The sequence below is a fragment of the Frigidibacter sp. RF13 genome (assembly GCF_026626305.1).
GTDB lineage: Bacteria > Pseudomonadota > Alphaproteobacteria > Rhodobacterales > Rhodobacteraceae > TMP-24.
Map to the genome: position 1 here is coordinate 1 of NZ_JAPNUE010000016.1, position 54522 is coordinate 54522.

General features: G+C 65.1%; 63 protein-coding genes (1 of these 63 only partly in view). 33 read left to right on the forward strand and 30 right to left on the reverse strand.

The window, feature by feature from the left end; translation table 11 throughout:
• Positions 1 to 78 precede the first annotated feature (78 nt).
• Both clpB and OU426_RS17525 read right to left on the reverse strand, forming a co-directional pair.
• Positions 79 to 2694 (reverse strand): ATP-dependent chaperone ClpB, encoded by a 2616-nt coding sequence (clpB, locus tag OU426_RS17520; RefSeq protein WP_267635445.1) that lies wholly within the window; start codon positions 2692 to 2694, stop codon positions 79 to 81.
• A gap of 174 nt (positions 2695 to 2868) precedes the next feature.
• On the reverse strand, positions 2869 to 3642 hold the full coding sequence (locus tag OU426_RS17525) for a hypothetical protein (RefSeq protein WP_267635446.1): 774 nt from the start codon (positions 3640 to 3642) through the stop codon (positions 2869 to 2871).
• A gap of 119 nt (positions 3643 to 3761) precedes the next feature.
• Here OU426_RS17525 and OU426_RS17530 point away from each other — a divergent pair, with 119 nt between their 5' ends.
• Positions 3762 to 4016 carry a hypothetical protein gene (locus tag OU426_RS17530; RefSeq protein WP_267635447.1) on the forward strand — a complete coding sequence of 85 codons (255 nt, stop codon included), beginning with the start codon at positions 3762 to 3764 and terminating at the stop codon, positions 4014 to 4016.
• Positions 4017 to 4085: 69 nt separating this feature from the next.
• Here OU426_RS17530 and OU426_RS17535 read toward each other — a convergent pair whose 3' ends face one another.
• Both OU426_RS17535 and OU426_RS17540 read right to left on the reverse strand, forming a co-directional pair.
• Positions 4086 to 4808, reverse strand: a complete 723-nt coding sequence (locus OU426_RS17535) for a copper homeostasis protein CutC (RefSeq protein WP_267635449.1) — start codon at positions 4806 to 4808, stop codon at positions 4086 to 4088.
• Positions 4808 to 5680 (reverse strand): ROK family protein, encoded by an 873-nt coding sequence (locus tag OU426_RS17540; protein ID WP_267635450.1) that lies wholly within the window; start codon positions 5678 to 5680, stop codon positions 4808 to 4810. The genes OU426_RS17535 and OU426_RS17540 overlap by 1 nt, the downstream gene beginning before the upstream one ends.
• A gap of 104 nt (positions 5681 to 5784) precedes the next feature.
• On the opposite strand from OU426_RS17540, the gene pyrF reads away from it, so the two are divergent.
• A complete protein-coding gene (gene pyrF / locus OU426_RS17545; protein WP_267635451.1) occupies positions 5785 to 6510 on the forward strand; it encodes an orotidine-5'-phosphate decarboxylase in 726 nt (241 codons plus the stop codon).
• Positions 6511 to 6517: 7 nt separating this feature from the next.
• Here pyrF and OU426_RS17550 read toward each other — a convergent pair whose 3' ends face one another.
• Both OU426_RS17550 and OU426_RS17555 read right to left on the reverse strand, forming a co-directional pair.
• Positions 6518 to 6814, reverse strand: a complete 297-nt coding sequence (locus OU426_RS17550; RefSeq protein ID WP_267635452.1) for an Rdx family protein — start codon at positions 6812 to 6814, stop codon at positions 6518 to 6520.
• Between the two features lie 190 nt (positions 6815 to 7004).
• Entirely contained in the window at positions 7005 to 7127 is a 123-nt protein-coding gene (locus OU426_RS17555) for a hypothetical protein (protein WP_267635453.1), read from the reverse strand.
• 145 nt (positions 7128 to 7272) lie between these two features.
• Between OU426_RS17555 and OU426_RS17560 the strand changes: the two genes are divergently transcribed.
• The 11 genes from OU426_RS17560 to OU426_RS17610 all read left to right on the forward strand — a co-directional run bounded on the left by OU426_RS17560 (position 7273) and on the right by OU426_RS17610 (position 19607).
• The gene (locus OU426_RS17560) at positions 7273 to 7524 is read left to right on the forward strand and encodes a hypothetical protein (RefSeq protein WP_267635455.1); all 252 of its coding nucleotides are present in this window, start codon (positions 7273 to 7275) and stop codon (positions 7522 to 7524) included.
• Positions 7524 to 8936 (forward strand): sulfotransferase, encoded by a 1413-nt coding sequence (locus OU426_RS17565; protein WP_267635456.1) that lies wholly within the window; start codon positions 7524 to 7526, stop codon positions 8934 to 8936. The genes OU426_RS17560 and OU426_RS17565 overlap by 1 nt, the downstream gene beginning before the upstream one ends.
• Before the next feature lie 125 nt (positions 8937 to 9061).
• Positions 9062 to 10867: an adenine deaminase gene (locus OU426_RS17570; protein WP_267635457.1), complete on the forward strand. Its 1806-nt coding sequence runs from the start codon at positions 9062 to 9064 to the stop codon at positions 10865 to 10867.
• Positions 10864 to 12339, forward strand: a complete 1476-nt coding sequence (locus OU426_RS17575) for an AMP nucleosidase (protein WP_267635459.1) — start codon at positions 10864 to 10866, stop codon at positions 12337 to 12339. Before OU426_RS17570 ends, OU426_RS17575 begins: the two co-directional genes overlap by 4 nt.
• 129 nt (positions 12340 to 12468) lie before the next feature.
• A complete protein-coding gene (locus OU426_RS17580) occupies positions 12469 to 12756 on the forward strand; it encodes an HU family DNA-binding protein (RefSeq protein WP_267635460.1) in 288 nt (95 codons plus the stop codon).
• A 93-nt stretch (positions 12757 to 12849) separates the two neighbouring features.
• Complete coding sequence (locus OU426_RS17585; protein WP_267635461.1) at positions 12850 to 13746, forward strand: DMT family transporter; 897 nt, start codon at positions 12850 to 12852, stop codon at positions 13744 to 13746.
• Positions 13747 to 13834: 88 nt separating this feature from the next.
• Complete coding sequence (locus tag OU426_RS17590) at positions 13835 to 15085, forward strand: sarcosine oxidase subunit beta family protein (protein ID WP_267635462.1); 1251 nt, start codon at positions 13835 to 13837, stop codon at positions 15083 to 15085.
• A gap of 9 nt (positions 15086 to 15094) precedes the next feature.
• On the forward strand, positions 15095 to 15379 hold the full coding sequence (locus tag OU426_RS17595; protein ID WP_267635463.1) for a sarcosine oxidase subunit delta: 285 nt from the start codon (positions 15095 to 15097) through the stop codon (positions 15377 to 15379).
• The gene (locus tag OU426_RS17600; protein WP_267635464.1) at positions 15376 to 18324 is read left to right on the forward strand and encodes a sarcosine oxidase subunit alpha family protein; all 2949 of its coding nucleotides are present in this window, start codon (positions 15376 to 15378) and stop codon (positions 18322 to 18324) included. The genes OU426_RS17595 and OU426_RS17600 overlap by 4 nt, the downstream gene beginning before the upstream one ends.
• Positions 18317 to 18877: a sarcosine oxidase subunit gamma gene (locus OU426_RS17605; protein WP_267635466.1), complete on the forward strand. Its 561-nt coding sequence runs from the start codon at positions 18317 to 18319 to the stop codon at positions 18875 to 18877. Before OU426_RS17600 ends, OU426_RS17605 begins: the two co-directional genes overlap by 8 nt.
• Positions 18878 to 18947: 70 nt before the next feature.
• The gene (locus OU426_RS17610; RefSeq protein ID WP_267635467.1) at positions 18948 to 19607 is read left to right on the forward strand and encodes a helix-turn-helix domain-containing protein; all 660 of its coding nucleotides are present in this window, start codon (positions 18948 to 18950) and stop codon (positions 19605 to 19607) included.
• Between the two features lie 18 nt (positions 19608 to 19625).
• Here the strand turns inward: OU426_RS17610 and OU426_RS17615 are convergent, their stop codons facing one another.
• Positions 19626 to 20366 carry a zinc-ribbon domain-containing protein gene (locus OU426_RS17615; RefSeq protein WP_267635468.1) on the reverse strand — a complete coding sequence of 247 codons (741 nt, stop codon included), beginning with the start codon at positions 20364 to 20366 and terminating at the stop codon, positions 19626 to 19628.
• 166 nt (positions 20367 to 20532) lie between these two features.
• On the opposite strand from OU426_RS17615, the gene OU426_RS17620 reads away from it, so the two are divergent.
• From OU426_RS17620 to OU426_RS17635, 4 genes are read left to right on the forward strand one after another with little or no spacing between them, the layout of a single operon-like run.
• On the forward strand, positions 20533 to 21204 hold the full coding sequence (locus OU426_RS17620) for a cell division ATP-binding protein FtsE (RefSeq protein ID WP_267635469.1): 672 nt from the start codon (positions 20533 to 20535) through the stop codon (positions 21202 to 21204).
• The gene (locus OU426_RS17625; protein WP_267635470.1) at positions 21204 to 22106 is read left to right on the forward strand and encodes a cell division protein FtsX; all 903 of its coding nucleotides are present in this window, start codon (positions 21204 to 21206) and stop codon (positions 22104 to 22106) included. Before OU426_RS17620 ends, OU426_RS17625 begins: the two co-directional genes overlap by 1 nt.
• Positions 22103 to 22843, forward strand: coding sequence for a lysophospholipid acyltransferase family protein (locus OU426_RS17630; RefSeq protein WP_267635471.1), 741 nt, complete (start codon positions 22103 to 22105; stop codon positions 22841 to 22843). Before OU426_RS17625 ends, OU426_RS17630 begins: the two co-directional genes overlap by 4 nt.
• A complete protein-coding gene (locus OU426_RS17635; protein WP_267635472.1) occupies positions 22840 to 23445 on the forward strand; it encodes a pyridoxamine 5'-phosphate oxidase family protein in 606 nt (201 codons plus the stop codon). Before OU426_RS17630 ends, OU426_RS17635 begins: the two co-directional genes overlap by 4 nt.
• Positions 23446 to 23448: 3 nt before the next feature.
• Here OU426_RS17635 and OU426_RS17640 read toward each other — a convergent pair whose 3' ends face one another.
• The 3 genes from OU426_RS17640 to OU426_RS17650 form a co-directional block, all read right to left on the reverse strand.
• Positions 23449 to 24408, reverse strand: a complete 960-nt coding sequence (locus tag OU426_RS17640; protein WP_267635473.1) for an acetyl-CoA carboxylase carboxyltransferase subunit alpha — start codon at positions 24406 to 24408, stop codon at positions 23449 to 23451.
• Between the two features lie 95 nt (positions 24409 to 24503).
• Positions 24504 to 25343, reverse strand: a complete 840-nt coding sequence (locus tag OU426_RS17645) for a class I SAM-dependent methyltransferase (RefSeq protein WP_267635474.1) — start codon at positions 25341 to 25343, stop codon at positions 24504 to 24506.
• A gap of 193 nt (positions 25344 to 25536) precedes the next feature.
• A complete protein-coding gene (locus OU426_RS17650; protein ID WP_267635475.1) occupies positions 25537 to 26490 on the reverse strand; it encodes an L-malyl-CoA/beta-methylmalyl-CoA lyase in 954 nt (317 codons plus the stop codon).
• 190 nt (positions 26491 to 26680) lie between these two features.
• On the opposite strand from OU426_RS17650, the gene dgcA reads away from it, so the two are divergent.
• Positions 26681 to 27643 (forward strand): N-acetyl-D-Glu racemase DgcA, encoded by a 963-nt coding sequence (gene dgcA / locus OU426_RS17655; RefSeq protein WP_267635476.1) that lies wholly within the window; start codon positions 26681 to 26683, stop codon positions 27641 to 27643.
• Positions 27644 to 27647: 4 nt separating this feature from the next.
• Positions 27648 to 28508: a D-amino-acid transaminase gene (locus OU426_RS17660; RefSeq protein WP_267635477.1), complete on the forward strand. Its 861-nt coding sequence runs from the start codon at positions 27648 to 27650 to the stop codon at positions 28506 to 28508.
• A gap of 105 nt (positions 28509 to 28613) precedes the next feature.
• On the opposite strand, the gene trhA is transcribed toward OU426_RS17660, so the two are convergent.
• From trhA to OU426_RS17675, 3 genes are all read right to left on the reverse strand, one after another.
• Positions 28614 to 29267 (reverse strand): PAQR family membrane homeostasis protein TrhA, encoded by a 654-nt coding sequence (gene trhA, locus OU426_RS17665; protein WP_267635478.1) that lies wholly within the window; start codon positions 29265 to 29267, stop codon positions 28614 to 28616.
• Between the two features lie 178 nt (positions 29268 to 29445).
• Positions 29446 to 29766 (reverse strand): DUF1244 domain-containing protein, encoded by a 321-nt coding sequence (locus OU426_RS17670; RefSeq protein ID WP_420712617.1) that lies wholly within the window; start codon positions 29764 to 29766, stop codon positions 29446 to 29448.
• A 7-nt stretch (positions 29767 to 29773) separates the two neighbouring features.
• Positions 29774 to 30505: an N-formylglutamate amidohydrolase gene (locus tag OU426_RS17675; RefSeq protein WP_267635479.1), complete on the reverse strand. Its 732-nt coding sequence runs from the start codon at positions 30503 to 30505 to the stop codon at positions 29774 to 29776.
• Positions 30506 to 30661: 156 nt separating this feature from the next.
• Between OU426_RS17675 and pyk the strand changes: the two genes are divergently transcribed.
• Both pyk and OU426_RS17685 read left to right on the forward strand, forming a co-directional pair.
• Positions 30662 to 32107, forward strand: a complete 1446-nt coding sequence (gene pyk / locus OU426_RS17680; protein WP_267635480.1) for a pyruvate kinase — start codon at positions 30662 to 30664, stop codon at positions 32105 to 32107.
• Positions 32108 to 32194: 87 nt separating this feature from the next.
• Positions 32195 to 32419: a hypothetical protein gene (locus OU426_RS17685; protein WP_267635481.1), complete on the forward strand. Its 225-nt coding sequence runs from the start codon at positions 32195 to 32197 to the stop codon at positions 32417 to 32419.
• A gap of 107 nt (positions 32420 to 32526) precedes the next feature.
• Here the strand turns inward: OU426_RS17685 and OU426_RS17690 are convergent, their stop codons facing one another.
• From OU426_RS17690 to OU426_RS17730, 9 genes are read right to left on the reverse strand one after another with little or no spacing between them, the layout of a single operon-like run.
• Positions 32527 to 33045, reverse strand: a complete 519-nt coding sequence (locus OU426_RS17690; RefSeq protein WP_267635482.1) for a flagellar basal body-associated FliL family protein — start codon at positions 33043 to 33045, stop codon at positions 32527 to 32529.
• 8 nt (positions 33046 to 33053) lie between these two features.
• Positions 33054 to 33770, reverse strand: a complete 717-nt coding sequence (flgH, locus tag OU426_RS17695) for a flagellar basal body L-ring protein FlgH (RefSeq protein WP_267635483.1) — start codon at positions 33768 to 33770, stop codon at positions 33054 to 33056.
• A gap of 27 nt (positions 33771 to 33797) precedes the next feature.
• A complete protein-coding gene (gene flgA, locus OU426_RS17700) occupies positions 33798 to 34214 on the reverse strand; it encodes a flagellar basal body P-ring formation chaperone FlgA (protein WP_267635485.1) in 417 nt (138 codons plus the stop codon).
• On the reverse strand, positions 34214 to 34999 hold the full coding sequence (gene flgG / locus OU426_RS17705; protein ID WP_267635487.1) for a flagellar basal-body rod protein FlgG: 786 nt from the start codon (positions 34997 to 34999) through the stop codon (positions 34214 to 34216). The genes flgA and flgG overlap by 1 nt, the downstream gene beginning before the upstream one ends.
• Positions 35000 to 35007: 8 nt before the next feature.
• Positions 35008 to 35724 carry a flagellar hook-basal body complex protein gene (locus OU426_RS17710; RefSeq protein WP_267635488.1) on the reverse strand — a complete coding sequence of 239 codons (717 nt, stop codon included), beginning with the start codon at positions 35722 to 35724 and terminating at the stop codon, positions 35008 to 35010.
• A 3-nt stretch (positions 35725 to 35727) separates the two neighbouring features.
• On the reverse strand, positions 35728 to 35994 hold the full coding sequence (locus tag OU426_RS17715) for a flagellar biosynthetic protein FliQ (protein ID WP_267635489.1): 267 nt from the start codon (positions 35992 to 35994) through the stop codon (positions 35728 to 35730).
• Positions 35995 to 35998: 4 nt separating this feature from the next.
• Positions 35999 to 36292, reverse strand: coding sequence for a flagellar hook-basal body complex protein FliE (gene fliE, locus OU426_RS17720; RefSeq protein ID WP_267635491.1), 294 nt, complete (start codon positions 36290 to 36292; stop codon positions 35999 to 36001).
• Positions 36293 to 36306: 14 nt separating this feature from the next.
• Positions 36307 to 36699, reverse strand: coding sequence for a flagellar basal body rod protein FlgC (gene flgC / locus OU426_RS17725; RefSeq protein ID WP_267635492.1), 393 nt, complete (start codon positions 36697 to 36699; stop codon positions 36307 to 36309).
• 8 nt (positions 36700 to 36707) lie between these two features.
• On the reverse strand, positions 36708 to 37094 hold the full coding sequence (locus tag OU426_RS17730) for a FlgB family protein (protein ID WP_267635493.1): 387 nt from the start codon (positions 37092 to 37094) through the stop codon (positions 36708 to 36710).
• Between the two features lie 93 nt (positions 37095 to 37187).
• On the opposite strand from OU426_RS17730, the gene OU426_RS17735 reads away from it, so the two are divergent.
• The gene (locus OU426_RS17735; RefSeq protein ID WP_267635494.1) at positions 37188 to 38516 is read left to right on the forward strand and encodes a FliI/YscN family ATPase; all 1329 of its coding nucleotides are present in this window, start codon (positions 37188 to 37190) and stop codon (positions 38514 to 38516) included.
• Here the strand turns inward: OU426_RS17735 and OU426_RS17740 are convergent.
• The 6 genes from OU426_RS17740 to OU426_RS17765 all read right to left on the reverse strand — a co-directional run bounded on the left by OU426_RS17740 (position 38507) and on the right by OU426_RS17765 (position 42276).
• The gene (locus OU426_RS17740) at positions 38507 to 39334 is read right to left on the reverse strand and encodes a DUF1217 domain-containing protein (protein WP_267635495.1); all 828 of its coding nucleotides are present in this window, start codon (positions 39332 to 39334) and stop codon (positions 38507 to 38509) included. The genes OU426_RS17735 and OU426_RS17740 overlap by 10 nt on opposite strands.
• Complete coding sequence (flbT, locus tag OU426_RS17745) at positions 39331 to 39735, reverse strand: flagellar biosynthesis repressor FlbT (RefSeq protein WP_267635497.1); 405 nt, start codon at positions 39733 to 39735, stop codon at positions 39331 to 39333. Before flbT ends, OU426_RS17740 begins: the two co-directional genes overlap by 4 nt.
• The gene (gene flaF, locus OU426_RS17750) at positions 39732 to 40109 is read right to left on the reverse strand and encodes a flagellar biosynthesis regulator FlaF (protein ID WP_267635499.1); all 378 of its coding nucleotides are present in this window, start codon (positions 40107 to 40109) and stop codon (positions 39732 to 39734) included. The genes flbT and flaF overlap by 4 nt, the downstream gene beginning before the upstream one ends.
• Before the next feature lie 84 nt (positions 40110 to 40193).
• Positions 40194 to 41408, reverse strand: a complete 1215-nt coding sequence (locus tag OU426_RS17755; protein WP_267635501.1) for a flagellin N-terminal helical domain-containing protein — start codon at positions 41406 to 41408, stop codon at positions 40194 to 40196.
• A gap of 227 nt (positions 41409 to 41635) precedes the next feature.
• Positions 41636 to 41983: a hypothetical protein gene (locus tag OU426_RS17760; protein WP_267635502.1), complete on the reverse strand. Its 348-nt coding sequence runs from the start codon at positions 41981 to 41983 to the stop codon at positions 41636 to 41638.
• Positions 41980 to 42276, reverse strand: a complete 297-nt coding sequence (locus tag OU426_RS17765) for a rod-binding protein (protein ID WP_267635503.1) — start codon at positions 42274 to 42276, stop codon at positions 41980 to 41982. Before OU426_RS17765 ends, OU426_RS17760 begins: the two co-directional genes overlap by 4 nt.
• Positions 42277 to 43413: 1137 nt before the next feature.
• Here OU426_RS17765 and fliK point away from each other — a divergent pair.
• Both fliK and OU426_RS17775 read left to right on the forward strand, forming a co-directional pair.
• Positions 43414 to 43965, forward strand: a complete 552-nt coding sequence (gene fliK, locus OU426_RS17770; RefSeq protein WP_267635504.1) for a flagellar hook-length control protein FliK — start codon at positions 43414 to 43416, stop codon at positions 43963 to 43965.
• 10 nt (positions 43966 to 43975) lie between these two features.
• A complete protein-coding gene (locus OU426_RS17775) occupies positions 43976 to 44647 on the forward strand; it encodes a flagellar hook capping FlgD N-terminal domain-containing protein (RefSeq protein ID WP_267635505.1) in 672 nt (223 codons plus the stop codon).
• A 4-nt stretch (positions 44648 to 44651) separates the two neighbouring features.
• Here OU426_RS17775 and ubiB read toward each other — a convergent pair whose 3' ends face one another.
• Together ubiB and ubiE are read right to left on the reverse strand one after the other, a co-directional pair.
• A complete protein-coding gene (ubiB, locus tag OU426_RS17780) occupies positions 44652 to 46178 on the reverse strand; it encodes a 2-polyprenylphenol 6-hydroxylase (RefSeq protein WP_267635506.1) in 1527 nt (508 codons plus the stop codon).
• A 1-nt stretch (position 46179) separates the two neighbouring features.
• Positions 46180 to 46932, reverse strand: coding sequence for a bifunctional demethylmenaquinone methyltransferase/2-methoxy-6-polyprenyl-1,4-benzoquinol methylase UbiE (gene ubiE, locus OU426_RS17785; protein WP_267635507.1), 753 nt, complete (start codon positions 46930 to 46932; stop codon positions 46180 to 46182).
• Between the two features lie 82 nt (positions 46933 to 47014).
• On the opposite strand from ubiE, the gene OU426_RS17790 reads away from it, so the two are divergent.
• The 9 genes from OU426_RS17790 to OU426_RS17830 all read left to right on the forward strand — a co-directional run.
• A complete protein-coding gene (locus tag OU426_RS17790; protein WP_267635508.1) occupies positions 47015 to 47692 on the forward strand; it encodes a hypothetical protein in 678 nt (225 codons plus the stop codon).
• The gene (gene mutM, locus OU426_RS17795; RefSeq protein ID WP_267635509.1) at positions 47685 to 48536 is read left to right on the forward strand and encodes a bifunctional DNA-formamidopyrimidine glycosylase/DNA-(apurinic or apyrimidinic site) lyase; all 852 of its coding nucleotides are present in this window, start codon (positions 47685 to 47687) and stop codon (positions 48534 to 48536) included. The genes OU426_RS17790 and mutM overlap by 8 nt, the downstream gene beginning before the upstream one ends.
• 48 nt (positions 48537 to 48584) lie before the next feature.
• Entirely contained in the window at positions 48585 to 49361 is a 777-nt protein-coding gene (locus tag OU426_RS17800; protein ID WP_267635510.1) for an enoyl-CoA hydratase-related protein, read from the forward strand.
• A gap of 95 nt (positions 49362 to 49456) precedes the next feature.
• A complete protein-coding gene (gene rpsT, locus OU426_RS17805) occupies positions 49457 to 49726 on the forward strand; it encodes a 30S ribosomal protein S20 (protein WP_267635511.1) in 270 nt (89 codons plus the stop codon).
• Between the two features lie 523 nt (positions 49727 to 50249).
• Positions 50250 to 51620 (forward strand): chromosomal replication initiator protein DnaA, encoded by a 1371-nt coding sequence (dnaA, locus tag OU426_RS17810; protein ID WP_267635512.1) that lies wholly within the window; start codon positions 50250 to 50252, stop codon positions 51618 to 51620.
• 130 nt (positions 51621 to 51750) lie between these two features.
• The gene (dnaN, locus tag OU426_RS17815) at positions 51751 to 52869 is read left to right on the forward strand and encodes a DNA polymerase III subunit beta (protein WP_267635513.1); all 1119 of its coding nucleotides are present in this window, start codon (positions 51751 to 51753) and stop codon (positions 52867 to 52869) included.
• Between the two features lie 71 nt (positions 52870 to 52940).
• Positions 52941 to 54032 (forward strand): DNA replication/repair protein RecF, encoded by a 1092-nt coding sequence (gene recF / locus OU426_RS17820; RefSeq protein ID WP_267635514.1) that lies wholly within the window; start codon positions 52941 to 52943, stop codon positions 54030 to 54032.
• On the forward strand, positions 54029 to 54463 hold the full coding sequence (locus OU426_RS17825; RefSeq protein WP_267635515.1) for a VOC family protein: 435 nt from the start codon (positions 54029 to 54031) through the stop codon (positions 54461 to 54463). The genes recF and OU426_RS17825 overlap by 4 nt, the downstream gene beginning before the upstream one ends.
• Positions 54460 to 54522: the 5' portion of a LysE family translocator gene (locus OU426_RS17830; RefSeq protein WP_267635517.1), read on the forward strand. 558 nt of this gene lie beyond the right edge of the window; 63 of the gene's 621 nt are visible here — the first part of the coding sequence; the start codon lies at positions 54460 to 54462; the stop codon falls past the right edge of the window. Before OU426_RS17825 ends, OU426_RS17830 begins: the two co-directional genes overlap by 4 nt.

Sequence of the window (54522 nt, forward strand, 5' to 3'; positions counted from 1 at the left end):
CCCCCCCCCCCCCCCCCCCCCCCCCCCCCCCCCCCCCCCCCCCCCCGGGTCGGCCGGGCGAAGCCCGGACGAAATCCGTCAGTGCAGGACCGCGCCTTCGGGCTTCGGCCGGGTGGAGCGCTGCACGCGCTCCCCCACGATCAGCCCGTCGGCCCCGGCGCTGACATGCACCACCTCGCCGTCCTTCACATCGCCCGCCAGAAGCATCTCGGCCAGCGGGTCCTGCAGGCTGCGCTGGATCACCCGTTTCAGGGGGCGCGCGCCATAGACCGGGTCATAGCCTTCGTCGGCAAGCCACTGCATCGCCGCCTGATCGAGATCGAGCGCGATCTTGCGCTGCGCCAGCCGCTGTTCCAGCCTGCGAAGCTGAATCTTCACGATCCCGTCCATGTCGCCGCGCGTCAGCCGGTCGAAGATGATCGTCTCGTCGAGACGGTTCAGGAATTCGGGGCGGAAATGCGCCCGGACCGCTTCCATCACGTCGCGCCGCGCCGCCAAAGCATCCGACCCCTCAGGCAACTGGCTCAGCGCCTGCGACCCGAGGTTCGACGTCAGGATGATCAGCGTCTGCTTGAAGTCCACCCTGTGCCCCTGCCCGTCGGTCAGGACACCATCGTCCAGAACCTGCAACAGCACGTTGAAGACGTCGGGATGAGCCTTTTCCACCTCGTCGAACAGAACGACCTGATAGGGCCTGCGCCGCACCGCCTCGGTCAGCACGCCACCCTCGTCATAACCGACATAGCCGGGCGGCGCGCCGATCAGCCGGGCGACCGAATGTTTCTCCATGAACTCCGACATGTCGATGCGGACCATCGCATGTTCGTCGTCGAAGAGATATTCGGCGAGCGCCTTGGTCAGTTCGGTCTTGCCGACGCCGGTCGGGCCGAGGAAGAGGAACGAACCGAGCGGGCGGTTTTCGTCGTTCAGCCCCGCCCGCGCCCGCCGCACGGCGTTAGAGACCGCGACAACAGCCGTATGCTGGCCGATGACCCGCTGGCCAAGCTCTTCTTCCAGCTTCAGCAGCTTGTCACGCTCGCCTTCCAGCATCTTCGAGGTCGGAATGCCGGTCCAGCGCTCGACCACTTCCGCGATCTGCTCCGGCCGCACCGCCTCTTCCACCATCAGCCCGTCCTCGCGGCTTTCGGCCTCGCTCAGCTTCCGCTCGATTTCGGGGATGCGGCCGTACTGCAATTCACCGGCCTTCGCGAAATTCCCTTCGCGCTTGGCATGCTCCAGCTCATTGCGCGCCTGTTCCAGCTCGCCCTTCAGCGCCTGCGCCGCGTTCAGCTTGTCACGCTCCGCCTGCCACTTGGCCGTCATCTCGGCCGAGCGTTGCTGCAGGTCGGAAAGTTCCTTTTCCAGCTTTTCCAGCCGGTCCTTCGAGGCCGCGTCATCTTCCTTCTTCAGCGCCTCGGCCTCGATCTGCAATTGCAGGATCTGGCGGTCGAGCGCATCGAGTTCCTCGGGCTTGGAATCCACTTCCATCCTGAGACGGCTGGCCGCCTCGTCCATCAGGTCGATGGCCTTGTCGGGCAGGAACCGGTCGGTGATATAGCGGTGCGAGAGCGTCGCCGCCGCCACCAGCGCGGAATCTGATATGCGCACGCCGTGGTGCATCTCGTATTTTTCCTTGATGCCGCGCAGGATCGAGATCGTGTCCTCTACCGTCGGCTCCTCGACCATCACCGGCTGGAACCGGCGGGCCAGCGCCGCGTCCTTCTCTATATACTTGCGATACTCATCGAGCGTCGTGGCACCCACGCAATGCAGTTCGCCCCGCGCCAGCGACGGCTTGATCAGGTTCGCCGCATCCATCGCGCCATCGGTCTTGCCCGCACCTACCAAAGTGTGCAGTTCGTCGATGAAGAGGATGATCTCCCCCGCCGCCGCCTCGATCTCCTTCAGGATCGCCTTCAGCCGCTCCTCGAACTCGCCGCGATATTTCGATCCGGCGATCAAGGCCCCCATGTCGAGCGCCATCAGCTTCTTGTTCTTCAGGCTTTCCGGCACATCGCCGTTCACGATGCGGAGAGCGAGGCCTTCGGCGATCGCGGTCTTGCCGACGCCCGGCTCGCCGATCAGGACCGGGTTGTTCTTGGTCCGGCGCGACAGAACCTGCATGGCGCGGCGAATTTCCTCGTCGCGGCCGATGATCGGGTCGATCTTGCCGGCCGCCGCAGCCTCGGTCAGGTCGCGCGCATATTTCTTCAGCGCGTCATAGCCTTCCTCGGCGCTCGCCGTGTCGGCGGTGCGGCCCTTGCGGATATCGTTGATCGCGGCGTTCAGCGCCTGCGCCGTCACCGCGCCCTGATCCAACGCATCCTTGGCCTTGGTATTGACCATGGCAAGCGCCATCAGAATGCGTTCGACCGGCACGAACGAGTCGCCCGCCTTCTTCGCGATCTTCTCGGCCTCGTCCAGCACGCGGACAAGTGCCGTATCGACATAGACCTCGCCCGATCCGCCCGAGACCTTCGAAATCCGGCCAACAGCGAGGTTCACCGCCTCGGTCACGCGCTCAGGCGCACCGCCCGCACGACGGATGAGGTTGGCCGACAGGCCCTGCTCGTCATCCATCAAGGCTTTCAGAAGATGTTCGGGCACCACGCGCTGGTGGCCTTCGCGCATCGCGATCGTCTGGGCCGCCTGCAGGAACCCGCGCGACCTTTCCGTGAACTTTTCCATGTTCATCGGTTACTCCTTCTCTGAAGCACCCGCCTTGGAACGCCCGCCTCGCGGCACGCCCCCCGGGCCTTGGTCCTTAGTTGGGAATGCAATTTCCCGCCCGCAAGGGTTGGCAGAAAATCCTTTCCGCTTTCACAGTGGGCCAAATGTCGCGCTGAAATCTCGCGGCAGGCGCGCGCCCTAGGGTCGGCCCTTAGGCACGACCAGCCGTTCAGGTCTCAGCGCTTCGGCCGCCTTGAAAAGGCTGAAGGTCTGATTCACGTAGTTGACCGCGCCGCCGATCGCCTCGACATAGTTCTCCAATTCCGGCGTGCGCTCGACCTCGACCAGCTGCACCGGGCGGTCCGGGCCGTTGGCCTCGAACTGGCAGTAGAAAAGCGGCTCGCCGCGTTTGAGGATGATGTCGCGTTCCGGCTCGTGCCATTCGAAGGCCCACATCAGGGGCCGCGGCCAGAGGTTGATCGGAAAGCGCCCGCCGAAGATCGTGCCCGGCAGCGGCTCGCGCCGGTAATGCGCGAAGGCGCCGAGTTGCGTAACATAGACTGGCTCGTCGGCGATGAACGTATAGGGCAGCACGAGCTGGATCGTCGGCCGGTCGGGATAGCGCCATTCGGCCTCGTTCACCATCACCAGCACTTCATTCAGCTTCGCGGTGCGGATCGGGCTGGCGTTGCCCGCCCGGTTCACGAAGGCGGGCTTGCCATCCTTGGACCGGGCAAAGCCCAGATGCAGGTCGAACGGGCAGGGAAAAACGAAATAGCGGCTTTCCATATGGATGACCGCCGGGCAGCGCGAGGCGGATTTCGCGTGCGTCTTCGACATGTCGCGCGACTGAAGCCGCTGCGGCGGGTCATAAAGGACCGCGTTCTTGTCGCTCGACCGAAACCAGCCCACAGTGATCGGGCCGGAAGCCGGGCCAGTTTCGGGCCGCTCATATGAGATGTTGACCTGCATTCCGCTGCCCTTTCGCCTTCCGCGCGATGCTAGCCCGCTTAGGCCCCAAGTCAATCCGTCCACCCTTTCGTAACCTCGATGCGCTTCACTGGCGTGGCCCACCAGAAAGGACGAGTCCGATGCGCATTCTTTCCGCCCGCGCCACCGAAGTGGCCCATGACCGGGCCACACAGATGATCGCCGCCACCATCGTGATCCGGATCGAGGTTGGTGAGGCGGCAGCCGAACATCGGGTCCGGGTCGCAGCGCCGGTCATAGCGCAAGGGGGCGCTCCGCTTAAGGAAAGGCTGGTCGCTGTGGCGAAGCTTACCCTGGCAATGGACGGGCGGACGCCCCGGCCGCCGGAGGCAGAGCTGGTACGCCCGGCAGCGTGAGACTCGCCTTCGCACTGCGAGCGCGCCTCGCGGCCCCGACGGGAAACGAAGTGCCCGAGGAGGCGACCGTCAGCTCCGGTCAAGCGCCGCCCGAAGTGCGCGCACGGCCACCGGGTCGGTCATCCGCTGATTGGCGCTTGCAAAACCGAAGGCAAGTTCCGTCGCCGTGGCGGGCGCGGCACAACCGCAGGATGCATGCACCTCGCGAACCCCGGTCGCCTCCAGCAGGGCGCGGGCATTTTCAGCCCGGATACCGCCTGCCGCGAGAATGCCGGGGCTCCCCACCGCCTGCCGGACGAGCGCGGCGAGCGTCACAGAACCTCGTGCAGCGCTTGTTGCACCGCCCGAAGTGAGAATACGGGCAACGCCAACCGCCCGCGCCGTTTCCAGCGCGCGCGCCTTGTCTTCCACCAGATCAAAGACCCGGTGCAGCGTCACGGTCAGCCCTTCGGCAGCGCGCGTCAGTAGCTCCATCGCCGCGATATCAAGGCCCTCCGGCCCGCCCGCGCCGATCGTGACCCCCGCAAGGCCCGCATCGCGCGCCCGGGCGATGTCGTCGGCGATCAGCTGAAGTTCTGCCCTGTCATATCCGAACCCTCCCGCACGCGGCCGGATCAGCGCGGTCACCGGCACCCCCGCCCTTCCGGCAAAGGCCATCAACGAGGCAGAGGGTGTGAGCCCGCCAAGCGCTAGCGCCGCACACAGTTCGATCCGGTCCGCGCCGCCTTCGATCGCCGCTTCGATCCCGGCGGGGGTTTCGACACAGACCTCCAACACCACACGCGCCGCCATCAAATCCCCTCCGCCATATAGCTCGCGCCGATCAGACCGGGCTCCACCTGGTGCAAAGCGGGAACCAATAGCGCCACGTCGGGCGGGGCGAGCATCCGCGCCCGGACCGCGCGGTCGAGCGCTGCCACAAGGCGCACATCCCGCCCAAGGCCCCCGCCGACCGGCGCGACCGAGGGGCCGATCACATTCATCACCATCGCCAGCGGTCCGCTGACCATGTCGAGCCAGAGGTCGACCGTGCGTCCCGCCGCCACCTGTCCCTCGGCCCAGGCCGAAAGAATCGCCCGGCTGTCCCTACCGCCACCGGTAAGATGGGCGTCCAGCCGCTCCAGCCCGCGCGCGCCCGCGACCGTGTCTGCGCACCCGGACAGGCCGCAACCGCAGGGCCAGGCAGGCACATCCGTCCGCCCCATCACCGGCCCGTGACCCCATTCGCCCGCAACCCCGCGCGCGCCGCGATGCAATCGGCCGCCGATCACCAGTCCGCCGCCAGCCCCGGTACCGAGGATCACGCCGAAGACCACTTCATGTCCAATCCCTGCGCCGCTTCGTGCCTCTGCGAGCGTGAAGCAGTCGGCGTCGTTGGCGATCAGAACCCGACACCCTAACGCTCGTCCCAGATCACTCGCCAACAGGCGTCCATCCAGACAAGGGATATTGGCGATCCGCGCCTTGCCCGTCAGCGGGTCGACGATCCCGGCAATCGACAGATGAACCCGGTCCGCGCCCCTCGCCGCTTCCCGCAGGACCCCGGCGAAAACCTCAAAATCCGTCCCCGGCGTCGGCCAGAACCGCACCGGGCCAAGCGCGCCAGGCGCGCGCACCTCTGCCGCGCGGATCTGCGTACCGCCGATATCGAACGCGACGATCATCTCTGACCCTCCGCCCCCTGCTTAGCAAGGCCGAGCGCAGGCCTCCAGCCTTGACAGCTAACCGCACCCGGCCCATGAGGGCGCCGATAGGAGCGGAGGGTGAGATGACTGAAGCCGATAATCGCCTCATCGTGGCGCTTGATGTGCCGAACGCGCTGGCTGGTCTGCAACTGGCGCAAGAGATCGGCCCGGCTGTCAGCTTCTACAAGATCGGGCTCGGCATGCTGACCGGCGGCGGGCTGGCGCTTGCGAGCGAGCTGAAGACCGAGCACGGCAAGCGCATCTTCCTCGACATGAAGCTTTTCGACATCGGCGCCACGGTCGAGGCGGCAGTGCGCGGGCTCGCTCAATTCGATCTCGATTTCCTCACCGTCCATGGCGATCCCCATGTGGTCAGGGCGGCGAAGGAAGGCGCGGGCGGCAAGGATCTGAAAATCCTCGCCGTCACCATCCTCACCTCACTCGACCGCGCCGACCTTGATGCCTCGCTCATTGTGCCGGGCGCCGTGCCCGACATCGTCACCGACCGTGCCGCGCGCGCCCTCGCGGCCGGGGCCGACGGCGTGATCTGCAGCCCGCAGGAAGCAGCGCGCATCCGCGTCCTGCCGGAAGCGGCGGGCAGACTGATTGTCACGCCGGGCGTTCGGCCCGCAGGTGCGGCACTTGGCGATCAGAAGCGCGTCGCTACCCCGGCAGAGGCGATCGCAGACGGCGCCGATCACGTGGTGGTCGGCCGCCCGATCTGGGCCGCGTCCGACCCGCGCCGCGCGGCGCAGGCGATCCTGGCCGAACTTGCCTCGCCCCAGGCAAGGCGCCCCAACCGCCCGTAAGCGCCGCTTAACGGTCCAGATGACCGAGATCGCGGTCCGGCGCGATCCGATCGCGTACCCTCTGTTTCAGCACCTTCACGTCGGGAAAGCCGCCATCGCGCTTGCGCTCCCACAGAAGATCGCCGTTGAGCCAAATCTCGAAGATGCCGCCGGTGCCGGGGATCAGCGTCACGCCGCCCAGATCGGTGCCGAAGGTCGACAGAAGCTCCTGCGCCATCCAGCCAGACCTCAGAAGCCAGTTGCACTGGGTGCAATAGCGGATCTCCACCCTCGGCCGCGTTTCCGTACCTTCTGCTTCGCCCATCGCTTACCTCCCGGCCGGTTGGCCTGCCGTTGCCAGTCCAGCTGGCGCACGAAAACTGTTCACGCATTCCCACATAATCCCGTCGTTCCTGTGGGAATTCTGCAAAGAAATTGCCGCCAGTCGCGCGCCCATGCTAGGCGAGTCGCAGCAATAGGCGGGTGGAGTCTGTTCATGCAACGGCTAATGACGCTTAGATCGACTTCCTTGGCGTGGCCGCGAAGGTCGCAGGTCTGCGCACGCCCGCGCGCGCCACTACCCCGTTCCGGAACTCTTCGGCGGTCAGAAAGCTCAGGCCATGGAGATCGTCTGCCAAAGCCCGATCCGAACCTTAGGGTCGGCAAGCAGAGAAGTTCACCAATCGCGCCGGAAATGGTAGAGTTTGCCAGTTGAGTTGGAGTCGTTTCTTTCCCAGGCCGAGGGCGACAAGGCCCTTGCCGCAATTGAGGATGTTACCTGCAATGAATAGATCCCTGATGTCACTTGGCCTCGCTGCCGTCTTTCTGGCGCTGCAGCCGGGCATCGCGTTTGCCTATATCGGCCCCGGCGTCGGCGCGGGCGCCATCGGTGCGGTGATCGGCGTCATCGGCGCTATCTTCCTCGCGATCTTCGCCGTGCTCTGGTATCCGATCAAGCGGATGATGAAAGGCAAGAAGAAGCCGGGCGCCGCCAAGACCGCCGCACGTACCACCGACAGTTCCGCAGCCGAGTGATGCTTTTCTGGGGGCTCGTGACGATCGCGGCGATACTCGCCAGCGAGGCTTTCCTGCGTCTGCCGGTGCTCGGCCGGATCGCCGAGGTATCGGCGACGGCGCAGAAAGTCGGACGGGTGCTGAAATCCGGGCGCATTTCCGATCACTGGAAGGAACGGATCCTGCCCGCCTATGCGCTGCGCATCGGCGTCGGGTCGGTCAGCTTCTTTCTATTGCTCTGTCTTGCACTTCTGCCGGTTGCGCTCCTCGGGCTGCTCTATCCGCCCGGTCTTACCGCCTGGATGACGGCCCTGCTGGGACCTATGGCCATTCTCGTGTTGTGCGTCGTTTCGCTCGGCTATCTCTGGCTGAGGACGCGCGGCGCGTCGGCGCACAAGGCGGCGGGCAGCGCCTCGGACTATTCCGCGCTTGATCGCATGCTCCACCGGCTCGCGCTTGGCTCGCCGATGGTGGGCGAAATGGCGATGGATATCGAAAAGGGCCTCTTTCTGAAATCCGCGCCGGAGGACAACGGGCGCCACGTGTTCGTCACCGGCCTTGCCCGTGCGGGTACCACGATCCTGATGCGCGAGATCCATGCGACCGGCCAGTTCGGCTCGCTCACCTATGCCGACATGCCTTTCGTGCTGGCGCCGAACCTCTGGGCGAAACTCTCGTCGAAGGGCGCCAAGGCAGGCGCGCGGGCAGAGCGCGCCCATGGCGACGGGATCGAGGTGGATACCCAAAGCCCCGAGGCGCTTGACGAGGTCTATTGGAAGATGTCCGACGGCGGCGCCTATATCGGCGAAGACGGGCTGCGCCCGCATGCGCCCGACACGGATGTGGTCGCGGGCTATCGCGATCTGATCCGGCTGGTGCTGCGCAAGACCGGCAAGAGGCGCTATGTCTCGAAAAACAACAACAATATCCTGCGTATCGCGACTCTGGCCGAAGCGATGCCTGAGGCGCAGATCCTCGTGCCGCTGCGCGAGCCGCTGGCCCATGCCGCAAGCCTGCTGAACCAGCACGAACGCTTCACCGACAGAGATCCGTTCGTGCGCGACTACATGACCTGGCTCGGCCATCACGAGTTCGGCGCGACGCATAGGCCCTTCCTCTTTGACGGGCGCCCGTCGGGCGATCCGGCGACGCTCGACTACTGGCTGCGGGTCTGGGTCGCCGCCTATCGCGCACTCGATGCTGCCGAAGCGGCGCACGAGAATATCGCTTTCGTCCCGTATGAGGCACTGAGCGCAGATCCCGCCGTCTGGCAGGCCGTCGCCCGCCGGATCGGGCTGGAACCACGCCCGGCGGGCGAGCTGAAGGTGGTCCGTGACAAGGCGCCGGGGGCCCATGATGCCGCCCTCGCGGCTGAGGCGGCGGCGCTGCATGCACGGCTAAAGGCGCGGGGGCTTGCCAAGCTCGGGCTTTGAACGTCAGGCGGGCCTCAGCGAAGAGAGCACGCAGGGCTCGATGAGCGGCCATTTTCAGGAAATTCATGGAAAAGCTGCGGAGGGCCTCCTCTTGCAAGCCACCGGGCCTTCTGCCAAATTCTGGCATGAAAACGCAAAATCCCCCTATTCTCTCCTGGGCCGATGTGGCCCCCCGCCTGGTCGCGGTTGCGGCCGGCCGCGCCCCCGCCGATCTGGTGATCCGGAACGGTAGCTGGGTGAACGTCCACACCCGCGAGATCCTGCCCGGCCATGACGTGGCGATTGCCGAGGGCCGCTTCGCCGCCATCGCGCCCGATCTGTCCTATGCGATCGGCCCCGACACCGAGGTGATCGACGCCCAGGGCCGCTATATGGTTCCGGGCCTTCTGGACGGTCACATGCATGTGGAATCGGGTATGCTGACCCCCGCCGAATTCGCTGCCGCCGTCATCCCGCACGGCACGACGACCATGTTCGCCGATCCGCATGAGATCGCCAATGTACTGGGGATCGAGGGCGTCAGGATGATGCATGACGAGGCGCTTATGCAGCCTGTGAACATGTTCATGCAGATGCCATCCTGCGCGCCGTCTGCTCCGGGGCTGGAAACGACGCCCTACGAGATCGGGCCGGACGAGGTGACCGAGGCGATGGGCTGGCCCGGGATCATCGGCCTCGGCGAGATGATGAACTTCCCCGGCGTCAGCGCGGGTAGCCAGCAGATGCTGGCCGAGATTGCCGCGACCCAGCGGGCGGGCAAGACCGTGGGCGGGCATTATGCCAGCCCCGACCTGGGGCCGAATTTCCTTGCCTATGTCGCGGGCGGACCAGCTGACGACCATGAGGGAACGACCGAGATGGACCCGGTCGTGCGTGCCCGGCAGGGGATGCGGGCGATGATGCGGCATGGCTCGGCCTGGTTCGACGTCGACCGCCAGATCACGGCGGTGACGGAGAAGGGGCTGGACCCGCGGAACTTCATCCTGTGCACCGACGATTGCCATCCGGGCACGCTGGTCGAGGAAGGCCATATGGACCGCGCTTATCGCCGCGCGGTCGAGAAAGGTTGCGATCCGCTGATCGCGCTGCAGATGGCCACGATCAACACTGCGACGCATTTCGGGCTGGAACGCGAACTGGGGTCGATCACCCCGGGCCGCCGGGCGGATATGATCCTGACCTCCGACCTGAAGATGCTGCCCTGCGAGCTTGTCATCGCGCGCGGCCGAAAGGTGGCCGAGAATGGTCGCATGACCGTTACCTGCCCGCACTACGACTGGCCAGCGCATGCGAAGGACACGGTCAGGATGGGGCGCGAAAAGGTGGCGGACGATTTCGTGATCCCGGCGCCGAAGGGCGCGGCCGAGGTCAGCGCCCGGGTGATCGGTATTGTCGAGAACCAGGCGCCTACACGCGCGCTGACCCGGACGCTGGCCGTCAAGGACGGGATCGTCGAGCCGGACGAGCGTCAGGACGTGGCCCAGTGCGCGGTAATCGAGCGTCACCTCGGCTCGGGCCGGATGGTGAATGGGTTCGTGAACGGCTTCCGCTACAAGGGCCGGATGGCCATGGCCTCGACCGTTGCCCATGACGCGCATCAGATCATCGTCGTGGGCACCGACCGCGATATGATGGCGAAGGCTGCGAACAGTATCGCCAGGATGGGCGGAGGCTTCAGCCTGTGGAAAGACGGGAAGGAGATCGCCGACATTCCGTTGCCCGTTGCCGGGCTGATGTCGGACGCGCCGGCGGGCGAGATGGCCAAGAAAGCCTCGAATCTGGTCGCCCGCATGCGCGATTGCGGTTGCGATCTGAACAATGCCTCGATCCAGCATTCCTTCCTCGCCCTCGTCGTCATCCCAGAGCTTCGGATATCCGACCTTGGCCTTGTCGATGTGACCCGTTTCCAGTTCACGGAGCTTTTCGAATGACCCCGGCACCGTCGATCCTTCTGCCGAACATGCCGCCTGCCGAAAGCTTCACCGACGCCGAAGCCGCGGTGGCGCGGCTCGAGGCGCTTTACGCACAAGCCTCGCAGTTCCTCATGGAAAAGTTCAGGGCCACGCTTGAAGGTCATCGCCCGCCTGCCCGGGTCCGTGCCTTCTACCCGGAAGTGCGGATCACCACGACCAGCCATTCGCTGGGCGATGCGCGCATGGGGTTCGGTCATATCCCCGTGCCGGGGACCTATGTGGCAACCATCACGAGGCCTGACCTTTTCCGCCACTATCTGGTCCAGCAGCTGTCGCTTCTGATCCAGAACCATGGCGTGCCCGTCGTCGTTGGCCCGTCCTTCACGCCGATGCCGGTACATTTCGCCGTCACCGCCCAACCCGCACTGACCGTGCCGCAGGAAGGCGTGCTGGATTTCCCGCTGCGCGATGTCTTCGACGTGCCAGACCTTTCGACCACGAACGACGATATCGTGAACGGCACCGCGCGACCCAACCCCGACGGATCTGGACACCTCGCGCCCTTCACCGCGCAACGCATCGATTATTCGCTGGCGCGCCTGTCGCACTACACCGCGACTGACCCGGTGCATTTCCAGAACCATGTGCTTTTCACCAACTACCAGTTCTATGTCGATGAGTTCGAGGCCTTCGCCCGCCGCGCGCTGGGCGATCCGGCTTCCGGCTACACAAGCTTCGTCGCGCCCGGTAATGCCGAGATACGGGCGCCTGATGGCGTGATCCCCGATCTGCCGCGCCTGCCGCAGATGCCGACCTATCACCTGAAACGGCGTGGCGGTCAGGGGATCACGCTGGTGAATATCGGCATTGGCCCGTCGAACGCGAAAACCGCGACCGACCATATCGCGGTCCTCAGGCCGCATGCCTGGATGATGGTCGGCCATTGCGCGGGGCTGAGGAACAGCCAGTCGCTGGGCGATTTCGTCCTGGCGCACGCCTATCTGCGCGAGGATCATGTGCTGGACGCCGATCTGCCGGTCTGGGTGCCGATCCCGGCCTTGGCCGAGATCCAGATCGCATTGCAGGAAGCAGTGCAGGAAGTGACCGAGCTGGAAGGCTATGAGCTGAAGCGCATCATGCGCACCGGCACCGTGGCCACCATCGACAACCGCAACTGGGAACTGCGCGACAAGTCCGGTCCCGTTCAAAGGCTCAGCCAGTCCCGCGCCATCGCGCTTGACATGGAATCGGCCACGATCGCCGCGAACGGCTTCCGGTTCCGCGTGCCCTACGGCACGCTTCTCTGTGTCTCCGACAAGCCCTTGCACGGCGAGTTGAAGCTGCCCGGCATGGCAACCGAGTTCTACCGCACCCAGGTCAGCCGCCACCTTCTGATCGGCGTCAGGGCGATGGAAAGGCTGCGCGACATGCCCTTGGAGCGCATCCACAGCCGGAAGTTGCGTAGTTTCGAGGAGACAGCCTTCCTGTGACGCGCGGGAAATCGCTGCACACAAGCGAAAATCGCTTGCCTTGCGCCGCAAAAGCATGAATTTCACCTCTACCGGCTGTGAATGAGCCCCCAATGACCCCCCATAAGATGGGGCAACAAGGAGACAGACATGTCCAAACCCATGACCAAGACCCAGCTCGTGGCCGCTCTGGCGGATGCCATGGGCTCCGACAAGAAGACTGCATCGGGCGCCCTTGACGCGATTGCGTCGGTCGTCGCGCGCGAAGTCTCCGCCGGTGGCGCGGTCACGCTGCCGGGCATCGGCAAGGTCGTCTGCCGCGCCCGCCCCGAGCGTCAGGTGCGCAACCCCGCGACCAACGAAATGATTACCAAAGCCGCCGACAAGGTCGTGAAGATCTCGGTCGCGAAGGCGCTGAAGGACAGCGTGAACGGCTAATCCGGCCGCACGTCAACGCGCGCCCTTGCGGGCGCCGCGGCAATGGTTAGGGTCGCCCCCCGGGGCGGCCTTTTCTTTTGGAGCAACAAGACGATGGATCTCCGCGCGATCGGGATGGGGCTGGCCTTCGCCTTCATGTGGTCTTCGGCCTTCACTTCAGCGCGGATGATCGTGGCCGATGCCCCGCCGATGGCCGCCCTTTGCCTGCGCTTCCTTCTGTCCGGCCTGATCGGCGTCGGCATCGCGCGGGCGCTGGGACAAAGCTGGCGTCTCAGCCCGGCGCAATGGCGTTCGACGCTGATCTTCGGCCTTTGCCAGAACGCGATCTATCTCGGCTTCAATTTCGTCGCCATGCAATGGGTCGAGGCATCGCTGGCCGCGATCATCGCTTCGACCATGCCGCTGCTGGTCGCGCTGTTCGGCTGGCTGTTCTTCGGCGAAAAGGTGCGTCCGCTGGGTATCGCCGGCCTGATCGCGGGCTTTGCCGGTGCCGCCATCATCATGGGCGCGCGGCTGTCGGGCGGGGTCAGCCTGCCCGGTATCGCGCTTTGCATCGCTGGTGCCGCGGCACTTGCGACCGCGACGCTGTCGGTGCGCGGCGCCACGTCGGGCGGCAATCTTCTGATGATCGTCGGGCTGCAGATGTTCGTGGGCGCGGCGCTTCTTGGGCTCGCCTCGCTATTCCTAGAGACCTGGACCGTCCACTGGACCCCCCGCCTTGTCGCCGCCTTCGCCTATACGACGCTGGTTCCTGGGCTTCTCGCCACCTGGGTCTGGTTCCGGCTCGTCGGCCGCATCGGCGCTGTGCGGGCCGCGACCTTCCATTTCCTCAATCCGTTCTTCGGAGTCGCCGTCGCTGCCGCCCTGCTGCACGAGGCGCTCGGCCTGACCGACATCCTGGGCGTCGCGATCATCGCGCTTGGCATCTTGGCCGTACAGCTCTCGAAGCAGAGCACGGCGCCGACAGTCCAGCGCGCGAACGAGGCGTGACGAAAACCGCACGGTCGATGGCGAAAAGGCGCAATTTGCGCGCCGCCGATCCGCTAGATTTCCAATCAGGAACAGAAAGCGGACCCCCATGCGATACTCGGCCTTCAGGGTCATTGCCGAAGCGCTGACCGGCCACCGGGGCTGGACGCCCGTGTGGCGCGACCCCGAGCCGCAGGCGGACTACGATTACATCATCATCGGCGGCGGCGGGCATGGGCTTGCCACCGCCTACTATCTGGCGAAGGAATTCGGCCAAAGCCGTATCGCGGTTCTGGAAAAGGGCTACCTCGGCGGCGGCAATGTCGGGCGCAACACGACGATCATCCGCTCGAACTATCTTCTCGACGGCAACGAGCCCTTCTACGAATTCTCGATGAAGCTGTGGGAGGGGCTGGAGCAGGATTTCAATTATAATGCCATGGTCAGCCAGCGTGGCATCATCAACCTGATCCACTCCGATGCCCAGCGCGACGCCTTCACCCGTCGCGGCAATGCGATGATCCTGAACGGTGCGGATGCCGAGCTTCTGGACCGCGACAAGGTCCGGGCGATGTACCCCTGGCTCAACTTCGACAATGCCCGTTTCCCGATCAAGGGCGCGCTGATGCAGCGCCGGGGCGGCACGGTCCGGCATGACGCCGTCGCCTGGGGCTATGCACGCGGCGCCGACATGCGGGGTGTCGACCTCATACAGAACTGCGAAGTCACGGGCATGCGGATCGAAGGCGGCCGCATCCTCGGGGTCGAGACCACACGCGGTTACATCGGCGCGCGGAAGGTGGGCGTGGCGGTCGCGGGGTCATCGTCAAAGGTTATGGCCCATGCCGGCATGCGGTTGCCGATCGAAAGCCACGTGCTGCAGGCCTTCGTCTCCGAGGGGCTGAAACCCTTCATCGACGGGGTGATGACCTTCGGCGCCGGCCATTTCTACGTCAGCCAGTCCGACAAGGGCGGGCTAGTCTTCGGCGGCGACATCGACGGCTATAATTCCTACGCCCAGCGCGGCAACCTGCCGGTGATCGAGGATGTGGCCGAAGGCGGCATGGCGCTGATGCCCGCGATCGGCCGGGCACGACTCTTACGCACCTGGGGCGGCATCATGGACATGTCGATGGACGGCTCGCCCATCATCGACCGTACGCCCGTCGACGGCCTCTATTTCAACGGTGGCTGGTGTTACGGCGGCTTCAAGGCGACGCCCGCCTCGGGCTGGTGCTTCGCCCATCTTCTGGCGCGCGACGAACCCCACCCGACCGCTCGCGCCTACCGGTTCGACCGGTTCCTCAGGGGGCTGATGATCGACGAAAAGGGGCAAGGCGCGACCCCGAACCTGCATTGAGGATCACAGATGATCATCAACCACCCGATCCTCGGCCCCCGCGACGCGCAAGAATTCGTCTATCTGGGCGATGCGAGCCTGATGAACCGGCCCGACGGAATGTCCGACGGGATCGAGGCCTTTCACGACTACCTCTACAACCGCGACAACCCGGCGGGCGCGCATCGCGAGCTTTGGTATCACGAACAGGGGGATAGGTCCTGGCTTGTCGTCACCCGCAACACCGTGACGCACGAGATCCTGAAGGTCGAATTGGCGCGGGACGTGGCATCGAAGGCGGGGCGCGGCAAATGACGCAAGTGAACCGCATAGCGGGCGGGCAGATCGACCGGGCGACCACGTTCCGCTTCACCTTCGACGGGCTGCCGTACACCGGCCATCCCGGCGATACGCTTGCCTCCGCGCTGCTTGCAAACGGCGTGCGGCTGATGGGGCGCAGCTTCAAGTACCACCGGCCTCGTGGCCCGCTGTCGGCTGGGTCAGAGGAGCCGAACGCCCTCGTGCAGCTTCGCACTGGCGCGCGGCAGGAGCCAAACAGCCGCGCCACGGTCGCCGAGCTTTTCGACGGTCTCACTGCCAGCAGCCAGAATGCCTGGCCCTCGCTGCGGTTCGACGCGATGGCGCTGAACGACCGGCTGAGCACTTTCTTCACCGCCGGCTTCTACTACAAGACCTTCATGTGGCCCGCCGCCTTCTGGGAGAAGGTGTACGAGCCGATGATCCGCCGCGCCGCAGGCCTCGGCCGCCTGACGCGCGAAGAGGACCCGGATGAGTACGACAAGGGCTTCCTGCACTGCGACCTTCTGGTGATCGGCGCGGGTCCCGCGGGGCTGATGGCGGCGCTGACGGCCGGGCGCGCCGGGGCGCGGGTGATCCTTGCCGACGAGGATTTCCGCATGGGCGGGCGGCTCAATGCCGAGACGTTCGAGGTGGGCGGCCAGCCGGGCGCCGACTGGGCGGCGGCGGCCGTGTCGGAACTCGCCGCGATCGACAATGTCCGGCTGATGAAGCGCACCACCGTGATCGGCGCCTTCGACCACGGTATTTACGGCGCGGTCGAGCGGGTTTCCGACCATCTGCCTGTACCCCTGCCAGGCAAGCCGCGCCAGACGCTCTGGCGCATCTATTCCCGCCGGGCGATCCTCGCGGGCGGCGCGACCGAACGGCCCATCGCGTTCGAGAACAACGACCGGCCAGGGATCATGCTGGCGGGAAGCCTGCGCGCCTATGCCAACCGCTGGGCGGTCACGGTGGGCGACCGGGTGGCGATCTTCATTAACAATGATGACGGGCTGCGCAGCGCGACTGACCTGCAGGCCAAGGGCGTGGATGTCGTCGCGGTGATCGACGCGCGCGCCGACGGGCCGCTTCTGCCCGACATCCGCCATCTGAAGGGTGCCGAGGTCATCGACACGCGCGGGCGCCTCGGACTGACCTCGATTACGATCTGCCAGTCGAACGGACGGATAGAAACCATCCGTGCCTCGGCCCTTGGCGTCTCGGGCGGCTGGAACCCGAACGTCAACATCTCGTCCCACCACCGCTCCCGCCCGGTCTGGGACGAGGCGATCCAGTCCTTCATCCCCGGCCATGACGGCCCGCCCGGCCTTAGCGCAGCCGGGGCGGCGGCGGGCGCGCTGTCGACGCACGGGGCACTCGCAACGGGTCAGGCGCAGGCCATCGCGGCGCTGGCCGATCTCGGCCGCACGGCAAGGGCGGAGCTTCTGCCAGAAGCCGAAGATGCGCCCGTCTCCATCACACCCAAATGGTATGTCGCGGGCGGCAAGGGCCGGGCCTGGATCGACCCGCAGAACGATGTGACCGTCAAGGATGTAAAGCTCGCCCATCAGGAAAACTTCACAAGCGTCGAACATCTGAAACGCTACACGACGCTCGGCATGGCGACCGATCAGGGCAAGACCGCTAATGTGCTGGGCCTTGCGATCATGGCAGGCCTCACCGGCCGGACGATCCCAGAAACCGGGACAACGATCTATCGCCCGCCCTACACACCGGTGGCCATGGGCACACTCGCCGGTCGGTCGCGGGGGCGCGCGTTCAAGCCGACCCGCCTGACACCGAGCCACGCGTGGGCCGAAGAACAGGGCGCGGTTTTCGTTGAAGTGGGCCAGTGGCTGCGCACGCAATGGATCCCGCGCCCGGGCGAGGTGCACTGGCGCGACAGCGTCGACCGCGAGGTTCTGGCTACACGCAAGTCGGTCGGCATCTGCGATGTGACGACGCTCGGCAAGATCGACATCCAGGGCACCGATGCGGGCGCTTTCCTCGACAGGGTCTATGCCAACACCTTCTCGACCCTTGCCGTTGGCAAATGCCGGTATGGGCTGATGCTGCGCGAGGACGGGATGGTCTTCGACGACGGCACCACCGCGCGGCTTGGCGCGCATGAATATGTGATGACCACCACCACCGCCAATGCTGTGACGGTCTTCCGTCACCTGGAGTTCTGCCGCCAGGTCCTTTGGCCCGACATGGATGTGCAACTCATCTCCACCACCGAAGCCTGGGCGCAATATTCGGTCGCGGGGCCGAACGCGCGGCGGCTTCTGGAGCGGATCGTCGATCAGGACATTTCCGATGCCGCCTTCCCCTATATGGCCGCGGGCAACGTCACGGTAGGCGGCCTGCGCGCGCGGCTGTTCCGCATCTCCTTCTCGGGCGAACTGGCCTACGAAATCGCCGTGCCTGCCCGCTATGGCGACGCGCTGATCCGGCGGCTGGTGGAGGAGGGCCGCGCCTTCGATGCGGTTGTCTATGGCACAGAGGCCCTTGGTGTGATGCGGGTGGAGAAGGGCCATGTCGCGGGGAACGAGCTGAACGGGCAGTCCACCGCGCTGAACATGGGTCTTGGCAAGATGGTGTCGAAGAAGAAAGACAGCATCGGAATGGTGCTTTCCGGCCGGGAAGGCATGGTGGATCCGGACGGCTACCGTCTTGTCGGCGTCCGGCCGGTTTCGCCCGAGGGCAAACTGACGGCTGGCAGCCATTTCCTTGAAATCGGCGCGGCGGCCGTGGTCGCAAACGACGGAGGCTGGCTGACCTCAAAGGTCTATTCGCCGCATCTGGGCTCAGACATCGCGCTTGGCTATCTGAAGGCGGGCGACCGGAAGATCGGGCAAAGAATGCGCGCGGTGAACCTTCTGGCCGGGACCGATACCGAGGTGGAGATCGTCAGCCCGCATTTCTTCGACCCAGAAGGGGAGAGACTTCGTGGCTGACACTCTGCATGCCCTGACCCCGCTTGGTCGTCCCGATCCGGTTAGCCGCGACATCGGGCCCTATCGGATCGTCGAACGGTTCGACGTGGCACTCGCCTCGGTCGCTTGCCGCAGGGGGCGCCACAAGGATTTCGCCAAGGCGGCAAAGGGAATGGTGCCTTTGCCCGATCCGGCCCATTCCGCGCAGGGCGCGCCTTATTCGAGTTTCTGGGTTGCCCCCGACATGTGGTTTGTCGAAGCGCCCTTCGCGACGCACGAGGATATCGCGTCGGAATTGAAGCAGCTCTTCGGCGACAGCGCTTCGGTCACCGAACAGACCGATGGCTGGGTCAGGTTCGACCTTCAGGCGCACGACCTCGCGCCCTTGCTGGAACGGCTCTGCAATGTCGATTTTCCGCAAGTGGCGGACGGTTTTGCCAGCCGGACGCTTATCGAACATATCGGCTGCTACCTGATCAGGCGCGGACCGGGCGAAGGCACGCTCTACGGGCCGCGATCCTCGGCGAAAAGCCTGCTGCATGTACTCGAAACCGCCGCCGCCTCGGTCATCTGAACGGCGGCTTGCGGGGGGGCGTGTTTCCCGATAGGAAAAATCCTACTCTCCATTCTGCCGGGAACAGCCGATGTCCGACCCCGCCGAGGAAACCACCCTGCCGCGCGGCAAGCCCGCTTTCAGCCAGGATCCGCATCGCGTCCGCGAGGTCACCGAACGCAACCTCGAAGCCGCCATTGGCCGCGAGGTGCGCAGTTTCCGCCGTCAGCAGGGCATGACGGTGGCCGACCTCTCGGCCGTCACCGGCCTTTCCATCGGCATGCTATCGAAGATCGAGAATGGCAATACGTCGCCGTCGCTGACCACGCTTCAGGTGCTGAGCCACGCCTTCTCCGTTCCCGTCACCGCCTTCTTCCGCAGCTATGAGGAACGGCGCGAGGCGCAGCATGTGAAGGCCGGCGAGCATATCGAGATCGAGCGGCGCGGCACCCGTGCAGGGCACCAGTACAACCTTCTCGGCCACATCGGCTCCAATTCCTCGGGCGTGGTGGTCGAGCCCTATATCATCACACTGACGACCGAGAGCGACACATTCCCCGCCTTCCAGCACGAGGGGCTGGAACTGCTTTACATGCTTGAGGGCGCGGTCGATTACCGCCATGGCGATCAGGTCTATGCGCTGAAGCCGGGCGACAGCCTGTTCTTCGATGCCGATGCGCCACATGGGCCGGAGGTGTTGCGCCAGCTGCCCGCGCGCTATCTGTCGGTGATCGCCTATCCCCAGGGGTAGGCCGCCGCACGGAGCCGATCAGCCCTTCGGTTTCATACCGGCGGTGGCGCGGTGCAGCGTTTCATCCAGCCACAGCCGGACCGAATTCACCGCGTCCGAATACCCGCCGAGCGCGCTTTCAAGCGCGGGAACAGCGCGCGCGATCGGCTCTGAATAGACATAGGGCAGCAGCGCCAGCACCATGATCGCGACCGAAGTCAGAAAGCCGCGGCGAAAGCCAGACCGTTCGCGGCGTCGGGTTTCGGGCGCATCGTAAGAGGCAGCGTCATCGCCGCGTTCCGACGTGGGGCGGAGTGTGGAGTTGATTTCCTCGATATCGGGCAGAAGTTCGCGCCGCGAGGCGCGGGGCACAACCGCGGGATCGGGCGCGTCGTCGTCCTCGACCGGCTGGGCGGGCGGGGGCGGCGGCTCGGGCGGCGTCATCGGCCCGAAATCTTCCTGCATTTCAAGCGATGTGCCTTCGGCTCGGCGCGCCTCTGCCTCGCGCGCGGCCTCCTCGCGCAGGACGTTCAGGACGGACTCGTCCGGCTTGCGACGGGTCAGGCCCGTGGGCTCCGGTTCAGGCTCTGGTTCGGGTGGCGAAGGCGGAGGCGGAGGCGGGACGGCAGCCTCGGCCACTTCACGCTCGCGCAGCGTCGCCGCGCTTTCCTGAAACCAGGTGTGACCGCAGCTTGAACATTGCACGTCACGACCGGCCTCGGGGATCGCCGCCTCGTCGACTTCATACTGCGCGTTGCAGTTCGGGCAGATCAGCCGCATGACTTTCCCACCGCTCCCACTTGCCTGCCTGCGAGAGGCCATTCTGGCCTTTGCTTTCAGACTGTTGTAGCAAGCCCGCACGCACCGTCCAAGCCCTTGCGGCAAGCCACGGCGCGAAAACGGGACGAAAAGGCGGGTCAGAGCCGCTTTTCTGCGGGGCAGGCGCGTGATCGAATTTCATGATGTGACGCTGGGCTATCCGGGCAGCGACCTTCTGACCGCCGTGTCGATGACGCTTCAGCCCGGGTCGTTTCACTTCCTGACCGGCCCGTCTGGGGCGGGCAAGACCTCTCTCATCAAGCTCTGCTATGGGGAACTCGCGCCAAACGGCGGGCGGGTCGAGATCTTCGGCCAGGACAGCGCCGCCATGAGCCGCGACGAAACCGCGCGCATGCGCCGCCGGATCGGCATCGTCCATCAGGATTGCCAGTTTCTCGATCATCTGCCGCTGGACGAGAATGTCGCGCTGCCGCTTGAGGTCGCGGGCCAGAAGGCCGACCCCGAGGCCTTGACCGAGCTTCTGTCCTGGGTCGGACTTGCGGCTCAGGCGCGGGCGCTGCCGCCCTCGCTTTCGGGTGGCGAGCGCCAGCGGGCAGCGCTGGCCCGGGCCGTCATCATGTCACCGGACATGATCCTAGCGGACGAGCCCACCGGCAATGTCGATTGGGATATGTCTTTGAAAATCCTGAAACTTCTGGCCGAGTTGAACCGGATGGGGAAGACCGTTCTGATGGCCACCCATGACCTGAACCTGATCCGCGCCGCCAAAGGCCTGACATCGGCCCGGGTGCTGAGGATACAGGGCAAGCGGTTGCAACTGGCGGGGTCGGACCTGTGATGTCTCGCCTGTCCATCCTCGCGCCCCTGTTCGGCGGACGCACCGGCGCAGATCGAGTGGTGCCGTCGACCGGCCCGACCGCGCTTCTGACCACGCTGACCGCCGCCGCCATGGCCTTTCTTGCGGTCTTCGCGCTCGCGCTCTCGATGGCCACGGGCCGTCTTGCCGACCGCTGGGCCGGATCGCTGGCGCGTTCCGCCACGATCCGCATCTCCGCCCCCGCCGACCAGATCGACCGGCAGACCGCGAAGGTGCTGGAAGTGCTGGAACAGACACCGGGCGTCGAGTTTGCCCGCGCCACAACGCCCGACGAGACACGCAAACTTCTGGAACCCTGGCTTGGCCCCGATCTGCCAGTCGAGGACCTGCCCCTGCCACAACTGGTCGAAGTCACTGAATCCGAGGCCGGTTTCGACGCCGAGGGCCTGCGCCTCAGGCTTGCGGCCGAGGCACCGGGTGCGGTGCTCGACGATCACGAGCGCTGGCGCGCGCCGCTCGTCGCTTTGGCCGAGCGTATCCGCACGATCGGCCTTTTGTCGCTCGCCCTCATCTCGGGTGCAACGGCGGCGATGATCACGCTCGCTGCGCAGGCAGCCCTGGCCGCAAATGGCCAGGTGATCCGCGCGCTCCGGCTGATCGGTGCCGAGGACCGCTATATCGCCCGCGCCTTCGTCCGCCGTTTCACGCTGCGCACGCTCGCCGGCGCGCTTGCAGGCACATTCGCGGGCATGCTTGCCATCGCCCTGATGCCTGCCGTCGCAGAAGAGGACGGGTTTCTCACCGGTTTGGGCTTTCTGGGGCTTCAGTGGCTCTGGCCCCTTGCCATTCCCGCGCTGGCCGCCATTCTGGCCTTCGCCGCCACCCGCGCGGCGGCCTTCCGGGTACTGAGGACGGTGCGATGAGGCTAGCTTTCCAATATCTCATGTCGCTGATCTTCATCGGCCAGATGTATCTGGCGATGCTGGTTCTGGCGATCTGGTACACGCCCTTCGCGCTTTTCCGCCGCGATGCGGCCTTCGACGCGATCCACAGCTACACGCGCTGGGTGCGGTTTTCGGCAGCGCTGCTTGTCGGTCTGAGGTCCGAGATTCGTGGCGAGGTGCCGACCGACGAGGTGATTGTCGCTTCGAAGCACCAAAGCTTCTTCGACATCATCATGATCGTCTCGGTCCTGCCACGCCCGAAGTTCATCATGAAAAAGCAGCTCATGTGGGCACCGATCCTTGGCTGGTACGCCAAGCGGATCGGCTGCGTGCCGGTTGATCGCGGCAAAAGGTCGGAGGCGATGAAGAAGATGGTGGCCGAGGTGAAGGCAGGACGCCAGGCACCCGGGCAGCTGATCATCTATCCGCAAGGCACCCGCGTCGCGGCGGGGGCGACGAAACCCTACAAGATCGGCGTTGGCGTTCTTTACAACGAATTGCAGGAAGATTGCGTGCCCGCCGCCACCAATGTCGGCGTCTTCTGGCCGCGCCACGGCATTCTAAGGAAACCCGGCCTCGCCGTTGTCGAATTCCTGCCGCGCATCCCAGCGGGCCAGCCGATCGAGACATTCATGGCGACGCTTGAACCGGCGGTCGAGGAGGCCTCGAACCGGCTGATGGCAGAGGCGGGCTTCACGGGCGGAGCGCGGGAATGAAGTTCATCGAGACGATTACCGAACTCGAAGGCCACTACGGCCAGCCGGTCGAAGCCTCCATCGTGAAAGTCGCCCGCCGCATGACGCCCAGCTACCGGGCCTGGATCGAGCGCAGCCGGTTCTGCATCCTCTCAACCGTCGGGCCCGAGGGCACCGACGCCAGCCCCCGCGGCGATGACGGGCCGGTGGTGCGCGAGATCGAGCCCGGCATGTTGGCCCTGCCAGACTGGCGGGGCAACAACCGCATGGACAGCCTGCGCAACATTGTGCGCGATCCGCGCGTGAGCCTTATGTTCTTCGTGCCAGGATCCGCCAACGTCATCCGCGTGAACGGAAGCGCCCGTTTGACCGCAGACCAGGAACTGCGCCAGAGCTTCGAACATGAGGGCAAACTGCCCCGCACCGTGATCCTGATCGGGATCGAAGAGGTCTACAGCCAGTGCGCCCGGGCGCTATTGCGCGCCCGCGTCTGGACCAGCGGTGACGAATCGGCGGGCTTGCCAACAGTGGGCGACATGCTGGCCGAGCTGACGCAAGGCCGGATCGATGGCGCCGCCTATGACGCGGACTGGCCGAGGCGCGCCAAGGCAAGCCTCTGGTAACTCTCAGGCCGCGAGCCCTTTCGAGCCCATATCGAGGAACTTCTCGCGGCGGCTACGGATCAGGTCCGACGCCTTGCGGCCAGTAAGATCACCCAAAGCTTTGCCGATCGCCTTGCCGACCGCCTCGATCGTCTCGTCGCGGCCGCGCTGCGCGCCGCCCAATGGCTCCTTGACGATCTCGTCGATCACCCCGAGCTTCAAGAGGTCCTGCGCGGTCAGGCGCAGCGCATTCGCCGCCTCGCGCATCCGTTCGGCATCCTTCCACAGGATCGAGGCGCAGCCTTCGGGCGTGATCACCGAATAGATCGAATGTTCCAGCATCAGGACGCGATTCGCGGTGGCGAAAGCGACCGCCCCGCCCGATCCGCCCTCGCCGATCACCACGGCAATCAAGGGCACACCGATCTGCAGGCATTTCTGGGTCGAGCGCGCGATGGCCTCGGACTGGCCGCGCTCCTCCGCGCCCTTGCCCGGATAGGCGCCGGGCGTGTCGATCAACGTCACGACCGGCAGGCGGAAACGGTCGGCAAGGTCCATCAGGCGAATGGCCTTTCTGTAACCTTCGGGCCGGGCCATGCCGAAATTCCGTTCGATCCGGGTTTTGGTGTCGCTGCCCTTTTCCTGCCCGATCACCACGACCGGCTGGTCGTTGAAGCGGGCAAGACCGCCGACCACCGCATGGTCATCGGCAAAATTACGGTCGCCCGCGAGCGGGGTGAATTCGCTGAAAAGCGCATTCACATAGTCCAGGCAATGCGGTCGGTCCGGGTGCCGCGCCACCTGGCATTTCCGCCAGGGGTCGAGGTTCTTGTAGAGGTCCTTGAGCATGTCGGCGGCCTTCTTGTCGAGCGCCGCCGCCTCCTTGTCGACATTCATCCCGTCGCTCTTGCGGGCAAGGGCGCGCAGTTCCTCTGCCTTGCCTTCGATCTCGGCGAGCGGTTTTTCGAACTCGAGATAATTCATGCTCTCATCCCTCTGGGTCGGAAGGTATATGAACCGCGCCGGGGTCGAATGCAACTTGGCAAGCTTTCGGGCCTGCATCGCCGGCCGGCGATTGCTCAGGCGGCGGCCCGGAAGATGTTCAGCGCAATGGGCAGGCGCAGACCGTCCGATTGCGCGAAGGCCGCGAATTCGGCGGCGATTGCCGCGCGGACGGCCTGCCGGTCGGCCTCCTCCGCGCCCATTGCGCGCAGGACGTAGGCGGCGGGTCCGAGCACGACAGCAAGCGCGGCAGCGGCGTCCGGGCCGCCGGGGTGGTGGAAGTCGAAGGAACGGGTCTCGACTTCTGCCCGGTTCCAGCCCGCCCCGCGCAGCAGCCTGACGACCCGATCACCATCGGCGAAGGCCAGGGGACCGGGCGCATTGCCACCGTCGGTTGGTGGCTCGCCCATGCGCGCAACGGCGATCCGCCGGGGAATACCGAACCAAGGATTGCCCGCCGGGGCGCCGAAAGTAACGAAGATCATTTGCCCGTCGGGCGCCATCGCTCCGCGGATATTGGCGAAGGCTGCCTGCGGATCGTCGAAGAACATCATGCCGAAGGCAGACACGACCATATCGAACGGCCCCGGCAGGCGAGCGGTCTGGACGTCGGCCAGAAGAAACGCGAGGTTCGGCCGCTGCGCGCCCCTTGCGCGCGCCCGTTCGAGAAGCGGAACAGAAATGTCGGCGCCCGTAACGTTCGTTTCTGGCGCCTTGTCCGCCAGTTGCAACGCCAGCCCGCCGCTGCCGCAACCGACCTCCAGAATACGCCCGGGTCGGGACGCCGCGGTCTCGGACAGTAGAAAGTCTGTGACTGCACGATTTCCGGCTTCCAGCTCCGCCTCACGCGCCAGCCAGCGTTGGCCAACCTCTCCATTCCAGAATTCGGCTTGTCCCGCGTTCGATACAGCGCACATGGTTGCCCCTCCGGATGGCTTGTCAGCCTAGACTGACGCAGCTTGCCTTCAAACCCCATTTAGAATGGATTGCGCCTGTTGTGGCCAACATCAGATAGTTGAACTCGGCCAGTCGCTCTGCCGCGGAATGGCGTGGGTTCTTTTGGGGCCAAATACTCTGCGAGGGTCCGGGGGGCGCAAAGCCCCTGGTGCTTCAGCCGATCAGTTCCGCCTGCCGGACGATCACTTCGGCCTGCCGCATCGAGGCGATGTCGATCAGGCGACCCTTGTAGGTCGCGGCGCCTTGGCCCGCCGCCTTCGCGGCCTCCATCGCGGCGAGGATCTCTCGCGCCTCGGTCACCTGCGCCTCGGACGGTGTGAAGACCTCGTTCGCCAGCGCCACCTGCTTGGGATGGATCGCCCATTTGCCAACCATGCCGAGCGTTGCTGCCCGCCGCGCCTGGGCGCGGAAGCCTTCGTCGTCGGAAAAATCGCCGAACGGCCCGTCGACCGGCAAGACCCCATGCGTCCGACAGGCCGCGACGATCGCCGCCGTCGCCCAATGCCAAGGATCCGACCAATGCCGCGCCTCGCCACGTTGCATGTAGTAGTTTTCCTGCGTTCCGCCGATGCCAGTGGTCTGCATGCCCATCGAGGCCGCGAAGTCGGCCGCGCCAAGACTCATTGCCTGCAGGCGGGAGGAAGAGGCCGCGATTTCCTCGACATGGGCGATGCCGGCCGCTGTTTCGATGATCACCTCAAGGCTAATGCGCTTCTGGCGCAGCTTCGCCGCCTCGATCGCCGTCACCAGCGCATCGACGGTATAGACATCGGCCGCGCAGCCCACTTTCGGGATCATGATCTGGTCGATCCGGTCGCCCGCCTCTTCCAGCACCTCGACAAGGTCGCGGTACCAGAAAGGTGTATCCAGCCCGTTGATGCGGACCGACAGGTATTTCTTGCCCCAGTCCACCTCGTTGATCGCCTTGATGATGTTCTTCCGCGCCTCGGGCTTGTCGGCGGGCGCGACGGAATCCTCGAGGTCGAGGTTGATCACGTCCGCCGCGCTCACCGCCATCTTTTCGAACAACGCCGGGCGCGAGCCGGGGCCGAACAGCTGGCAGCGGTTCGGGCGGGCAGGGGCAGGAGGTTGGAGGCGGAAGCTCATGATCGTCTCGCAAGTATGTGTCTCGGTTTATCTCGGAATTGATAGATTATTGCCGATCTGCCAGCAAGAACCATCTCGCACTCGCAGCAGAAATGCCGCAGCGCGGCGCTCTTCCGGCCTGCCGGCCGTCTTCGCTTCCCTCGGGCGGCGATTTCAGCGAAGAGGTCGGTAGCGACCGATGAGCGGCCCGATGATTCACGCAAACGAAGAGACTTTCCCCCTCGCAAGCGCTTTCACCATCTCGCGCGGGTCGAAGACCGAAGCACGGGTGGTGACGGTGAATGTCACGCGCCGCGGCGCCACGGGCCGTGGGGAATGCGTGCCCTACGCCCGCTATGGCGAGACGGTCGATAGCGTCCTCGCCCAGATCGCCTCGCTACCGCCCGACGTCACCAAAGATGCATTGCAATCGCTCCTTCCGCCCGGGGCTGCACGCAATGCGGTCGATTGCGCGTTGTGGGACTTGGAAGCGAAGGCGATCGGACGACCCGTTTGGCAGCTGGCTGGGCTTGGTGCCCCCGGCCCGCTCATGACCGCCTATACACTCTCGCTCGACGAACCTGTGGCGATGCGCAAGGCGGCGGCAGCCGAGGCGCACCGGCCGCTCCTGAAGATCAAGCTCGGCACGCCAGACGACATGCCGCGCCTGGCGGCCGTCCGCGCCGGGGCCCCGAAAGCGCGGATCATCATTGATGCCAATGAGGGTTGGACGGCGGAGGTCTACGCCGACCTCGCACCGCACCTCGCCCACCTCGGCGTCGTTCTCGTCGAGCAGCCGCTGCCGGCGGGCGAGGATGAGGCGCTGGCGGATATGGAACGGCCGGTACCGGTCTGCGCTGATGAAAGCTGCCACGACCGTGCATCGTTGCCGGCGCTTCGCGGAAAATACGACCTGATCAACATCAAGCTCGACAAGACCGGCGGGCTGACCGAGGCGCTGGCGCTGCGCGCCGCCGCGCGGACGGAAGGCTACGGCATCATGGTCGGCTGCATGGTCGGCTCGTCGCTTGGCATGGCGCCGGCGCTCCTCGCCGCGCAGGGGGCAGCATTTACAGACCTTGACGGGCCGCTCCTGCTGGCCCAAGACCGCGACCGGCCGCTTCGCTACGAGGGCTCGATCGTCCACCCGGCCAAGCCGGACCTTTGGGGGTAGGAACATGCGCACAGTCTATGTCAACGGTACCTGGGTTCCCGAGGATCAGGCGGTGGTCTCGGTCTTCGACCGGGGCTTCCTGATGGCGGACGCGGTCTATGAGGTGACGACGGTGATCGACGGCAAGCTCGTCGATTTTGCCGGACATGTCGCCCGGCTGGACCGCAGCCTTTCCGAGCTCGATATGCCTTCGCCCGCCACCGCCGAGGAACTTCTTGCGCTCCACCGCGAGATCGTGGCGAAGAACGGCATCACGGACGGCCGCGTCTATCTGCAGGTGACGCGAGGTAACCCGGGTGACCGCGATTTTCTCTTTCCCGATCCAAACGTTACCAGGCCGGGGATCGTCCTTTTCACACAGGTCACCGGCCGCCCGGAGGACAGCGCCGACGCGAAACGGGGCCTCAAGATCCTCACGGTCCCCGACGTGCGCTGGGGCCGCCGCGATATCAAGACCACCCAGCTTCTCTATCCCTCGATGGGCAAGATGATGGCGAAGAAGGCCCGGTGCGACGATGCCTGGTTCATCGAGGACGGGCTGGTGACCGAAGGCACCTCGAACAACGCCTGGATCGTGAAGGGCGGCAAGCTGATCACCCGGGCGCTTTCCAACGAAATCCTGCACGGCATAACCCGCGCCGCTGTCATGCGCTATGCGGCCGAAGCGCAGCTTCAGGTCGAGGAGCGGAGCTTCACGCTTGAAGAGGCGCAAGGGGCCGACGAGGCCTTCGTCACTTCGGCTTCCGCTTTCGTGATGCCGGTCGTCGAGATTGACGGGGTGAAACTCGGTGCGGGGGAGCCGGGGCCGGTCGCGCGGCGCTTGCGGGAAATCTACCTCGACGAAAGCCGCAAATCCGCCATCTGAAGCGCGTCCCGCATCCGTCCCGACAGCGTATGGCATCCGTCCCGACAAGTTCGCGCGCATGACACAGGCGATAGTCGGCGACGAGGGGCACGGTGCCGGTGGTGTTCAGGCTGCGCTTTGCACGACCTGCAGCGTGACGGCGGAGTAAAGCGTCACGCTCGCCGCCAGCACCATCACATGCCAGGCGGTATAGTGGTAGGGCAGCCGGTCGAAGAGATAGAGGATGACGCCAAGTGTATAGAGCACGCCGCCGGTCAGGATCAGCATGAGGACCGGGGTCGACAGGGCGCCGATCAGCCCGCCGCCAAAGGCAAGACCCGCCCAGCCCATGCCGAGATAGAGCGCGAGCGCGACGCGGCGGAAGCGGCGGGGCGAGAAGAGCTTCAACCCCATTCCGGCGACGGCGGCCCCCCAGAGGCCCGCGACCAGCCAGCCGCCCTGGCCGGAAAGAAGCGCGAAAGGCGTATAGGTGCCAGCGATCTTGGCATAGATCGCCGAATGGTCGAGCCTTTGCAGAAGCCAGGCCCAGCTGCCCTGACCGACGGTATTGTAGAGCCCCGAGCAGAGGATCATCAAAAGAAGCGTCGCGCCATAGATGACGGTCCCGATCATTGCCGGGGCATCGCCGCGCACGAAGGCGGTGACGGTGATCAGGACGGGTACCGAGGTCAGGACGAAGACGAGGCCGAGGACATGCACCACGGCATCCGAGAGAAACTCGGCGCGGGAATAATGGGTGCGTGTTTCCAGAAGGCTCATGATCCAAGGCTACCAGTTTCGTAGCGATAACCGTAGATGCAGGACGTTACGTCACCGTGACAGAGCCCGATGCGTCGGCAAACAGGCGCCAATTCTGAAATGTAGCGCATTTGGTCCGGCAGTCCGCAACAGTCGCCGGACGGTCTGTAGCGACACGACTCATCCCGGCATCCGGCAATCAGGCCTTGCCGACATTCTCCCGGAAGGCCACGTCGAAGGCGACCTTTTTGGCCTCGTCCGCTTCGGTCTGGTGCTGTGCGCGCCAGTCCTCGTAGGGCATGCCGTAGTAGATCTCGCGCGCCTCGTCTTTCGACATGTCGATGCCGCGTTCGTTTGCCGCCTCCTGGTACCAGCGCGCCAGACAATTGCGGCAGAACCCCGCGAGGTTCATCAGGTCGATGTTCTGCACGTCCGCGCGCTTTTCCATCAGGTGATGGCGCAGCGTGCGGAAGGCGGCGGCTTCCAGCTCGATCTGGGTCTTTTTGTCGATGGCGGACATGAGTGCCTCACAGGCCGGAGGTGGACAGGACATCTGTTAGAATGGGCGCGAGGCGCGCGGCCCACAAGGCCTGACCCTCTTCGTGTTCGATAAGGTCGTTCCTGACCTCGATCAGCACGTTCGGGCGGCCATGCTGCAGGGCGTGACGGTCGATCGCGTCACCTTCAAGGTGGCCGTTGTAGGGCTCGTTGTCGCCGGTCACATAACCTGCGTCGCGCAGGGCTGCGATCAGCGGCAGCGCGAGGCGCGTGTCGAGGTGGGAATAAAGCACCGCAACCTCCCAAGGACGCGGTGCGCGGCCCTTGAGGCAGGGGGTGAAGGAATGGATGGCGCAGATTGCCCGGTCGGCGCGAAGGGCAGCAAGGCGAGCGAGCGCCTCGTGATAGGGCCGGTGGAATTTCGCCAGCCGCCGTTCGGTTTCTTCGCCGTTCGCGCGGGCATTTGCGGGAATGATCGTGCCGTCATAGAGCCGCATGAGCAGCGTCGGGTCATCCTCGCCCCGGTTGGGGTCGATCACCAGCCGCGAGAAGGTCGACAGGATCGCAGGCGCATCGAGATGGCGGGCGAGCGCGCGGGTCACGCCCGCCGCACCCACGTCATAGGCGATATGGCGCGCCATATCCTCGGCGGCGATGCCGAGCGAGCCGCCGCCGACGCAGTCGGGCACCCGGTTCGATGCGTGATCGCAGGTCACGAGCCACCGGCCCGGCCGATCCTCTCCTTCGATTTCAAAGGCCATCTGTCACCTCTTTGTGCAAAAGAGGGGTTACGTGATCAGACAGCGGGCGTCCAGATATCCGGCTGCGCTTGCGGGCTTAAACGGGCCCAATCCTGTTGCCGGGCGCGGGGATATCTGCGATAGCAGGTCGAGTTTGCGCTAACGTCGGGGAATGGGATGAGGCGGCACCGGAATGTGAAGATCGTGGCCACCCTCGGCCCGGCATCGAGCGATTATGCGACGATCCGTGCGCTGTTCGAGGCGGGGGCAGATGTGTTCCGGCTGAACATGAGTCATGGCAGCCATGCCGACCAGAAGGCGCGCTACGATCTGATCCGCCAGATCGAGGAAGATGTGGGCCGCCCCATCGCCGTCCTTGCCGACCTGCAGGGCCCGAAGCTGCGCGTGGGCACTTTCGCGAACGGGTCGGAAGAGCTGGTTGAAGGCGCCCCCTTCCGGTTCGACCTCGACCCGGCCGAAGGCAGCGCCAGCCGAGTCTGCCTGCCGCACAGGGAGATTTTCGCCGCGCTCGAACCCGGAGCCTCGCTTCTGGTCAATGACGGCAAGATCCGCCTGAAGGTCCAGGCCTGCGGCGCCGATTTCGCCGATTGCACGGTGACGACCGGGGGAACGATTTCCAACCGCAAGGGCGTGAACGTGCCGGATGTGGTGCTGCCACTTGCTGCCTTGTCCGACAAGGACCGGGCGGATCTGGAATTTGCCTGCGGGCTTGGCGTCGACTGGCTGGCGCTTTCATTCGTGCAGCGGCCCGAGGATGTGGTCGAGGCCCGCACCCTCGCCAAGGGCCGCGCGGCGATCCTGTCGAAGATCGAGAAACCGGCGGCGGTGAAGGCATATGCCGAGATCCTCGCGGTGTCCGACGGGATAATGGTGGCGCGGGGCGATCTGGGCGTGGAACTGCCGGTTCATTCGGTGCCGCCGATCCAGAAGCGGCTGGTGCGCGGCGCACGGGCAGCAGCCAAGCCGGTGATCGTGGCGACCCAGATGCTCGAATCGATGATCGAAAGCCCGATGCCCACGCGCGCCGAAGTGTCCGACGTCGCGACCGCGATCTACGAGGGCGCCGATGCGGTGATGCTGTCGGCGGAATCGGCGGCGGGGCAATATCCGGTCGAGGCGGTGGCGACGATGCACAATGTTGCGCGTTCCGTCGAACAGGACCCGACCTACCGCGAGGTGATCGAGGCCTCGCGCCGTGCGAACCGCCAGACGGTGGCCGACGCGATCGTGTCGGCCGCGCGCGAAATCGCGGAAACCACCGACATCAAGGCGATCTGCTGTTTCAGCCAGTCGGGCACGACCGCGAGCCTTGTCGCCCGCGAACGGCCGCGCGTGCCGATCCTGGCGCTGACGCCGCTACCCGCGACAATCCGGCGCCTGTGCCTCACCTGGGGCGTCCATTGCGTACTGACCCCGGCGGTCGACCGGTTCAAGATGGCGGTAGTCAGCGCGGTGCGCGCCGCCCGCGACCATGGGTTTGCGACCGAGACCGATCAGATCGTCGTGACTGCCGGTGTTCCGTTCAACGTAAAGGGCACGACCAACATCCTGCGCGTCGCCCCTTGCAACGAGCGGCTGATCTTCAATACCGATCCGGAGTAGACCCGACCCGCGCGGTTGATTTTCTTGCCCGGCAGGCAATACTGCGGACCTGAGCGCTGCAGAGAATGCATCGGGAGGGATCAACAGGTGGAATCGGATTTCGCGCTGACGGCCGGTATTCTGTGCATTCTTCTGTCGATGCCTGCTTTCGTGTCGGCCTTTTCCGGCAGCCGGACGATGCAACTTCCGGTGACGCTTCTGATCCTCGGCGGCGTGCTCGTGACCTGGGCCACCAGTTTTTCCGGCTCCACCTACCGATCCGACGAGGTGCCTCAGGCTGTCCTCCGGGTGTTGGCCTATTTCTTCCGCTGAACCGTTTTCAAGAAAAGTTGACAGACTTTTCCGGTTCGAAAACGCGCCAAGTCAATCTGTTGCAGCAGCCTGCCGTTTCAGCGACAAGGCAAACTGCTCAAACGGCGTCAATTGTCCTGGCGGACGATATCGGTGATCAGCACATCGCTGACCATGTCCTTCAGAACCTTCGCCGCCGACTCGTTCAGTGCTACGCGCAGGATCTCCATATTGTTGGAATTGGTGAAAGCACCGTTGAAGCCGCCGGCGTTGGCATGATCGAACAGCACCTTTAGGAAACTGTCGCGCAGCTTCGGTTCGACCTGATAGACCGACTGGGTGGAACCAGTCGGCACTTCGAGGCTGACCGACAGGATGACAAGCGAGTTCACCTCGCCCTTGTCGACCACTGGCACGATGAACTGGTTGTTGAGCTTCACATATTCCTTGACCGGCGCCTCACCTTCCTCGCCATGACCCTCGTCAGCCTGTGGCCCGCCATGGTCCGCCTCGGCGCCTACCGTCTCTCCCGTATTACCGCATGGGTTCAGCACGACCTCTTCGGGCAGCTGACGCAGCATCAGCCCCGCCCCGCCCCCGGCCAGAAGCCCGATCAATCCAAGAAGGATGGGAAGAAGCTTGCGCATCGGACCCCTCAGAACGGCAGGAGATTGTCGATGATCTGCTGGCCGTAGCGCGGCTGCTGCACATCGGTGATCTGGCCGCGCCCGCCGTAGGAAATGCGCGCGCCTGCGATCTTGTCATAGGTGATCTCATTCTGGCGGCTGATGTCTTCGGGCCGGACGAAACCGGTGACGATCAGTTCGCGGATCTCGAAATTCACCCGTACCTCTTGTGAGCCTTGAATGCGCAGAACGCCGTTCGGCAGTTCCTCGGTCACCGTGGCGGCGATGCGCAGCGTGAGCTTTTCCTTGCGCTTGACCGACCCGTCGCCCTGATAGTTCGACGAGGATTTGGTGTTGAGCGCATCGGCCATCGAAGCACCGTCGGGCAGGACGTCATCGACCAGCTGCGGTATGCCGAAGGCCGAAGGGACACCGAGCTTGTCGGCGGACGACCGGCTGCGGCCGGAGGAATTGGAAATTTCCGCCTTGTCGTCGATCTCGATCACCACGGTCAGGATATCGCCCCTCAGCGCGGCCCGGCGATCACCGAAGAGCGAGCCCCGCCCCGCCGCCCAGAGCGAGCCGCCCGTCGGGCGCGCCGTCTCGCGCGGCAGGCCCGCGCTCGTCATGGCGAAATATTCATTGCCGCCCTCGACCGGAGAGAGAGCCGGGGCCTCGCCCACCTCGCTCATATTGCCGCAGGCGGCGAGAAGACCGAGAAGAAAGAAAAGGGCGATCCGGCGCAAGGCGAGCTCCATGGTCAGGTTTGGCGGTCAGGGGGCGACAATGACGGTGCCGTCGGCGGTGACGGTTCCGGTGACGGTGGTGCGGGAGGCGACATTCATGACGCGGATCACCTCGCCCGCGCCCGCGCGCGCCAGCGCCCGACCTTCGGCGGTGATCGAAAGGCCGGCGGTGCGGTAGAGGAGGATCACTTTCGCATTGCGTTCGACAAGCGCAGGTGCCGCGAGCTTTTCGGCAAAGATCGGAAAGCCCTTGTAGATGGTGATCCGCGCTTCCATCCCGATCGCGTCAGCGGGGTCTTCGACCGCACCGGCGACCGGTTTCAGACCCGGCTCCAGATCCTCGACCGCGAGGATCGTTCGCGCCGGGATCGTGCGCGCCGCGACCAGGGTTTCGGCGGCAAGTTGCGCAGGCAGAAGCGCGATGAGGACGAGAAGCGCACGCATCAGCGGATCTGCGTGGTTGCGCCGAGCATCTGGTCGGCGGCAGTGATGACCTTGGCATTCATCTCGTAGCCCCGCTGCGCCTCGATCAGGTCAGTGATCTCGCGCACCGGGTCGACCGAGCTTGTTTCGAGGAAGAACTGGCGGATGGCGCCGAGGCCGTTTTCACCGGGCGCGCCCACCTGCGCGGGGCCCGAGGCGGCGGTTTGCAGGAACAGGTTCGACCCGGTCGCCTGCAGGCCCTTTTCATTGGTAAAATTGGCAAGCGTCAGCTGGCCCAGCAGTTCCGGATCGACGCGGTCGGCGAAATAGGCATAGACCTCACCCGAGGGATTGATCGAGATGTTCTTCGTATCGTCGGGGATGGTGATGCCGGGCACCAGGGGATAGCCTTCCGACGTCACGATCTGGCCATCGGGCGAGCGTTTCAACGATCCGTCGCGGGTATAGGCCGAAAGCCCAGAGGGCAGCGTCACCTCCAGATAGCCCATGCCTTCGATGGCGACGTCGAGATCGCCGTTGGTGCCGGACAGCGAGCCCTGGGAGATATTGACCGTCACCGCGACCGGGCGGACGCCCAGGCCCACCTGGATGCCAGTCGGCACCACCGTGCCGTCCGAGGCGCTGACCGCGCCGGGCGGTGTCATCTGCTGATAATGCAGGTCGGCAAATTCGGCGCGGCGCGGCGAATAGCCGGTCGTCGACATGTTGGCGAGGTTATTGGAAATGACCTCGACCCGCAGGCTTTGCGCGGTCATGCCGGTCGATGCGATCTGAAGGGCGCGCATTCTGCCTCCTACCTGCCAAGCGTCTGGGTGACGGAGCGGATGCGGCTATCCTCCGCCTCGAGGAAATTCTGGCCCGCCTCATAGGCGCGCTGCACCGCGATCATCCGGGTGATTTCGGTCACCGGATTGACATTCGAACTTTCCAGAAATCCCTGAAATATGGTGCCACCCTCCATCGGATCGGGCGGCGTCGCTGTGGAAAACCTTGTTCCGCCCTGATGGATCAGGTCCTTGGGATCGGCGGGCAGGAAAAGTCCGATCTGTCCGATGGGCTGCCCCGCGGCGGAAATCGTACCGTCCTGGGCGATGGTCACGGTCCCGGCCTCGACCGGCACCTGGATCGGCCCGGCGCCCGCGTCAAGCAGGCGATAGCCGTCCGCGGTCATCAGCTCGCCCTCGGCGGACCGGGTGAAAGCGCCTGCTCGGGTCAACTGGTTGCCCTGCGGCGTCTCGATCAGGAAGAAGCCCTCCCCCTCGATCGCCAGATCGAAGGCGCCGCCGGTGGCCTGCAGAACGCCCTGCGAGAGGTTGATTTCCCGCCCCTCGGCCGTGGCCATCGACAGCGAAGGCTCCGACCCGCCCAGCGCCGCCACGTGTTCGGCGAAGATCACGCCCTCGCGCTTGAAGCCGGTGGTCGAGAGGTTGGCGATATTGTTCGCGACCGTCTGCATTTCGCGCATCAGGCCCGACTGGCGGTTCAGCGTGCTGTAGACGGCATTGTCCATCGCTCAGCTTCCCGCGATCAGGGGGACGATCCGGTCGGTGAAGAACGACACCAGCGTCCCGGTCATGAAGGTCATCGACACCCAGAAGACCAGCATCATCGCGCCGACCTTGGGCACGAAAGTGAGCGTCATCTCCTGCACAGAGGTCAGCGCCTGAAAGAGGCCGATGGCGACGCCCACCACAAGAGCCACCGTCAGAAGCGGCGCCGAAAGGATCACGGCGGTCCAGAGACCCTGGCGCAACGTATCGAAGAAGACGGCTTCATTCATGGTGTCACACCGGCATCCTGAGGATTTCCTGATAGGCCTCGACCACCTTGTCGCGGAGCGTCACCGCGGTTTCGACGGCGAGTTCCGAGGCAGCAAGCGCCTCGACCAGGGCATGGGGATCGGCCGTGCCCATCATCGCGGCGCGCGCCGTATCCTCGCCCGCGCGCAGCGTCTGGCCGAAGCCGTCGAGCGCGGCGGCAAAGGTGCCGGGCGCCTGTTCGGCGCTGCCCGGCGCGGGGGCGGTGGCGGGCCGGGCCCGCGTGTAAGTCAGGGAGGCGAGAGTGCTTCGCACGTCCATTCCGGATCACCTCCCTACCGGCGCAGCAGCTCAAGCAGGCTTTGCGACATTTGCCGCGCCTGATCGAAGAGCTTGAGGTTCGCCTCGTAACTGCGCTGCGCTTCTCGCGCGTCGGCTAATTCAATCACCATGTCGACGTTGGAGCCGTCATAGTACCCGTTCTGATCAGCAAGCGGACTGCCGGGGTCGAAGACCCGCGTCAGATCCGACCGGTCAAGTTCGACCTGCCCGAGTTCCACCCGCCCGGTCGCCCGACCGCCGTCCAGCTCCGTCTCGAAGGGCGCAGTCTTGCGGCGATAGCCCGGCGTGTCGGCATTGGCGAGATTTTCGGAGATATAGCGCAGGCGCATGGCCTGCGCCTCCATCCCGGAGGCTGAAACGGTAAGCGAATTCTCGAACGTGCCCATGGTGATACCTACCTGCGGCCAAGGCTCGCCCGCAGGATGCCGAGCGAGGTCTTGTAGATGGTGAGCGCGAAGTCATGGTCGCGTCGCACGTCGGCGGCGGCGACCATTTCGCCTTCAAGCGAGACCTTATTGCCGTTGGGCGACATATGACCGCCAGCGCGGTCGGAAATGGCGGTAAAACTTTCGCCTGCGGCCCCGGCAAGATGGCCGGGCCTTGTGGCGCGAAGCGAAAGGCCGGGACCCGCGCCATAGACATCGGCAAAGTGTTTGCCATCTTTCGCGCGGTAGCCGGGCGTGTCGGCATTGGCGACGTTTTCGGCGATGGCGCCGAGGCGGGCACCGGCATTTCGTGCCAGCGCGGATGCCATGCCCATGACTTCAGGGCTCTCAAACATCGGGGCTTCTCCTCCGAGCTTTCCATCGAGCTTCAATCAAGGCTTAACCCCGATTCGTTTAGAAAGGGTGAGCGTGAACAAAAGGGGGTCAGAATGGCCGATGGCGCGCTGGAGCTGCTGAAGGCCGATATCGCGGGCTGCCGCGCCGCGCGGCCCTTCGCGCGGGTGGAAGGGGCCGGGCGCGGCCTGATCCGCATAGGCGGCGGTGGCCCCGACTGGCAGATGGGCGAGCGGGTGGTGCTGCATGCCGGCACGGGGCCGATCGGCGGGGAAATCGTGCTGATCGACGCGGACGGCGCTGCGATCCTGGCCGACGAGGCGCCCGACGGCGTGCGGCTGGGCGACCGGGTCGAGCGGGCAGAGGGCGGCGCTGTCGCGCCGCATGCAGGCTGGATCGGCCGGATCGTCGACCCGTTCGGAAGGCCCATGGACGGCAAGCCGCTGGCGCGGGGGCCGGACGCCCGGCCGCTTCGCGGCCACGCGCCCTCGGCCGCTGTGCGGCGCCGGATGGGGGGGCGACTGGAAACCGGCATGCGCTGTTTCAACACCCTTCTGCCAATAGTGCGGGGGCAAAGGATCGGGCTTTTCGCGGGTTCGGGCGTGGGCAAATCGATGCTGATGGCCAGTTTCGCCCGCCATCTCGACTGCGATGTCGCGGTGATCGCGCTGATCGGCGAGCGTGGGCGGGAACTGAGGGAATTCGTCGAGGATGTGCTTGGGCCTGAAGGCATGGCGCGCAGTGTCGTCGTCGCCGCCACCTCGGACCAGTCGCCCCTGGTCCGCCGCCGCTGCGCCTGGACGGCAATGGCGGCCGCGGAATATTTCCGGGACAGGGGGGCGCATGTGCTGTTTCTCGCCGATTCCGTCACGCGGCTGGCCGAAGCGCACCGCGAGGTGGCGCTGGCGGCGGGGGAGCCTGCGACGATGCGCGGCCATCCACCCTCGATGTCGCATCTGGTCATGTCCTTGGCCGAGCGCGCCGGGCCGGGACCCGAGGGCGCCGGCGATATCACGGCGGTCTTTTCGGTGCTGGTCGCGGGCTCCGACATGGACGAGCCGGTGGCCGACGTGCTGCGCGGCGTCCTCGACGGCCATGTGGTGATGGAGCGCGAGATCGCAGAGCGCGGCCGCTATCCGGCAATCAACCTTTTGAGGTCGGTGTCGCGGTCTTTGCCCGCCGCTGCGGACGAGCGGGAGAATGCGCTGATCGCCGAGGCGCGGCGGCTTCTCGGCGCCTATGACCGGGCGGAGATGATGATTCAGGCCGGGCTTTATGCCGCCGGAAGCGACCCTTTGGTCGATGCGGCAATACGGGTCTGGCCAAGGCTCGATGCCTTCCTGGCCGAGGCGGAGACGGCAGGGGCAAGCGCCAGTTTCGCGCGGCTTGCCGATATACTGTCGGCGGCGGACCCTCAGAGATAAAGCGACAGGCGGCTGCGCGCGGCCTGCGACTGCTGCAGAAGCGTGAGCGCCGTCGAGCCGTCGTTTGCCCCCGACAGGTCAGACTGCATCTGCGAGCGGACGAGGAAGAGGCGGACGAGCTTTTCGGCCTGCGCCGGATCGGCCATGTCCTTCAGGTCTGTCGTGCCCAGCGCACTTTCGGCCCGGTCCTTCAGGATCACGAGCTGCTTGTCGATATCGACCTGGCTGAAGCTTCTCGGCAGGCCGAGCGCGGTCTGGATCACCTGTCGAAGCGGTGGCGAGCCCAGCGCGGTGTACCATTTTGCATCTACAGACATCGAGCGCTTGGCAATGTCTGCCAGTTCGCGCCGGGCGTTCAGGGCAAGCCGCATATCTTCGTTCTGCTCGCCTACCGCCGCCTCGAACCGCCGCGCCTCGTAGCGGGCGAGGATTTTTTGGGGAAAGTCGGAAAGGACCGTGTTTGGCACCGGAAAGTCACCGAAACCGAAAGCCTTGGAAAATTCCAGATAGCGCTTGTCGGCAAGCCGGTTGCCAAGGCCGTCGGGTTTCAGCGTGCCGTCTTCGAGGATCTTCCTGAGGAAGGCCTTGTTGTTGATGTCGTCCTCAAGCCCGAACGCCGTGAGCGCGACATTCAGGAGCCGCCGGTCGGAGACGAGCTCTTCGGCCGTACGCACGCTGCCGATCTTTTCGCGGAAATAGGCCTCGTCGCGCTGGATGGCGCTGTCCTTCAGGAAGGCGCTTTTCTGCGCGTCGAGCGTGCGGGTCAGGAAGGCCCAACCCGCATAGCCGCCCATCGGAACGACCGGCGCGAAGCTCATCCGCCGCCGGCGGCGAGAAGCCGCGCCTCCCGCGGAAGAAGCGTACGGAGTGCCTTCAGCGCCTGATAAAACTGATCGTCCAGAAGCGCCTCTGTCGCTGCCGCAAGCTGGGCGCGGCTGTCCTGATCGCTGAGCGCATGGCTCAGCTGCTCGACACCGCGCATCATTTGCACCTTGGCCTCTGCGGGCTTGGCGTCGCCCGCGAGCACGAGTTGCGCGATATAGCAGACGCGCCGGACGGGCGTATTGACCTCGCCCGGATGGATCGCGTCGCGCAGCCGCAGGATATTGGCGTTCGGCGTCAGGATCGACAGGCGCGAACGCTTGTCGCCGTTTTCGATCACCGCGCCGTTGATCAAGACACGTTCGTGCGGGGCGAGTTTCAGGACAAGGCCGCTCATCCCCTGTCCTCCTCGCGCCTCAGGCCGCGCATGACGGCAGTGTTGATCTCTACCAGAACGCCCACGTCGGCCTGCCCGGCAAGAACCTTGCGGGAATGATCGACGGTAAATTCGGCAAGGTAGAAAAGCTTCGCGCGCAGCGCCTCCGGCAGGCCGTTCGCAGCCTCGGCCACATCGGCGGCGAGTACCGTCCAGAGCGCGCGATTGTCGTGAAGGGCACGGGCGAGCGCCGCGAAATTCGCCTTGGGCGCGGCAAGCGCTGCCTTGAGCTGGTGGGTCACGCGGGCGAAAGCGTCATATTCGATACTGCGGGGCGAGCGGGTCGCGGCAGTTGGGCTGGCATAGGCCGCCCGGGCCATGATCTGTGCGGTCACTTCAGAACCTTCCGATGGCTAGGGTGCAGGCGCGCGGTCTTTGCCGCGGCGGGTGGGGCGCCCTTCACGGACGCCCCCTTTTCATCAGCGGAAGAGCGCCAGAATGTTCTGCGGCGCCTGATTGGCGATCGACAGTGACTGGATGCCAAGCTGCTGCTGGACCTGCAGCGCCTGCAGACGAGCCGACGCCTCCTCCATGTCGGCGTCCACCAGCGAACCGATACCGGCCTTGAGCGAGTCCGAGAGCTTCATCACGAACTTGTTCTGGATGTCGATCCGGCTTTGCGCCGAACCGAATTCCGCCGCCGCGTCGATGCCCGTCTGGATCAGGCCTTCGATATTGGCAAGGGCCGCCGCCGCGCCCGAGGCGGTCGAGACGTCGACCGTCGAAAGCACGCCAAGGCCGCCGGAACCCGCATTCTTGAACTGGCCGCTGACGGTCAGGTCGGCTGTGCCGTTGTTGGTGAACACCAGCTGGCCGGCATTGGCGCTGTCATAGTCGACAGTGAAGTTCGCAATGCCAAGAGCGTCGATGGAGTTCTTCAGCCCGACCGCGACCAGATCGTCGGTCGAAGACGCGGCAAGCACGTCGTTCGCCGTCACCGTATAGCTCGCCGTCTTGTCGCCGATCGTGATCGAGACCTTGTCACCGGCTGCCCAGGTGCCCCCGTTCGAGATGGTGATATCGTCGGTTCCGCCGCCCTGGTCAAGCGAGGCCACGAACGTATCGCCGTCGGTCGAGATCGTGCCGCCGGTCGAAGCGCTGAAGACGCTCGACGCCACATAGCCGCCAATCGACAGATCCTGCGCGGTGATGGTTATCGAAGAGGTCGTCACAGTGCCGTTCGACTGCCGGTCGAGCGAGGCAAGCACATCCACGGTCGTCTGCGAGCCGTCAACCAGGTTCAAGCCGTTGAACTGCGCGGCGCCGACCACCGTCGAGATCTGGCTGCGCAGCGCCTCGATGTCGGTCTGGATCTTCGCACGGTCGACGTTGTCTTCCTGCGCGGCGACGATCTTGCCCTTGATGTCGGTCAGAAGTTCGGTGACCGTTTCGGAGGCCTGGCGAGCCACGGCGGTGGTCGATTCACCGAGCGAGAGGCTCGACGAGATCCCCTTGAAGCCCTTCACGTCGGCTTCCATCACCTTGGAGATCGCCCAGACCGCGGAATTGTCCTTTGCGGTCGCGACCGACTTGCCGGTCGAAATCTCGTCCTGGGTCTTCATGAGGTTAGAGTTCACCGAACGCAGGGTCTGCAGGGCGACCATGGAGCTGGTGTTCGTCAGAATGCTGGACATCATTTATTCCTTCGAAAGGGGGTGCTTTGCACCCGCGCCAAAGAGAGCCCGGAAGCGGGCCGTGCCGGTGTTCTGACCGTTGCGGAAGAAGGCCCTCGCCCTGACCCCGCGCCACCCCATCCGGGGCGCGAAGCCCACATTCCCGGCGAAAGGCTAACGTTTCGCTAAACCCTGCCCGTCGGCACCCGGCCGAATGTCTAGAAGTTGAGTGATCCCCTTCATCTGGGTCAGGCTCGCTTCTCGACCGTTCCGGGCCGGGTCATATGGCGTACGCTCTTGCCGTCGGCAGTATAGGCCGTCAGCCCCTCGGCCGCGTCGCGAACGGCCTTCAGCCGCCCCGCCGCCGCCTGCACGCCGCGCAGCGCCGCGCCGATCAGCCGTTCGTTCACCCGCGCCTCTGCCGCGAGCCGCGCCAACGCAGCGCGCGCGGCCCCGCCCGCGCGCGGATGGGCGAGAAGCTGGTCGAGGAGTGCGGCCTTCCGCGCACCCGCCTCGGCAAGGGCCGCGATGCGACCGGCCTTCAGAAGCGCGCGTTCTTCGGTCAGGATCGCGATCAGATCGTCGATCTCGGTCATTTCTCGCCTCCCGCCGCCTCGGCACGCGCCTTCAGCGCCTCGAAAATGCTCTCCGACAGGCCGATACCCCCCTGTTGCACCATGGCCTTGGCCTGCGCCTCCAGCATGAAGCTTGCATATTGTTCCTCGCCGATGCCGCCGCCGAAGGATTGCCGCGCTGTCGCGGAGCCCATCGGTTTCAGCATCTCGGCCAGAAAGGCGGCCTCGAATTCTTGCGCTGCCTGGCGAAGGGCGGCTTCGTCAACCGCCGTGGTCCGGGCGGGCGCGGGGGCGATGGTGCTGTCGATCTTCATGGATCGTTCCAATCCGAGCTATTTCCACCGATGAGACCAGAGGACGGTAAAGAAGCGGTAACCGGTGTCAGGGATGGTCTGCGGGCAATGGCAGAAGTCATGGTGATTCCCTTGGACGCTTTTCCGTTCCTTGCCCCCGCTGGCCGCCTCTCCGGTCAAACCGCGCAGACCGTGCCCTTTGTTGCTGAGGGGGAGGCTGATCCAGCGGCGATGGCCTTTTTCGCGCTTTTCAGTCAGGCGGAGGTGGATCTGCCAGAGGCGCAGTCTCCGCGGGGATCTCCGGCCCCGGATGCCGATGCCGAGCAGCGCGAGGTCCCGGACGACGCGATGGCGGAAGGGTTCGTTGCAACGCCGGCATTGGCGGCCCCGCCGCCACGGGCCGTACCTGAAGACCCGGCCGATCGCCGCGCTGTGCCAGAGGCTGCCACGGTCCCGCCAGGATGGAACTCATCAGCCCAGCCGACGGCTTCTGCGACCAACCAGAACGACGGGCCGTTGGGCACGATGCCCGACGCGGCGGTGATGCATGCCCAGGCCGCATGGGTGACTGATCCCGAGAGATTGCCGGATGTGGCGGGCCAAAAGCCGCCGCCCACACAGGGGCACGAGTCTGACAGTATGACGCCCTTGCCGATCCCGACGCGCGGAGCCGAAGATCAGGCGGTAGATGCCAGGCCGCACACTCCGGAGCAGCCCACACAACCTGCCACTGAACCGGCGCCCGTCGAACTAGAGGTCGCGGGAGAGCCATCGCCCGTTTCAGGTGTACGGACTGCGACTGCAGCGGCAGATGCACCGGAAAAGGAACTTTTCACGGAGAAGTTCGCGCTGATCGTACACCCTCGGGGCCAGAGCATTCGCCCTGAGATGGGCCAAATTCCCGCCCATACGGATGGCTATCCCGACGCGGCCGCGGACCGGGTGGTGACAGAGCGGGAGATTACGGGTCAGCCGAAGCCTGCGGCAAGTGCGAAACCTGCGTTGGCAGACCTGTCGCACCGGATCGACTCGGTCGGGCGGCACGACAAGGAGGAGGTGCAACGCGAGGCCGCTACTCCCACACCGCGCGACCCCGCCCCGCAACCGGGGCCCAGTGACGTACGCGCTGAAGGGCCAGCGGCCTCATCGGGACCGACAATGTCCGCACCCAGCGTGGCTGCCCCCGATCAGGTCGACATTCCTGTTCCGGGTCCAGCTCAGGCGGACGCGGAGGTCACCATCGGGCGGAGCCCGCCAACTCCGGCTGCCACGCCGCCACATGCCGTACATCACAGCGATCATGGCGGCGCCATCGGGCGGCAACTTGCGCTCGGTCTCGACGCCCATCGCGGCGGACCGGTAGAGGTGACGCTTTCACCCGAGGAGCTTGGGCGGGTGCGGATGGTCCTGCAGGGCGGTGAGGCTGGGCTGACGCTGACCCTGACCGCCGAGCGGCCCGAAACGCTCGATCTCATGCGCCGCCATATCGACCAGCTGGCGCAGGATCTCCGCGATCTCGGCTATCGCAACCTGGCCTTTTCCTTCGCCAATGAGGGCGGCCAGCGTGGCGGCGGAGGGCAATTGCCGCAGCCGGATGGCGCCCCGCCAGACCTGTCGCGCGTGGATGCGCCGCCGCGCGACATCCCGCTTCCGGCCCGACCCGGTCAGATGCGCCTCGCAAGCGAAGACCGGCTCGACCTGAGGCTTTGAGGAGAAATCCATGGACTTGTCCACTACCAGCCAGACCAGCGCGGTTCGTACCAACCCGACGGGCCGCGCGCCCGAACAACAGGCGATATCGTCGGATTTCCAGATGTTCCTGAAGATGCTGACCGCGCAGATGAAGAACCAGGACCCGCTGAACCCGATCGAATCGTCGGATTATGCGGTGCAGCTTGCGACCTTCTCGGGGGTCGAGCAGCAGGTGAAGACCAACGATCTGCTCGCCTCGCTCACCGCGCAGCTTGGCGTCACCGCGATGGGCCAATATGCCAGTTGGGTGGGGATGGAAGCGCGTTCTTCTGCGCCCGCACCCTTCGCGGGGCAGCCCCTGACAGTCTATCCCACGCCCGCCAAGGGCGCCGACAAGACCGTTCTGGTCGCCTATGACGACAAGAACCGCGAGGTCTGGCGGCAGGAGATTCCCGTCTCGTCGAACCCGGTGCAATGGATCGGCACCACGGCCTCCGGCGGGCAGGTCCTGCCGGGGAACTATACGTTCAAGCTTGAGAATTATTCGGGCGGGCAACTTACGTCGACCGACAAGGTCCAGACCTTCAACCGGGTTACGGAGGTCCGCCAGAGCGCGACAGGCCCCCTTCTGGTCCTGACCGGCGGCGCGACGGTGGCGCCGGGCGACGTCTCGGCGCTCAGGCCAGGCGCGACACCGTAAGAGGTCAGAACAAGGAGGCGACCACCAGACCGGCGGCGAAGGCCGCCAACGACAGTGCCGCGATGGCCCAAGGGCGGCGCCGACTGGGTCTCTGTTCCTCGGGCACAGTCGCGCCACGCACCAGAAGCGCTTCGGCAATCTGCGGCAGTTTCGGCCCGAACCGGCCCAAAACCTGTGCGGTCTTGATGAGATCTCGGATCAGCGCCTGCGGCCCGATGTTGCTGCGGATGTAATCTTCGACGACCGGGCGCGCCACGTCCCAGATGTTGATATGGGGATCGAGCGAGCGCGCGACGCCCTCGACCACCACCATGGTGCGCTGCAGAAGGATCAGCTCGGTCCTCGTCTGCATGCCGAACCGCTCCGTCACCTCGAAGAGGTAAGACAGAAGATGCGCCATCGAGATCTGGTTGGCATCCATCCCGGCAATCGGCTCGCCCACCGCACGCAGCGCACGGGCAAATTCGTTGATATCGCGGTCGCGCGGCACATAGCCCGCCTCGAAATGCACTTCCGCCACCCGCACGTAATCGCGCCGGATGAAACCCATGAGGATTTCGGCATAGACCCGGCGGGTATAGGTGTCGATCTGGCCCATGATGCCGAAATCATAGGCGATGAGGTCACCGTTGGCCGCGACCTTTAGGTTGCCCTGATGCATGTCGGCATGGAAAAACCCGTCGCGCAGTGCATGGCTCAGGAACAGTTGCAGCACCCGCGCGCCCAGCGCCTGGCAATCGTGGCCCGCGGCCCTGATCGCCGCCACATCGCCAAGCGGAATACCCTCGGCCCAGCCAAGCGTCATCACCCGGCGGGAAGAGAGATGCCAGAGCGGCGTGGGCACCGCGAACCCATTATCCTTCGCGGTGTTGACCGCGAACTCCGAGGCGGCGGCGCTTTCGAGCCGTAGGTCCAGCTCGCCCATCACCACGCTTTCGAAATGGGCGATTACATCGGTGGGGCGCAGGCGCCGCGAAGCGGGCGAGAGCGTCTCGATCAGGCCGGCGGCGAAATAGAAAGCGTCGATGTCGCGGCGGAAGGCGCGTTCGATACCCGGGCGCAGCACCTTGACCGCGACCTCCTCGCCCGAGCTTGAGACGCGGGCGCGGTGGACCTGCGCGATCGAGGCCGCCGCGACCGATTCGGAGAATTCGGAGAAGAGATGTTCGACCGGATGACCGAGCTCGGCCGCAACCGTGGCCTTTGCCGTCACCAGATCGAAGGGTGGCAGTTTATCTTGCAGGACCTTGAGCTGGTCAGAGAGCTCCACACCCACTACGTCAGGGCGCGTCGACAGGACCTGGCCGAACTTGATGTAGGCAGGACCGAGGGCGGTCAGGGCACGCGTGACCGGTGGCAGCGCCGGATCGCCTCGATAGCCGAGAAAGCGGAAGGGCCAGCCGAGGACACGCGCCAGCAGCCGCAGGCGCGGCGGCACTTCCATCGCCTCGAGCGCGAGCTTCATCGCGCCGGCGCGTTCGAAGGTCGCACCCGTGCGGATCAGCCGCCAGAGATTGTGGGGACCGCGCACCTCAGATCTTCCAGCCGGAGTGAAGGGCGGCAATGCCCATCGACAGGTTGCGGTATTTCACCTGCCCGAAGCCCGCCCGGCCGATCATGGCCGCGAAAGCCTCCTGATCGGGGAACTTGCGGATCGATTCGACCAGATACTGATAGGAGGCGCGGTCATTGGCGACGATCTGGCCCATCAGGGGAATCACGTTGAAGGAATAGAGGTCATAGGCCTTCTGCATCAGATCGTTGGGGATCTGGCTGAATTCCAGCACCATCAGCCGCCCGCCCGGTTTCAACACCCGATAGGCCTCTGACAAGGCGTCGGCGATGCGGGTCACGTTCCGGATGCCGAAAGAGATCGTGTAGACATCGAACGACCGGTCGGGGAAGGGCAGCGCCATCGCATCGCCCACCACCCAGTCGAGGCTCGCGGCCATATTCTCTGCCTCGGCGCGCTTGCGGCCTTCGACCAGCATGCTTTCGGTCATATCGCAGACCGTGGCATGGGCCGATTTGGCCCGCGTGAGGAAGCGGAAGGCCACATCGCCTGTACCGCCCGCCACATCGAGAAGCCTTTGGCCGGGCTGCGGCGCCAGCCAGTCCATCATCGCATCCTTCCACAGGCGGTGGATGCCAACGCTCATCAGGTCGTTCATGACATCATAGCGGTTTGCCACGCGGGTGAAGACGCCATGCACCATCCCGGCCTTCTCGGCCTCGGGTACGGTCTGGAAACCGAAATGCGTGTTCTGTTGCGTGTCCTGCGTCATGCTTGCTGCCCGATTTCCGCCGCACTGGAGTTATACCGAAGCCGCTGCAAATAAAACCGGTGTCGGCAAGAAAGGTCGGTTCATGAACATGGCGGCGGCGTTAGGCGTGATCTTCAAGACGATATCGATCCTCGTGCCTTTCGCCGTGATCTTCGTGCCAATGGCCTATTTCGGCTGGTGGAAGGCACAAAGGCGGCGCCAGATCATCGACCGTCACCGCGATCAGGGCACGATCGGACCGGCTGCGTTCTTTCAGGGGCAGGCCCTTCCGCGACATTATGATGCAGTCGCACGGATCGGCACGGGCGGCCCTGCGCCGATGACAATGAACGAGCGAATCCTAAAGGCATCTATAGGCGTGAGGGTCTTTGTCCTCGGCCTTGCCGCGGTGATCGGCACGTTTGTCTTCCGGCCGGACTTTGCGCCTACGGGATTTCCCGAAGCTATCCGGGAACTGCCCGTCCCCGCCATCTACATCCATGGCCTTTTGCTGGCTGCATTGGCGAATGGTGTCCTCTATATCTTCGGGTTCGAGGCTCGCTACGACCGCGATATCCTGATCGTGACGCGGATGATGTTCTTTCGCCGGGAATATCTCTGGCGGAATCTGGACTGGATCGGCGATGATGGGGCCTATGAGCTGGTTCTGAGGTTCGAGCCGGGAGGCAAGGCGAAAGTGCTGAAACACAGCGTCGGTATCGGCGAGTTCAAGGAATTCGCGCAGCAACAGATAAGGAAGAATCGGACGCACCTTGCCTGAACTGCCAGAGGTCGAAACCGTACGGATGGGGCTCTTGCCGGTGATGGAGGGCCGGGTGATCGTCCGCGCGCAGGTGAACCGGCCCGACTTGCGCTTTCCCTTGCCCGAACGGATGGCGGAGCAGTTGACAGGCGCACGGGTCGATAGGCTCAGGCGGCGGTCGAAATATATCCTCGCCGATCTCTCGACGGGCGAGACGCTTCTCATCCATCTCGGCATGTCGGGGCGCATGCTGATTTCGGGACGGATGCTTGGACAATTCCATCACGATCACCCGGCGCCGCAAAAGCACGATCATGTGGTCCTGGATATGGAGGATGGCGCGCGCGTGACTTTCAACGATGCGCGTCGGTTCGGCGCCATGGACCTTATGCCGACCGCAGGGGCAGAGGCCCACAAGCTGCTGCGCGATATCGGGCCGGAGCCTTTGGGCAACCTCTTCAACGAAGCCTATCTGGCCGGGCGACTGAAGGGTCGGGCGATGCCGGTGAAGGCAGCGCTTCTAGATCAGAAGATCGTCGCGGGGCTCGGCAATATCTATGTGTCCGAAGCGCTGCACCGCGCCGGGATCGACCCGCGCCGCCTGTCGGGCGACTTGAATACTGCGGAAGTGGCGCGGCTGGTGCCGGTGGTGCGCGAGGTCCTGTCGGAGGCTATCGCGGCGGGCGGATCGTCGCTCAGGGATTATCGGCAGGCGGATGGGGAGCTTGGCTATTTCCAGCATTCCTTCCGGGTCTATGACCGGGAAAGCGAGCCCTGTCCGACGCCAGGATGCATGGGCCGGATCGAACGGATCGTCCAGTCGGGTCGGTCCACCTATCACTGCCCTATCTGCCAAAGGTGACTTGCGCCCTTCGCCCCGCCTGATAGTCACGGGTAAACGGAGGTTGCCATGAGCTTTGAAACGCTTCTGATCGAGGATCACGGACCGGTCCGCCTGATCCGCCTGAACCGGCCCGAGGCGCTGAATGCGCTGAATGCGAGGCTGATGGGGGAACTGTCGGCGGCACTGATGGCGATGGACAGCAATCCGTCGGTCAGGGCCATCGTCGTTACCGGATCGGACAAGGCTTTTGCCGCGGGCGCCGACATTCGCGAAATGTCGACGAAGGGCTTCGCCGAAGTGTTCCTTGAGAACATCTTCGCAGCCGATGCCGATCGCATCCGCGCCACCCGCAAGCCGGTGATCGCGGCGGTGGCGGGCTATTGCCTCGGCGGCGGCTGCGAACTGGCGATGCTGTGTGATTTCATCATCGCCGCCGACAGCGCGAAATTCGGCCAGCCCGAGATCAACCTCGGCGTCATTCCCGGCATCGGCGGGACGCAGCGGATGACCCGGCTGATCGGGCGGGCCAAATCGATGGACCTGCACCTGACTGGCCGGATGATGGGGGCCGAGGAAGCGGAACGCGCGGGCCTGACGGCGCGCACCGTGCCCGCCGCTGATCTGCTGGCCGAGGCGCTGGCCACCGCGCAGAAGATCGCCGAAAAATCCCAGATCGCCGTGAAGGCCGCCAAGGAGGCAGTGCACCGGGCCGATGAAATGTCGATGGCCGAAGGCGTACTGTTTGAACGGCGGCTTTTCCAGTCGCTGTTCGCGACCGAGGACCAGAAGGAAGGCATGCTGGCCTTCATCGAAAAGCGCCCGCCGAAGTTCGTGGATAAATAAGCCAGATTTCCACCCGGCGCACTGTTGACTTATCCCCGAGTCGCCCCTAGAAGCGCGGCTTCAGATTTACTTGAACCGAATCCGGAATCCGTCCCATGGCAAATACGCCCCAGTCCAAGAAGCGCGCACGCCAGTCCGAGCGTCGTCAAGACGTGAACAAGGCGCGCCGTTCGCGGATCCGCACGTTCCTGCGCAAAGTCGAAGAAGCGATCACTTCGGGCAACTCCGAAGCCGCGACCACCGCGCTGAAGAATGCCCAGCCGGAACTGGCTCGTGGCATCACCAAGGGCGTGCTGCACAAGAACACCGTAGCGCGCAAAATGTCGCGCCTGGCCTCGCGTGTGAAAGCGCTCGCCACCGCCTGATCCGCGGACGTATCAAACGTGCTTCAGGGGCGCACCGAAAGGTGACGCCCCTTTCGCTTTTCGGGTAGGTGTGGATCGTGACGCGACGTAAGATTCTTGCGGTGCAACCGGTCCGGAATCCGCCCTGTCACACGTTTGCACAGCCCTTCGGGATTCGTTCTGGCAATCGGTGAGTCAAGCGCGAAGTTCTGTTGCGGCCCGCGCGCGCGGCTTGCTAGCGTCTGATCAGCGATTCACTTCGTCCTGGGGGGACGGAAGACATCGGGGAAGTTGCGGGGGTGCACCCGCTCGACCTCACCGCTCATCCGCTAGGGTGCGCGGCATGTGCCTTTACCCGTGCGCTTGCACGGTTGTCTGCGAAAGAACGGTCCGGCCGATTGTTGGCAGGAGATACCGTTGTTTCCGGCCACCCCAACCTTGTGAGATGCGGCGGCCATCCGTGCCGCCAGCGTCTTTTAGGAGAACGGAGGAATGCCGGCCGGGCGACCGGGCGCATGGGACAGAAGATGTGGGCATAAAAAGAATGATCGAAAAAACCTGGGGGCAGGCTCAAGATGAATTGCGCAAGACGGTTGGCAAGAATGCCTACACGAGCTGGATCGAACCGCTGACGCTCGTCAGCCTCGATGCGGGCACCGCCCGTTTCGACGTGCCGACCAATTTCATGCGCGACTGGGTGTCGCGCAATTATTCCGAACAGATCCGCCTGCACCTTGCGAAGGTCGGCGCCGAGGTCGAGCGGGTGGAGTTTGTGGTGCCCAAGGCCCGCGCCGTCCCGATCGCCAAGGTGGCGCCCGCGACCCGCAAGGCGGCGAGCCGCCCGCAGTCCACCCAGCGCACCGAGGACGGTGATCTGCCTGGCGCCGCACTCGATTCCCGCTTCACGTTCGAGTCGTTTGTCGTCGGCAAGCCGAACGAGCTGGCCCATGCCGCCGCGCGCCGCGTGGCCGAAGGCGGGCCGGTGACCTTTAATCCGCTATTCCTCTATGGCGGCGTCGGCCTCGGCAAGACCCACCTGATGCATGCGATCGCCCATGAAATGCAGGCGCGCGATCCCGAACTGCGGGTTCTGTATCTGTCCGCCGAACAGTTCATGTATCGTTTCATCCAGGCACTGCGCGACAAGCAGATCATGGATTTCAAGGAGCTCTTCCGTTCAGTCGATGTTCTGATGGTCGATGACGTGCAGTTCATCGCCGGCAAGGAATCGACCCAGGAAGAGTTTTTCCACACCTTCAACGCGCTCATCGACCAGAACAAGCGCATCGTGATTTCCGCCGACCGCGCGCCCGGCGAGATCAAGGACCTCGAGGAGCGGATCAAATCGCGCCTGCAATGCGGGCTGGTCGTCGATCTGCACCCGACCGATTACGAGCTGCGCCTCGGCATCCTGCAGCAGAAGGCGGAGACCTATCTGGCGCTGCATCCCGGCGTGAAACTCGCGGGCGGGGTGCTGGAGTTCCTGTCGCACCGGATCACCACCAATGTCCGCGTGCTGGAAGGGGCGCTGACCCGGCTTTTCGCCTTCGCCTCGCTGGTGGGCAAGGAAATCACGCTCGACCTCGCGCAGGACTGCCTCGCCGATATCCTGCGCGCCTCGGACCGCAAGATCACCATTGAGGAGATCCAGCGCAAGGTCAGCGAACATTTCAACATCCGGCTGTCCGACATGATCGGGCCGAAGCGGACCCGTACGATTGCACGTCCGCGTCAGGTGGCGATGTATCTGGCCAAGCAGCTGACGACCCGCAGCCTGCCCGAGATCGGTCGCCGCTTCGGCGGGCGCGACCATACGACCATCATGCATGGCGTCCGCGTGATCGAGGAAATGCGCGGCACCGATCATCAACTGGCCGAGGATGTGGACCTTCTGCGCCGGCTGCTCGAAAGCTGAGCCACGGCAGCGGGGCGCGGCTTGACCTTGCACCCCTTTCCGGTTGAAACATCTGAAAAACCTTGAGCCCGGGCAGAAACTTGCTAGTTTTCCTGTCCCGGGTTCGGCCCGGGCATGACAGGGGACGGAAATGAAACTCAGCATCGAACGCGCAGTGCTTCTGAAGGCGGTCGCCCAGGCACAGTCGGTGGTCGAACGGCGCAACACCATTCCGATCCTCGCCAATGTGCTGATCGAGGCTGACGGTTCGACCGTGTCGCTGCGCGCGACCGACCTCGATATCGAGGTGATCGACAAGGCCCCCGCCATGGTCGAACGCGCCGGGGCGACGACCGTCTCGGCAGTGATGCTGCACGAGATTGTTCGCAAGCTCCCCGACGGGGCGTTGGTGCAGCTGACCGACGACAGCGCCTCGGGCCGCCTGACGGTAGAGGCCGGCCGCTCGACCTTCTCGCTCGCGACCCTGCCGCGTGAGGATTTCCCGGTGATGGCCTCGTCGGAATATACCGCCAATTTTTCGGCGCCCGCGGGCGTTCTGCGGCGGCTGTTCGACAAGTCGAAATTCGCAATCTCGACCGAAGAGACGCGCTATTACCTGAACGGCGTCTATATGCATGTGGCGAACGGCGAAGACGGCACCGTCCTGCGCTGCGTGGCGACCGACGGCCATAGGCTGGCGCGGATCGACGCCGCCCTGCCCGACGGGGCGCAGGGCATGCCGGGTGTGATCGTGCCGCGCAAGACCGTGGGCGAGTTGAGAAAGCTTCTGGAAGATGACGAGGCGAAGATCGCCGTGTCGGTCAGCGAGACCAAGGTGCGGTTCGCGACCCCGGCGATCACGCTGACCTCGAAGGTCATCGATGGCACCTTCCCTGACTATACCCGCGTGATCCCGACCGGGAACACCAAACGGCTGGAAGTAGACGCGGCCGAGTTTGCCAAGGCGGTGGACCGGGTGGCGACGGTGTCTTCGGAACGGTCGCGCGCGGTGAAGATGCAACTGGACGAGGACCGCCTGGTCCTGTCGGTCAACGCCCCCGACAGCGGCGCGGCAGAAGAGGAATTGGCCGTTGCCTACGGCGACGAGCGGCTGGAAATCGGCTTCAACGCGAAATACTTGCTGGAAATCGCGAGCCAGGTCGACCGAGAGAATGCGGTCTTCCTGTTCAATTCGGCCGGCGATCCTACGCTGATGCGTGAGGGTAACGATACGTCGGCTGTCTATGTCGTGATGCCGATGAGGGTGTGATTTCCGGGCCGAGGCCGGGGGGCCAGCCCCCCGGACCCCCCGGGATATTTGGAAACGAAAGAGGGGATAGGGTGCTTCAGGAACTGCTCCTGTCCCATTTCCGCTCGCACCGGCGCACGGCGCTGGCCTTTGACGGCAGGCCGGTGGCGATCTTTGGGCCGAACGGGGCGGGCAAGACCAATATTCTCGAAGCGATCTCGCTAATGTCGCCCGGTCGCGGCCTGAGACGGGCGGCGGCGGAGGAGCTGTCGCGGCGGCCCGAACGGCTTGGCTGGAAGGTCGCGGCGACCGTCGACGGGCATGAGATCGAGACGATAGCCGAGCGCGGCAGCGCACGTAGTGTCATCATTGACGGCAAGGCGGCGACGCAGGTGGCCCTAGGCCGGATCGCGCGTATCCTGTGGCTGACCCCGGCGATGGACCGGTTGTGGATCGAGGGGGCGGAGGGGCGGCGGCGCTTTCTTGACCGGATGGTCCTTTCGTTCGTGCCCGCCCATGCCGAGGCGACACTCGCTTATGAGAAGGCGATGCGGGAGAGGAACCGCCTTCTGAAGGACGAAGTCCGCGATCCGGCCTGGTACGGGGCACTTGAGGCTCAGATGGCCGAAGCCGGCGCCGAGATCGATACAAACCGGCGTATGGTCCTTGTCCGGCTCGCCGAGGCGCAAAGTGCCGCCGAAACCGCCTTTCCTGCAGCGGATCTGACGCTTCTGGATGGCGAAGACGGGGGGGCGCCCGGCAGCGCGGACGCGCTGGCCGAGCTGCTGGCCGCGCACCGCCCCCGCGACATGGCGGCGGGACGGACGCTTGCCGGACCGCATCGCGCCGACCTTTCGGCACTCTATGCCGCAAAGGGCACACCTGCCGCCCAATGCTCGACGGGGGAACAGAAGGCACTTCTCATCTCGCTTATCCTCGCCAATGCCCGTGCGCTTGCCGCCGATATCGGCCAGCCGCCGCTCCTCCTTCTGGACGAGGTCGCGGCTCACCTCGACCAAGACCGCCGCGCCGCGCTCTATGACGAGATCACGGCTCTTGGCGTCCAAGCCTTCATGACGGGTACCGGAGCGGAGTTGTTCGACGTTCTGGGGGACCGGGCAGAATGGCTTGAAGTTTCGGAAGGCGAAGACCAGTCTCACGCCAATTTCCGGAGCGCCCCATGAAAGCCGAACGCGTCACCCTCATCACCCTTGGCGTCGCCGATCTTGGCCGCTCCAGGGCCTTCTACGAGGCCTGGGGTTGGCGGGCCCATCCGCGCTCGATGGAGGCGCTTGTCCTCTTCCAGATGAACGGGCTGGCACTGGCGCTTTTCGATCTGGCGTCGCTGGCCGAGGATCAGGCGCGGCCCGCCCAGGCACTTGGAACCGGGGCGATGACACTTGCCCAGAACATGGAAAGCGAGGCGGACGTCGACGCGACCTTCGCCCGCGCCGTTGCGGCGGGTGGAGCAGCGCTGAAGACGCCACAGAAGGTCTTCTGGGGCGGCTATTCCGGCTATTTCGCCGATCCTGACGGCCATGTCTGGGAAATCGCGCACAATCCCTTCTGGCCGCTCGATGCCGATGGATGCCTGACCCTGCCGGAGCCCATATGACCGTCACCCTCTACCAGCTCGCGCTTTATGCGGGCGGCATGTTCCTTCTGTGGGCCGTG

Coding starts and splice junctions, on each gene's coding strand:
- OU426_RS17740 (WP_267635495.1), bottom strand. CDS start 39,334: ATGAGCTTCGCGCCGGTCGTTCCGATGGGCGGCTATGCGGGTTGGGCC.
- OU426_RS17550 (WP_267635452.1), bottom strand. CDS start 6,814: ATGGGCGAAGCAGAAGGTACGGAAACGCGGCCGAGGGTGGAGATCCGC.
- OU426_RS17755 (WP_267635501.1), bottom strand. CDS start 41,408: ATGTCCAGCATTCTGACGAACACCAGCTCCATGGTCGCCCTGCAGACC.
- flgG (WP_267635487.1), bottom strand. CDS start 34,999: ATGCGCGCCCTTCAGATCGCATCGACCGGCATGACCGCGCAAAGCCTG.
- fliE (WP_267635491.1), bottom strand. CDS start 36,292: ATGGACGTGCGAAGCACTCTCGCCTCCCTGACTTACACGCGGGCCCGG.
- OU426_RS17690 (WP_267635482.1), bottom strand. CDS start 33,045: ATGCGCAAGCTTCTTCCCATCCTTCTTGGATTGATCGGGCTTCTGGCC.
- flgA (WP_267635485.1), bottom strand. CDS start 34,214: ATGCGTGCGCTTCTCGTCCTCATCGCGCTTCTGCCTGCGCAACTTGCC.
- OU426_RS17730 (WP_267635493.1), bottom strand. CDS start 37,094: ATGTTTGAGAGCCCTGAAGTCATGGGCATGGCATCCGCGCTGGCACGA.
- OU426_RS17765 (WP_267635503.1), bottom strand. CDS start 42,276: ATGAAGATCGACAGCACCATCGCCCCCGCGCCCGCCCGGACCACGGCG.
- OU426_RS17790 (WP_267635508.1), top strand. CDS start 47,015: ATGAACATGGCGGCGGCGTTAGGCGTGATCTTCAAGACGATATCGATC.
- dnaN (WP_267635513.1), top strand. CDS start 51,751: ATGAAACTCAGCATCGAACGCGCAGTGCTTCTGAAGGCGGTCGCCCAG.
- OU426_RS17775 (WP_267635505.1), top strand. CDS start 43,976: ATGGACTTGTCCACTACCAGCCAGACCAGCGCGGTTCGTACCAACCCG.
- clpB (WP_267635445.1), bottom strand. CDS start 2,694: ATGAACATGGAAAAGTTCACGGAAAGGTCGCGCGGGTTCCTGCAGGCG.
- OU426_RS17800 (WP_267635510.1), top strand. CDS start 48,585: ATGAGCTTTGAAACGCTTCTGATCGAGGATCACGGACCGGTCCGCCTG.
- dgcA (WP_267635476.1), top strand. CDS start 26,681: ATGATTCACGCAAACGAAGAGACTTTCCCCCTCGCAAGCGCTTTCACC.
- OU426_RS17560 (WP_267635455.1), top strand. CDS start 7,273: ATGAATAGATCCCTGATGTCACTTGGCCTCGCTGCCGTCTTTCTGGCG.
- OU426_RS17675 (WP_267635479.1), bottom strand. CDS start 30,505: ATGGCCTTTGAAATCGAAGGAGAGGATCGGCCGGGCCGGTGGCTCGTG.
- OU426_RS17575 (WP_267635459.1), top strand. CDS start 10,864: ATGACCCCGGCACCGTCGATCCTTCTGCCGAACATGCCGCCTGCCGAA.
- fliK (WP_267635504.1), top strand. CDS start 43,414: ATGTCCGCACCCAGCGTGGCTGCCCCCGATCAGGTCGACATTCCTGTT.
- OU426_RS17670 (WP_420712617.1), bottom strand. CDS start 29,766: ATGTCCGCCATCGACAAAAAGACCCAGATCGAGCTGGAAGCCGCCGCC.
- OU426_RS17645 (WP_267635474.1), bottom strand. CDS start 25,343: ATGTGCGCTGTATCGAACGCGGGACAAGCCGAATTCTGGAATGGAGAG.
- OU426_RS17735 (WP_267635494.1), top strand. CDS start 37,188: ATGGCCGATGGCGCGCTGGAGCTGCTGAAGGCCGATATCGCGGGCTGC.
- flbT (WP_267635497.1), bottom strand. CDS start 39,735: ATGAGCGGCCTTGTCCTGAAACTCGCCCCGCACGAACGTGTCTTGATC.
- OU426_RS17600 (WP_267635464.1), top strand. CDS start 15,376: ATGACGCAAGTGAACCGCATAGCGGGCGGGCAGATCGACCGGGCGACC.
- rpsT (WP_267635511.1), top strand. CDS start 49,457: ATGGCAAATACGCCCCAGTCCAAGAAGCGCGCACGCCAGTCCGAGCGT.
- OU426_RS17570 (WP_267635457.1), top strand. CDS start 9,062: ATGAAAACGCAAAATCCCCCTATTCTCTCCTGGGCCGATGTGGCCCCC.
- dnaA (WP_267635512.1), top strand. CDS start 50,250: ATGATCGAAAAAACCTGGGGGCAGGCTCAAGATGAATTGCGCAAGACG.
- OU426_RS17580 (WP_267635460.1), top strand. CDS start 12,469: ATGTCCAAACCCATGACCAAGACCCAGCTCGTGGCCGCTCTGGCGGAT.
- OU426_RS17825 (WP_267635515.1), top strand. CDS start 54,029: ATGAAAGCCGAACGCGTCACCCTCATCACCCTTGGCGTCGCCGATCTT.
- OU426_RS17715 (WP_267635489.1), bottom strand. CDS start 35,994: ATGAATGAAGCCGTCTTCTTCGATACGTTGCGCCAGGGTCTCTGGACC.
- ubiE (WP_267635507.1), bottom strand. CDS start 46,932: ATGACGCAGGACACGCAACAGAACACGCATTTCGGTTTCCAGACCGTA.
- OU426_RS17530 (WP_267635447.1), top strand. CDS start 3,762: ATGCGCATTCTTTCCGCCCGCGCCACCGAAGTGGCCCATGACCGGGCC.
- OU426_RS17625 (WP_267635470.1), top strand. CDS start 21,204: ATGTCTCGCCTGTCCATCCTCGCGCCCCTGTTCGGCGGACGCACCGGC.
- OU426_RS17565 (WP_267635456.1), top strand. CDS start 7,524: ATGCTTTTCTGGGGGCTCGTGACGATCGCGGCGATACTCGCCAGCGAG.
- OU426_RS17660 (WP_267635477.1), top strand. CDS start 27,648: ATGCGCACAGTCTATGTCAACGGTACCTGGGTTCCCGAGGATCAGGCG.
- OU426_RS17635 (WP_267635472.1), top strand. CDS start 22,840: ATGAAGTTCATCGAGACGATTACCGAACTCGAAGGCCACTACGGCCAG.
- OU426_RS17610 (WP_267635467.1), top strand. CDS start 18,948: ATGTCCGACCCCGCCGAGGAAACCACCCTGCCGCGCGGCAAGCCCGCT.
- pyk (WP_267635480.1), top strand. CDS start 30,662: ATGAGGCGGCACCGGAATGTGAAGATCGTGGCCACCCTCGGCCCGGCA.
- OU426_RS17710 (WP_267635488.1), bottom strand. CDS start 35,724: ATGGACAATGCCGTCTACAGCACGCTGAACCGCCAGTCGGGCCTGATG.
- OU426_RS17585 (WP_267635461.1), top strand. CDS start 12,850: ATGGATCTCCGCGCGATCGGGATGGGGCTGGCCTTCGCCTTCATGTGG.
- OU426_RS17540 (WP_267635450.1), bottom strand. CDS start 5,680: ATGATCGTCGCGTTCGATATCGGCGGTACGCAGATCCGCGCGGCAGAG.
- OU426_RS17615 (WP_267635468.1), bottom strand. CDS start 20,366: ATGCGGCTGATCTGCCCGAACTGCAACGCGCAGTATGAAGTCGACGAG.
- OU426_RS17535 (WP_267635449.1), bottom strand. CDS start 4,808: ATGGCGGCGCGTGTGGTGTTGGAGGTCTGTGTCGAAACCCCCGCCGGG.
- OU426_RS17650 (WP_267635475.1), bottom strand. CDS start 26,490: ATGAGCTTCCGCCTCCAACCTCCTGCCCCTGCCCGCCCGAACCGCTGC.
- OU426_RS17590 (WP_267635462.1), top strand. CDS start 13,835: ATGCGATACTCGGCCTTCAGGGTCATTGCCGAAGCGCTGACCGGCCAC.
- OU426_RS17640 (WP_267635473.1), bottom strand. CDS start 24,408: ATGAATTATCTCGAGTTCGAAAAACCGCTCGCCGAGATCGAAGGCAAG.
- OU426_RS17630 (WP_267635471.1), top strand. CDS start 22,103: ATGAGGCTAGCTTTCCAATATCTCATGTCGCTGATCTTCATCGGCCAG.
- OU426_RS17760 (WP_267635502.1), bottom strand. CDS start 41,983: ATGACCGAGATCGACGATCTGATCGCGATCCTGACCGAAGAACGCGCG.
- flgC (WP_267635492.1), bottom strand. CDS start 36,699: ATGGGCACGTTCGAGAATTCGCTTACCGTTTCAGCCTCCGGGATGGAG.
- OU426_RS17595 (WP_267635463.1), top strand. CDS start 15,095: ATGATCATCAACCACCCGATCCTCGGCCCCCGCGACGCGCAAGAATTC.
- OU426_RS17525 (WP_267635446.1), bottom strand. CDS start 3,642: ATGCAGGTCAACATCTCATATGAGCGGCCCGAAACTGGCCCGGCTTCC.
- trhA (WP_267635478.1), bottom strand. CDS start 29,267: ATGAGCCTTCTGGAAACACGCACCCATTATTCCCGCGCCGAGTTTCTC.
- pyrF (WP_267635451.1), top strand. CDS start 5,785: ATGACTGAAGCCGATAATCGCCTCATCGTGGCGCTTGATGTGCCGAAC.